52 protein-coding genes (2 of these 52 only partly in view) are annotated in these 57,671 nt (G+C 60.6%); 33 read left to right on the forward strand and 19 right to left on the reverse strand.

The genetic code is table 11. The features are described 5' to 3' along the window. Positions 1-789: the 3' portion of a FecR family protein gene (locus QOM08_RS13540; protein WP_316913173.1), read on the forward strand. The gene continues 156 nt to the left of window position 1, outside the view; only the last 789 of its 945 coding nucleotides appear in the window; the start codon falls outside the window, past its left edge; the stop codon is at positions 787-789. Positions 790-856: 67 nt separating this feature from the next. Beyond that, positions 857-3,280: a TonB-dependent receptor gene (locus QOM08_RS13545; RefSeq protein ID WP_173406985.1), complete on the forward strand. Its 2,424-nt coding sequence runs from the start codon at positions 857-859 to the stop codon at positions 3,278-3,280. A 33-nt stretch (positions 3,281-3,313) separates the two neighbouring features. On the opposite strand, the gene QOM08_RS13550 is transcribed toward QOM08_RS13545, so the two are convergent. From QOM08_RS13550 to QOM08_RS13560, 3 genes are all read right to left on the reverse strand, one after another. Next, entirely contained in the window at positions 3,314-3,715 is a 402-nt protein-coding gene (locus QOM08_RS13550) for a hypothetical protein (RefSeq protein ID WP_047226503.1), read from the reverse strand. A gap of 273 nt (positions 3,716-3,988) precedes the next feature. Beyond that, positions 3,989-4,468 (reverse strand): DUF1348 family protein, encoded by a 480-nt coding sequence (locus QOM08_RS13555; RefSeq protein ID WP_047226502.1) that lies wholly within the window; start codon positions 4,466-4,468, stop codon positions 3,989-3,991. A 54-nt stretch (positions 4,469-4,522) separates the two neighbouring features. After that, positions 4,523-5,092 (reverse strand): TetR/AcrR family transcriptional regulator, encoded by a 570-nt coding sequence (locus tag QOM08_RS13560; RefSeq protein WP_316913174.1) that lies wholly within the window; start codon positions 5,090-5,092, stop codon positions 4,523-4,525. A 121-nt stretch (positions 5,093-5,213) separates the two neighbouring features. On the opposite strand from QOM08_RS13560, the gene pssA reads away from it, so the two are divergent. The 7 genes from pssA to QOM08_RS13595 all read left to right on the forward strand — a co-directional run bounded on the left by pssA (position 5,214) and on the right by QOM08_RS13595 (position 13,401). Beyond that, positions 5,214-6,557: a CDP-diacylglycerol--serine O-phosphatidyltransferase gene (pssA, locus tag QOM08_RS13565; RefSeq protein WP_139050333.1), complete on the forward strand. Its 1,344-nt coding sequence runs from the start codon at positions 5,214-5,216 to the stop codon at positions 6,555-6,557. Positions 6,558-6,568: 11 nt separating this feature from the next. Next, positions 6,569-7,585, forward strand: coding sequence for an AraC family transcriptional regulator (locus QOM08_RS13570; protein WP_160892810.1), 1,017 nt, complete (start codon positions 6,569-6,571; stop codon positions 7,583-7,585). A 250-nt stretch (positions 7,586-7,835) separates the two neighbouring features. Continuing rightward, the gene (locus QOM08_RS13575; protein WP_316913175.1) at positions 7,836-9,500 is read left to right on the forward strand and encodes an AMP-binding protein; all 1,665 of its coding nucleotides are present in this window, start codon (positions 7,836-7,838) and stop codon (positions 9,498-9,500) included. A gap of 16 nt (positions 9,501-9,516) precedes the next feature. Continuing rightward, positions 9,517-10,278 carry an SDR family NAD(P)-dependent oxidoreductase gene (locus QOM08_RS13580; protein ID WP_188251707.1) on the forward strand — a complete coding sequence of 254 codons (762 nt, stop codon included), beginning with the start codon at positions 9,517-9,519 and terminating at the stop codon, positions 10,276-10,278. 11 nt (positions 10,279-10,289) lie between these two features. After that, positions 10,290-11,477, forward strand: a complete 1,188-nt coding sequence (locus QOM08_RS13585; protein ID WP_316913176.1) for an acetyl-CoA C-acyltransferase — start codon at positions 10,290-10,292, stop codon at positions 11,475-11,477. A 9-nt stretch (positions 11,478-11,486) separates the two neighbouring features. Next, entirely contained in the window at positions 11,487-12,614 is a 1,128-nt protein-coding gene (locus tag QOM08_RS13590) for an acyl-CoA dehydrogenase (RefSeq protein WP_316913177.1), read from the forward strand. Between the two features lie 13 nt (positions 12,615-12,627). Then, complete coding sequence (locus tag QOM08_RS13595; RefSeq protein WP_047226494.1) at positions 12,628-13,401, forward strand: enoyl-CoA hydratase; 774 nt, start codon at positions 12,628-12,630, stop codon at positions 13,399-13,401. Positions 13,402-13,527: 126 nt separating this feature from the next. Here QOM08_RS13595 and QOM08_RS13600 read toward each other — a convergent pair whose 3' ends face one another. The 8 genes from QOM08_RS13600 to QOM08_RS13635 form a co-directional block, all read right to left on the reverse strand. Next, positions 13,528-14,679, reverse strand: a complete 1,152-nt coding sequence (locus QOM08_RS13600) for an acyl-CoA dehydrogenase family protein (protein WP_047226493.1) — start codon at positions 14,677-14,679, stop codon at positions 13,528-13,530. A 3-nt stretch (positions 14,680-14,682) separates the two neighbouring features. Then, positions 14,683-15,789, reverse strand: coding sequence for an enoyl-CoA hydratase/isomerase family protein (locus QOM08_RS13605; protein ID WP_316913178.1), 1,107 nt, complete (start codon positions 15,787-15,789; stop codon positions 14,683-14,685). Between the two features lie 134 nt (positions 15,790-15,923). Next, positions 15,924-16,631, reverse strand: a complete 708-nt coding sequence (locus QOM08_RS13610) for an HPP family protein (protein ID WP_047226491.1) — start codon at positions 16,629-16,631, stop codon at positions 15,924-15,926. A 173-nt stretch (positions 16,632-16,804) separates the two neighbouring features. After that, positions 16,805-18,184, reverse strand: coding sequence for a UDP-glucose/GDP-mannose dehydrogenase family protein (locus tag QOM08_RS13615; protein WP_316913179.1), 1,380 nt, complete (start codon positions 18,182-18,184; stop codon positions 16,805-16,807). A gap of 198 nt (positions 18,185-18,382) precedes the next feature. Further along, positions 18,383-19,150, reverse strand: a complete 768-nt coding sequence (phnE, locus tag QOM08_RS13620; protein ID WP_316913180.1) for a phosphonate ABC transporter, permease protein PhnE — start codon at positions 19,148-19,150, stop codon at positions 18,383-18,385. Further along, positions 19,147-19,974, reverse strand: coding sequence for a PhnE/PtxC family ABC transporter permease (locus QOM08_RS13625; RefSeq protein WP_047226488.1), 828 nt, complete (start codon positions 19,972-19,974; stop codon positions 19,147-19,149). Before QOM08_RS13625 ends, phnE begins: the two co-directional genes overlap by 4 nt. Beyond that, positions 19,968-20,765 (reverse strand): phosphonate ABC transporter ATP-binding protein, encoded by a 798-nt coding sequence (locus QOM08_RS13630; protein ID WP_107322491.1) that lies wholly within the window; start codon positions 20,763-20,765, stop codon positions 19,968-19,970. The genes QOM08_RS13625 and QOM08_RS13630 overlap by 7 nt, the downstream gene beginning before the upstream one ends. Then, positions 20,762-21,613 (reverse strand): putative selenate ABC transporter substrate-binding protein, encoded by an 852-nt coding sequence (locus tag QOM08_RS13635; RefSeq protein WP_107322490.1) that lies wholly within the window; start codon positions 21,611-21,613, stop codon positions 20,762-20,764. The genes QOM08_RS13630 and QOM08_RS13635 overlap by 4 nt, the downstream gene beginning before the upstream one ends. Positions 21,614-22,046: 433 nt before the next feature. Between QOM08_RS13635 and QOM08_RS13640 the strand changes: the two genes are divergently transcribed. The 12 genes from QOM08_RS13640 (at position 22,047) to QOM08_RS13700 (ending at position 38,591) form a co-directional block, all read left to right on the forward strand. Further along, positions 22,047-24,290, forward strand: a complete 2,244-nt coding sequence (locus QOM08_RS13640; RefSeq protein ID WP_316913181.1) for a TonB-dependent receptor — start codon at positions 22,047-22,049, stop codon at positions 24,288-24,290. 612 nt (positions 24,291-24,902) lie between these two features. Next, on the forward strand, positions 24,903-26,330 hold the full coding sequence (locus QOM08_RS13650; RefSeq protein WP_107322488.1) for a mechanosensitive ion channel family protein: 1,428 nt from the start codon (positions 24,903-24,905) through the stop codon (positions 26,328-26,330). A gap of 205 nt (positions 26,331-26,535) precedes the next feature. Continuing rightward, complete coding sequence (locus QOM08_RS13655) at positions 26,536-27,864, forward strand: OprD family porin (protein WP_052915291.1); 1,329 nt, start codon at positions 26,536-26,538, stop codon at positions 27,862-27,864. Between the two features lie 353 nt (positions 27,865-28,217). Then, the gene (locus QOM08_RS13660) at positions 28,218-29,366 is read left to right on the forward strand and encodes an alpha/beta hydrolase (RefSeq protein ID WP_316913232.1); all 1,149 of its coding nucleotides are present in this window, start codon (positions 28,218-28,220) and stop codon (positions 29,364-29,366) included. Positions 29,367-29,594: 228 nt separating this feature from the next. Further along, positions 29,595-31,820: a type VI secretion system Vgr family protein gene (locus QOM08_RS13665; protein ID WP_316913182.1), complete on the forward strand. Its 2,226-nt coding sequence runs from the start codon at positions 29,595-29,597 to the stop codon at positions 31,818-31,820. Positions 31,821-31,836: 16 nt separating this feature from the next. Further along, on the forward strand, positions 31,837-32,295 hold the full coding sequence (locus tag QOM08_RS13670) for a DUF6484 domain-containing protein (RefSeq protein WP_316913183.1): 459 nt from the start codon (positions 31,837-31,839) through the stop codon (positions 32,293-32,295). Positions 32,296-32,310: 15 nt separating this feature from the next. After that, positions 32,311-33,423, forward strand: coding sequence for a DUF2169 domain-containing protein (locus QOM08_RS13675; RefSeq protein ID WP_316913184.1), 1,113 nt, complete (start codon positions 32,311-32,313; stop codon positions 33,421-33,423). Beyond that, positions 33,420-34,460 carry a hypothetical protein gene (locus tag QOM08_RS13680; RefSeq protein ID WP_316913233.1) on the forward strand — a complete coding sequence of 347 codons (1,041 nt, stop codon included), beginning with the start codon at positions 33,420-33,422 and terminating at the stop codon, positions 34,458-34,460. Before QOM08_RS13675 ends, QOM08_RS13680 begins: the two co-directional genes overlap by 4 nt. Beyond that, positions 34,460-35,473, forward strand: coding sequence for a PAAR-like domain-containing protein (locus tag QOM08_RS13685; RefSeq protein ID WP_316913185.1), 1,014 nt, complete (start codon positions 34,460-34,462; stop codon positions 35,471-35,473). Before QOM08_RS13680 ends, QOM08_RS13685 begins: the two co-directional genes overlap by 1 nt. A 21-nt stretch (positions 35,474-35,494) precedes the next feature. Continuing rightward, positions 35,495-36,406: a hypothetical protein gene (locus tag QOM08_RS13690; protein WP_316913186.1), complete on the forward strand. Its 912-nt coding sequence runs from the start codon at positions 35,495-35,497 to the stop codon at positions 36,404-36,406. Positions 36,407-36,476: 70 nt separating this feature from the next. Next, positions 36,477-37,736, forward strand: a complete 1,260-nt coding sequence (locus tag QOM08_RS13695) for a TIGR02270 family protein (RefSeq protein ID WP_316913187.1) — start codon at positions 36,477-36,479, stop codon at positions 37,734-37,736. A gap of 75 nt (positions 37,737-37,811) precedes the next feature. Next, positions 37,812-38,591, forward strand: coding sequence for an SDR family NAD(P)-dependent oxidoreductase (locus tag QOM08_RS13700; protein WP_316913188.1), 780 nt, complete (start codon positions 37,812-37,814; stop codon positions 38,589-38,591). Positions 38,592-38,632: 41 nt separating this feature from the next. On the opposite strand, the gene QOM08_RS13705 is transcribed toward QOM08_RS13700, so the two are convergent. Beyond that, positions 38,633-39,514 (reverse strand): LysR family transcriptional regulator, encoded by an 882-nt coding sequence (locus tag QOM08_RS13705; protein WP_047226475.1) that lies wholly within the window; start codon positions 39,512-39,514, stop codon positions 38,633-38,635. A 152-nt stretch (positions 39,515-39,666) separates the two neighbouring features. Here QOM08_RS13705 and QOM08_RS13710 point away from each other — a divergent pair, with 152 nt between their 5' ends. From QOM08_RS13710 to QOM08_RS13755, 10 genes are all read left to right on the forward strand, one after another. Continuing rightward, positions 39,667-40,878 (forward strand): MFS transporter, encoded by a 1,212-nt coding sequence (locus QOM08_RS13710; RefSeq protein ID WP_316913189.1) that lies wholly within the window; start codon positions 39,667-39,669, stop codon positions 40,876-40,878. A 100-nt stretch (positions 40,879-40,978) separates the two neighbouring features. Next, the gene (locus QOM08_RS13715; protein ID WP_188250877.1) at positions 40,979-41,998 is read left to right on the forward strand and encodes a LacI family DNA-binding transcriptional regulator; all 1,020 of its coding nucleotides are present in this window, start codon (positions 40,979-40,981) and stop codon (positions 41,996-41,998) included. Continuing rightward, positions 41,982-42,986: an ABC transporter substrate-binding protein gene (locus QOM08_RS13720; RefSeq protein ID WP_047226472.1), complete on the forward strand. Its 1,005-nt coding sequence runs from the start codon at positions 41,982-41,984 to the stop codon at positions 42,984-42,986. Before QOM08_RS13715 ends, QOM08_RS13720 begins: the two co-directional genes overlap by 17 nt. A 48-nt stretch (positions 42,987-43,034) precedes the next feature. Next, on the forward strand, positions 43,035-43,856 hold the full coding sequence (locus tag QOM08_RS13725) for an ABC transporter permease (protein WP_316913234.1): 822 nt from the start codon (positions 43,035-43,037) through the stop codon (positions 43,854-43,856). After that, positions 43,853-44,647, forward strand: coding sequence for an ABC transporter permease (locus tag QOM08_RS13730; protein ID WP_310662565.1), 795 nt, complete (start codon positions 43,853-43,855; stop codon positions 44,645-44,647). Before QOM08_RS13725 ends, QOM08_RS13730 begins: the two co-directional genes overlap by 4 nt. After that, a complete protein-coding gene (locus QOM08_RS13735) occupies positions 44,644-45,675 on the forward strand; it encodes an ABC transporter ATP-binding protein (RefSeq protein ID WP_047226469.1) in 1,032 nt (343 codons plus the stop codon). The genes QOM08_RS13730 and QOM08_RS13735 overlap by 4 nt, the downstream gene beginning before the upstream one ends. A gap of 25 nt (positions 45,676-45,700) precedes the next feature. Next, the gene (locus QOM08_RS13740; protein ID WP_310662566.1) at positions 45,701-46,531 is read left to right on the forward strand and encodes a phosphodiesterase; all 831 of its coding nucleotides are present in this window, start codon (positions 45,701-45,703) and stop codon (positions 46,529-46,531) included. A gap of 178 nt (positions 46,532-46,709) precedes the next feature. Beyond that, the gene (locus QOM08_RS13745) at positions 46,710-48,029 is read left to right on the forward strand and encodes an OprD family porin (RefSeq protein WP_076384677.1); all 1,320 of its coding nucleotides are present in this window, start codon (positions 46,710-46,712) and stop codon (positions 48,027-48,029) included. A gap of 185 nt (positions 48,030-48,214) precedes the next feature. After that, a complete protein-coding gene (locus tag QOM08_RS13750) occupies positions 48,215-48,688 on the forward strand; it encodes a (2Fe-2S)-binding protein (protein WP_047226466.1) in 474 nt (157 codons plus the stop codon). Between the two features lie 12 nt (positions 48,689-48,700). Beyond that, positions 48,701-50,941: a xanthine dehydrogenase family protein molybdopterin-binding subunit gene (locus tag QOM08_RS13755; RefSeq protein WP_139050313.1), complete on the forward strand. Its 2,241-nt coding sequence runs from the start codon at positions 48,701-48,703 to the stop codon at positions 50,939-50,941. Positions 50,942-50,962: 21 nt separating this feature from the next. Here the strand turns inward: QOM08_RS13755 and QOM08_RS13760 are convergent, their stop codons facing one another. The 3 genes from QOM08_RS13760 to QOM08_RS13770 all read right to left on the reverse strand — a co-directional run bounded on the left by QOM08_RS13760 (position 50,963) and on the right by QOM08_RS13770 (position 53,402). Further along, a complete protein-coding gene (locus tag QOM08_RS13760; RefSeq protein WP_223194328.1) occupies positions 50,963-51,394 on the reverse strand; it encodes a DUF2846 domain-containing protein in 432 nt (143 codons plus the stop codon). After that, a complete protein-coding gene (locus QOM08_RS13765) occupies positions 51,391-51,819 on the reverse strand; it encodes an Sbal_3080 family lipoprotein (RefSeq protein ID WP_047226464.1) in 429 nt (142 codons plus the stop codon). The genes QOM08_RS13760 and QOM08_RS13765 overlap by 4 nt, the downstream gene beginning before the upstream one ends. Positions 51,820-51,941: 122 nt before the next feature. Then, positions 51,942-53,402 (reverse strand): methyl-accepting chemotaxis protein, encoded by a 1,461-nt coding sequence (locus QOM08_RS13770; RefSeq protein WP_076384671.1) that lies wholly within the window; start codon positions 53,400-53,402, stop codon positions 51,942-51,944. 235 nt (positions 53,403-53,637) lie between these two features. On the opposite strand from QOM08_RS13770, the gene QOM08_RS13775 reads away from it, so the two are divergent. Continuing rightward, complete coding sequence (locus QOM08_RS13775) at positions 53,638-54,786, forward strand: MalY/PatB family protein (protein ID WP_076384669.1); 1,149 nt, start codon at positions 53,638-53,640, stop codon at positions 54,784-54,786. A gap of 66 nt (positions 54,787-54,852) precedes the next feature. On the opposite strand, the gene QOM08_RS13780 is transcribed toward QOM08_RS13775, so the two are convergent. Beyond that, positions 54,853-55,257, reverse strand: a complete 405-nt coding sequence (locus tag QOM08_RS13780) for a VOC family protein (protein WP_047226461.1) — start codon at positions 55,255-55,257, stop codon at positions 54,853-54,855. A 166-nt stretch (positions 55,258-55,423) separates the two neighbouring features. Between QOM08_RS13780 and QOM08_RS13785 the strand changes: the two genes are divergently transcribed. Beyond that, positions 55,424-56,281, forward strand: coding sequence for an SDR family oxidoreductase (locus QOM08_RS13785; protein ID WP_047226460.1), 858 nt, complete (start codon positions 55,424-55,426; stop codon positions 56,279-56,281). Between the two features lie 67 nt (positions 56,282-56,348). Here the strand turns inward: QOM08_RS13785 and QOM08_RS13790 are convergent, their stop codons facing one another. The 3 genes in view from QOM08_RS13790 to QOM08_RS13800 are tightly spaced (at most 9 nt apart) and all read right to left on the reverse strand, a layout consistent with a single transcriptional unit that may run on beyond the window. Continuing rightward, on the reverse strand, positions 56,349-56,795 hold the full coding sequence (locus QOM08_RS13790; RefSeq protein ID WP_047226459.1) for a DUF421 domain-containing protein: 447 nt from the start codon (positions 56,793-56,795) through the stop codon (positions 56,349-56,351). A 7-nt stretch (positions 56,796-56,802) separates the two neighbouring features. Beyond that, entirely contained in the window at positions 56,803-57,321 is a 519-nt protein-coding gene (locus tag QOM08_RS13795) for a hypothetical protein (protein ID WP_047226458.1), read from the reverse strand. Positions 57,322-57,330: 9 nt separating this feature from the next. Continuing rightward, positions 57,331-57,671, reverse strand: partial view of a CinA family protein gene (locus tag QOM08_RS13800; RefSeq protein ID WP_316913190.1) — the 3' portion only. 160 nt of this gene lie beyond the right edge of the window; the window shows 341 of its 501 coding nt (coding positions 161-501); its start codon lies off the right edge, out of view; its stop codon occupies positions 57,331-57,333.

Raw genomic sequence — 57,671 nt, forward strand, 5'->3', positions numbered from 1 at the left:
CAGCGATTGCGCCAGCGTTTCGCCGGGGTGCCGACTTCATTGGGTATGGCGACCCTGGATCGCCCGGCCTTGCCCCGTCGGGCGGTGCTCAAGCGTGCGCTCGGCGTCGCCGCGTTGGTGCCCACGGCCTGGTGGCTGGGGCGAGAGCTGCCGCTGGAGGTCTGGCGCGCCGACCTGCACACGGCCACGGGCGAACAGCGGCGCTGGTCGCTGGCCGACGGCAGCGCCTTGCAGTTGAATACCGACAGCGCCCTGGACCTGGACCTCAAGGCTCGACGCCTGGTGCTGGTGCAAGGGGAGATGGCCCTCAATGTCCAGGGCCCTGCGCCATTGGCCATTCAGGCACCGTTCGGCCTGATCTCCGTCAGCCGTAGCGAGGTCTGCGTACGCCTGAATGAGCGCAGTTGCCGGGTGTCGGTCCTCAGTGGTTCGGTGCAACTGCAACCGTTGCGCGGGCCAATGCTGACACTGAAGGAAGGCGAGCAGGTCAACCTCTTGGCCTCGGGCGCCGGACCGGTGGGGGCGTTCGACGTAGCGCAGTTGGGTTGGCGTGACGGTGTACTTGTGGCGCAGAACCAGCCGCTGGGGGATTTTCTCCGTGAGCTGGGCCGTTATCGCTCAGGTTTATTGCGTTGGGACCCCGCCCTGGAGTCGCTGCGGGTGACCGGCAGCTTCCGTCTGGAAAACACCGATCGAATCCTCGCGTTGCTCTCGGCCAGCCTGCCGGTGCACGTGCAAACGCGCACCCGATACTGGGTCACATTGACGCTTCGCAAAAATACTGTCTGACGCCTGTCCCCTTTTTTTGTCTCGCTTGTCATTCAAGGCAACTGAACAAAAACGAGAGCTCCCACCAATGTCCGCAGTAGTACCTTTGCGTTTTCGCCCAGCCCTTGCCGGCTGGCGTCCGCTGTTGAACCTGAGTCTCGTGCTCAGTCTGAGCGCCAGTCCATTGTTCATGTCCTCCAGCCAGGCCGAAGAAGCTGCCCGACGCAGCTATCAGGTGCCGGCCGGCAGCCTCGGCGCCGCGCTGACCCGGTTCGCCGGCCTGGCGGGGGTCAACCTGTCGGTCGACCCGGCCCTGGTGAGCGGGCATAACAGCCCCGGTCTGTCGGGGGAGTATGCCGTGGAGGAGGGCTTTGCCCGGCTGTTGCAGGGTTCGGGTCTGCAACTGCAGCCAGTGGGCGAGCAGGCTTACATCCTGACCCCGGCGCCGGAAGGCAGCAGCTTGCAACTGGCTCCCACCTCGATCATGGGGGCCACGAGCCTGGCGCAGGGCGAGCCCTATGCCGGTGGCCAGGTCGCGCGCCGCGGCTCGCAAGGTTTGCTCGGATCGCGGGACTTCATGGAAACCCCGTTCAGCATGACCACCTATACCAGCGAAGTGGTCAAGAACCAGCAGGCTCGGACCCTGGGCGACTTGATTGCCAGCGATCCTTCGGTTCGCGCCACCAATCCGGCAGGCGGGCGTTTCGAGCAGTTCACCATTCGCGGTTTCAGCCTGTTCAACAGTGATGTCGCCTACAACGGCCTCTACGGCATCCTGCCGACCTATTCGATCGACATGGAGATGGCCGACCGCGTCGACATCATCAAGGGCCCGACCCAGCTCATCAACGGCGTCTCGCCACGTGGCAGCGTGGGTGGCGGGATCAACGTGGTGCCCAAGCGGGCCACCGACAAGCCCATCACTTCGTTCACGGGCAGCTACGCCTCCAACAACCAGCTCGGCGGCGCCGTGGATGTCGCCCGGCGTTTTGGTGAAGACAACCAGTTCGGCGTTCGTTTCAACGGCGTGAAGCAGTCCGGCGACACTGAATGGGATCACCAGAGTGTCGACCGCGACATGGCCGTACTGGGCCTGGATTTTCGTGGCGAGCGTCTACGCCTCTCGACGGATATCGGGCGCACCGAGCGCGATACCGACGCGCCGCAGGAGCGTGTGCTGGTCGGTGCCAACGCACAGGTCCCGCACGCCAGCGATGTGCGCCGCAACTACGCTCAGCGCTGGAGCAAGGCGCGCACCAAGGACACTTTCGGCGCGGTGAACGCGCAATACGATGTCAACGATTCCGTGATGCTGTACGGCAGTGCGGGGGCGCGCAAAAGTGATCATGACTTCCTGCGGCACAACGTTTCGGTCAGCAACGACGCTGGCGACTTCAGCGTTCAACCCCGCGACTTTACCCGCGATGAAAATGTCCGCACGGCCACGGCCGGGGTGCGCAACTGGTTCCATACCGGCCCGGTGAGCCATGAGATCAACCTGGCCGCCAGCTACTTCTACATGGATTTCACCAATGGCGGCGCTCGTTATGCTTCGTCCCCGAGCAACCTGTATGACCCGGTGCAAACGCCGACTCCGAGCGACCCCACGCGCCAGGACAGCAAGGTCTATACCGAAAACCGCTCCACCGGCGTGGCGCTGTCCGACACTCTGGGTTTCTTCGATGATCGACTGCTGCTGACCCTCGGCACCCGCTGGCAGCGGATCAAGGTTGACGACTGGACGGATAACGTCAAAGGCGCCACCGCGTACGACGAGGAAAAGATGTCGCCGTCGGGCGGAATCCTGTTCAAGGCAACCGATAAGCTGTCGTTGTATGCCAACTACATGGAAGGTTTGAGCCAGGGCAAGATCGCGCCATCGACCTCGATCAACGAGGACGAAATATTCCCGCCGTTCATCAGTCGTCAGGTCGAGGTGGGAGCCAAATATGACGCGGGTGCGCTCGCCGTCACCGCCGCCGTCTTCCGGATCAAGCAGCCTGCCTACGCCACCGATGCCACGACCCGTGTCTTCGGCCCGAACGGCAAACGCGAGAACACCGGGGTTGAGTTGAGCGTGTTCGGTGAGCCGCTCAAGGGTTTGCGTTTGCTCGGCGGGGTCATGTATATCGACAGCGAGTTGACCGATACCACCGATGGTGCCTTTGATGGTAATCGGGCGCCGGCCACGCCCAAATACAATGTCAACCTGGGCGCCGAGTGGGATGTGCCGACCGTGCAGGGCCTGACCCTGACCAGCCGCGCCATCCATTCCAGCTCGCAGTACCTGGACCAGTCCAACACCAAGGAAATCGATTCCTGGGAGCGTGTGGATGTAGGCGCGCGCTACGCGTTCAAGGTGGACCAGAAGAACATCACCCTGCGTGCCAATGTCGAGAACGTCGCGGACAAGCGCTACTGGAGTTCAGCCGGCGCCTCGGATGACAGCGAGGCAGGCTTGACCCTGGCAACGCCGCGCACTTACCTGCTTTCGGCCACCGTGGACTTCTAGACCGATGTGCAGCTTCAGGGATGAAGCTGTTTCTCAGGCGTCACGGAACAGGTCGTGGGCATCCAGCAAGCGCCAAGCGATTTCGGGACGTTTTTCCAACCCGCGTCGAATGGCGGTGGGGATCGACTGGCGAATCTTGCGGCACAGGCCGGGCTGCTCCTGGAACTCGATGGCGATGCCGCGCATGGTGCGTACTTCGTTGTAGCCGGGTTCGACGCTCAGGCGGATTCCGAGGTTCTCGTACATACGCTGCTGCAACCGTTGGAGTTCGTCCAGGCTCTGGATATTTTCCAGCCGTTCGAGCAGGCGTTTTTCTTCCTGACGGTTCAAGCAAAGAATGCGCAGGTCACTGCCCGGGGTTTGCAGCAACGCATCACGCCCGCAGTCACAGACACCAGGCGGGCAGGGGGGGCGGATCGGAATCGACGCGGTCATGGGCTCCACAGGTCAGCAACGAGCAAATCGCCTCTGAGTGTATCGGCGGTCCAGGCAATGTGATGCCTGGCGGCATGCCGGTCAACCCTGGTGAGTGGCCGCTTGTCTAGCGCCGTTGCGAGCGGGAGCTGGGCCGAGCCCGCAGCAGCAATGTGGGAGCGGGCTTGCTCGCGAAGACGGTTGCTCGTCCAGCATTGCTACCCGCTGACGCACCGCCTTCGCGAGCAAGCCCGCTCCCACAAGGTTTCTGTTGCTTATACAAATGCCGTGCGCCTACAGCCCCAAGTCAGACAGCCCCGGATGATCATCCGGCCGGCGACCCAGCGGCCAATGGAATTTGCGTTCGCTTTCCTGGATCGGCATGTCGTTGATGCAGGCGTAGCGGTTGGACATCAACCCTTGCTCGTCAAACTCCCAGTTTTCATTGCCGTAGGAACGGAACCAGTTGCCCGAATCGTCGTGCCATTCGTAGGCGTAGCGAACGGCGATACGGTTACCGGTGAAGGCCCACAGTTCTTTGATCAGCCGGTAGTCCAGTTCCTTGGCCCATTTACGGGTCAGGAAGGCCTTGGCCTCTTCGCGGTTATGGGCGAATTCGGCACGGTTGCGCCATTGAGTGTCCAGCGTATAGGCCAGGGACACCCGTTGTGGGTCGCGGGAGTTCCAGCCGTCTTCGGCCAGGCGGACTTTTTCAATGGCCGATTCACGGGTGAAAGGCGGCAGCGGCGGACGAACTTCAGCAGTGGATGACATGGCAGATCTCCAGTGAGTGATCGAGCAAGTGGCACAGCGGTTTACGGGAACGGGTTATTCAGTTTCAGCCAATAAGGACTTCAGTATGTTTTGGGCCTGGTCAGCGGCGCTGTGATCGCCCATGACCAGTGCGACGGTAATGGCGCCATCGATCAGGATCAGTAACTGCCGGGCCAAGGCTTCCGGGCTCTCGACGCCTTGTTCTGTGCACAGCCGAGTTACATAGTCGAGCAACTTCTGTTTATGCAGTTTGGCGACCTGGCGGACCGGGTTCTGTGGGTCGCCGGTTTCGCCACTGGTGTTGATGAACGCACAGCCACGGAAACCTTCGCTGTCGAACCAGGTTTTGAGCACCGTAAACAGGTTGAGCAGCCGGGTGCGCGGAGTAGGGGCCTTGTCGACCTCACTGCTGAACCAGTGCATCCAGCGTTCGTCGCGCCGCTGGAGTGCGGCCACGATCAGATCGTCCTTGTTGGCAAAGTAGCGATAAATGCTCTTTCTGGAGACGCCGGCGGTTTTCACCAGCCGATCCATGCCGGTGGCCGCGATGCCACTTTTATAGATCAACTTTTCGGCGACATCGAGAATAATGTCTCGGGTCTCATTGCTATTGATTTCGTTCATGTCGCTACAGTAGAACGATCGTTCTCCTTGGTCAAGTTGTTTTTTCATGACGCCCTGAAGACCCGAACCCATCGATGGTGTAAGCTCAACCATTCTTCGGATTCGACCTTTTGCGAGCCCTATGCCGTCGCTTTTCAAACGCCCCTTGCTGCCTAAGCTGCGCAGCTTTGCACTGACCGCCGATGCCGTGACCATCCTCGATGGCGCCGCCGAGTTCCGCCGTTGCCTGCTGGAGCAAATCGCCCAGGCCACCCAGCGCATCTACATCGTCGCCCTGTACCTGCAAGAGGACGAGGCCGGGCAGGAAATCCTCGATGCCTTGCACGCCGCCAAGGCCAAGCGTCCGGAACTGGACGTGGTCGTGGTGGTGGACTGGCTGCGGGCCCAGCGCGGGCTGATCGGCGCCAAGAAGCAGCCGGGCAATTCGGCGTGGTATCAGGAACAGACCCGCACTCACGCCAGCGAAGTGCCGATCTACGGCGTGCCGGTGCAGACTCGCGAGTTGTTCGGCGTGCTGCACCTCAAAGGCTTCGTGATCGACGACTGTGTGCTTTACAGCGGCGCCAGCCTCAATAACGTCTATCTGCACAAGTTCGACAAATACCGCTACGACCGCTACCACCTGTTGCGCAACGAGGCACTGGCCGACTCGATGCAGCACCTGATACAGCATGGCTTGATTGCCTCCAGCGCCGTGCATCGTCTGGATTTGCCGAACCTGCCCAGCACTCGCAGCCTGCGCAAGGACATCGGCGATCTGCGCAGCCGGCTCAAGTACGCCGCGTATGACACGCAGGCCGGCAACCTCGACAAGAGCGGCCTGTCGGTGAGCCCGTTGCTGGGCGTGGGCAAGAACAATCCGTTGAGCCGGGTGATCGGCGAATTGATTGCCAGCAGTCGCCGGCAACTGACCATCTGCACGCCGTATTTCAATCTGCCCCTGGGGGTGACCCGGGAAATCAATCGCGCGCTGGCTCGCGGGGTCAGGATCGACATTATCGTCGGCGACAAAACCGCCAACGACTTCTACATGCCGCCCAGCGAGCCGTTCAAGATCATCGCCGCGCTGCCCTATCTCTACGAAATCAGCCTGCGCCGCTTCGCCAAGCGGCATCAGCGTTACATCGACAGCGGCCAACTGAACCTGCACCTGTGGCGTGACGGTGACAATACCTATCACCTCAAGGGCATGTGGATCGACGAGCGCTACACCTTGCTGACCGGCAATAACCTCAATCCACGGGCGTTTCGCCTGGACCTGGAAAACGCTTTGTTGCTGGATGACCCCAAGGGCGAACTGCTGGGGCCGCGTCAGGCCGAGCTTGAGCAGATTTACCAGCACACCCGGCGCATCGATCGATATCTGGACCTGGAAACCCTGCCGGACTATCCCGCCGCAGTCGCCAGGTTTCTGAAACGGGTCAGCCGGGTGCGGATCGAGCGGCTGCTTTACCGGATCCTGTGAAAGCTCGTGCTATGTCGGAAAAAGACACCATCTCCATCCAGTTGGTACGTGAGGCGCTGCTGCAAAGCTGCGCTCCCGGAGCGGCCACCGATGAGGTTCTGAGCAAGGTCGGCATAGACCCTGCGTTGCTCGACGACTCCCAGGCGCGGGTCCCGGCCCATGCTTATGCGCGGCTCTGGCGTTTGCTCGCCCGACGCCTGGATGACGAGTTTTTTGGCATGGACCCGCGCAAGCTCAAGTCGGGTAGCCTGGCGTTTCTCTGCCAGTGCGCCATGGCCCAACCCACGCTAGCGAGCGGCCTGACGGCGGGGCTGGGGTTCCTCTCGCTGATGTTCGAACAGTTGCCGGCCCAATGGGTCCGCCAGCAGAGCCTGGCGGAAATCGTCCTGCTGGAGGACGATCAGGATCCGCGACGGGCCTTCACCTATTTCACCTACTGGATGATTGTTCATGGCGTGGCCTGTTGGCTGGCCGGGCGGCGTATTCCGATTCTTTCCATTGAGTTGCGTTGCCCGGAACCGGATTTCTGCGACGACTATCGTGTGATGTTCTCCCGGAACCTACGCTTTGACCGGCCCCGCACCCGGATGATCTTCTCCGCCGAATGCCTGGACCTGCCCATCCGACGCAGCACCGAGGAACTCAACCGCTTTCTGGCCCAGGCACCGGCCAACATCCTGGTCAAATATCGCGACCCGCAAAGCCTCGCCAGCCGCATCAGACACGACCTGCGCCAATTGCCACCCGAGCAGTGGCCGGAGACCGAGGCTCTGGCCCAGCAGTTGTGCGTTTCGGCCTCGACCCTGCGCCGCCGCTTGGCGGAGGAGGGCCAGACGTATCAAGGGCTCAAGGACAGTGTGCGCAAGGAGTTGGCCATCAACTGGCTGGCAGAACCTTCCATCAGCTTCGTGGAAATCGCCGCGCGCCTGGGATTTGCCGATGCCAGCTCCTTCTACAAGGCGTTTCGCAAGTGGTCCGGGTCCAATCCGGGACATTATCGCAGCCTGATTCTCAACGATCCTGGCTGATCCGGGATGTGGGTTGAGTGGGCTTGCGCTATCGCGGGCAAGCCTTGCTCCCACATAAGGTTCGCATTGCCCCGGTGGGAGCGAGCCTGCTCGCGATAACGGCCTCCCAGACGCCACATCACCCAACCATGGCCAAACCAGTCAAGCAACTTGATGGCTTTGACCATTGCCGCCCAAGCCCTTCGGCGCGAGTATTTCCCTGCTGTTTACGGTTCCCCCAACCAATAAAAAGTACAGAGGGATTCTGGTCATGCGCGATTACTCGTCCGCCACGTCACAGTTCGATTACCTGCACACCGTCAACACCGCGCTGCACGGCTCGCTCGAGGCATTGAACGCCTGTGTCGAGTGTTGCGACCAGCATGCATTGCCGGGGCGCATTGCCTTGTTCTGGGAGGGTCGCGACGGCAGCGACGCGACCTGGACTTACCGTGACTTGCAGGACAACGCCGCGCGTTTTGCCAATTTCCTCCTGGCCCAAGGCGTGGGCAAGGGTGACAAGGTGGCCGGCCTGCTGCCACGTACCGCTGAATTGCTGATCGTGGTACTCGCCACGTGGCGCATCGGCGCGGTGTATCAGCCGTTGTTCACCGCGTTCGGCCCCAAGGCCATCGAACACCGTCTGGGCAGCTCCGGTGCGCGTGTTGTGGTCACCGACGCGGTCAATCGCCCCAAACTCAACGATGTAGCCGGTTGCCCCACAGTGGTCACGGTCGGCGGCGCAAAAGGCCAGGGCATCGTTCGCGGCGATTACAGTTTCTGGGCAGAAGTGGCGAACCATGCAAACCAGTGCGAACCGGTGATGCTCAGTGGCGAAGACCCGTTCCTGTTGATGTTTACCTCCGGCACCACCGGGCCGGCCAAGGCGCTGTCGGTGCCGCTCAAGGCCATCGTCGCATTCCAGAGCTACATGCGTGACGCCGTGGACCTGCGTCCCGAAGACGCCTTCTGGAACCTCGCTGACCCGGGCTGGGCCTACGGCATCTACTTCGGTGTGACCGGCCCTCTGGCCATGGGGCATCCCATCACGTTCTACGATGGGCCGTTCACCCTGGAAAGCACTTGCCGAGTCATCAACAAGTACGGCATCACCAACCTCGCCGGTTCACCCACTGCCTATCGTTTGTTGATCGCCGGGGGCGATCAGTTCGCCCGCTCGATCAAGGGCACGCTGCGCGCGGTCAGCAGCGCCGGAGAGCCGCTGAACCCGGAGGTCATCCGCTGGTTTGCCGACAACCTGAACGTGGTGATCCACGATCACTACGGCCAGACCGAACTGGGCATGGTGCTGTGCAATCACCACGGGCTGGAGCATCCGGTGCACATGGGCGCGGCTGGTTTCGCCTCGCCGGGCCACCGGATCGTGGTGCTGGATGAAAATAACCGTGAATTGGGCGTGGGCCAGCCGGGCATTCTCGCCGTCGACCGCAGCCAGTCACCGATGTGCTGGTTCGCCGGTTACGAGGGCGGGCCAACCAAGGCTTTCGTCGGCGATTATTACCTGAGCGGCGACACTGTTGAGTTCAACCCGGACGGCAGCATCAGCTTCGTCGGCCGCAGCGACGATGTGATCACCACCTCCGGCTATCGCGTCGGCCCGTTCGACGTGGAAAGCGCACTGATCGAACACCCCGCCGTGGTCGAGGCTGCGGTGGTCGGCAAGCCCGATCCCGAACGCACCGAACTGGTGAAAGCCTTCGTGGTGCTCAGCGCCCAATACCGCGCCGCGCCGGAGCTGGCCGAAGAGCTGCGCCAGCACGTGCGTAAGCGCTTGGCCGCTCACGCCTATCCCCGTGAAATCGAATTTGTCAGTGATTTGCCGAAAACCCCAAGCGGCAAGTTGCAGCGCTTTATCTTGCGCAACCAGGAGATCGCCAAGGCTCAAGAGGCCGCGGCGCCTAACGTTTCAGCTTGAATCCAAGGAAACCATGATGCAGATCGACAACAAGATTTTCCTCGTCAGCGGCGGCGCGTCCGGCCTCGGCGCGGCCACCGGTGAGATGCTGGTCAAGGCCGGTGCCAAGGTGATGCTGGTGGACCTCAACGCCGAAGCCGTGGCTGCCCAGGCGCAGATGCTGGGCTGCCAGAGCGTGGTGGCGGACATCAGCAACGAGGCGGCGGCTGACGCGGCGGTCAAGGCCACTGTCGCGGCGTTCGGTGGCCTCAATGGCCTGGTGAACTGCGCCGGCATCGTGCGCGGCGAGAAGATCCTCGGCAAGAACGGCCCGCACGCGCTGGCCAGCTTCAGCCAGGTGATCAACGTCAACTTGATCGGTAGCTTCAATCTGTTGCGTCTGGCCGCCGCTGCCATCAGTGAAACCGAGGCCGATGCCGAGGGTGAGCGTGGCGTGATCATCAATACCGCTTCGGTGGCGGCTTTCGACGGCCAGATCGGCCAGGCAGCCTACGCGGCCTCCAAAGGCGCCATCGCCAGCCTGACCCTGCCGGCCGCCCGGGAACTGGCGCGCTTCGGCATCCGTGTGATGACCATCGCCCCGGGCATTTTCGAAACGCCGATGATGGCCGGCATGACACCCGAAGTACGCGACTCCCTGGCTGCTGGCGTGCCTTTTCCACCGCGCCTGGGCAAACCGGCCGAGTACGCGGCGCTGGTCAGGCATATCATTGAAAACACCATGCTCAACGGTGAGGTGATCCGTCTCGACGGCGCCTTGCGTATGGCTGCCAAGTAGGAGCAATTGTCATGTCCAACGATCCGATTGTTATCGTCAGCGCCGTCCGCACCCCCATGGGCGGCTTTCAAGGTGAACTGAAAAGCCTCAGCGCTCCGCAACTGGGAGCCGCCGCCATTAAAGCTGCCGTGGAGCGGGCCGGCATTGCCCCTGATGCGGTTGAAGAAGTGCTGTTTGGCTGTGTGCTCGCGGCAGGCCAGGGCCAGGCTCCGGCGCGCCAGGCCGCACTGGGGGCCGGGCTCGATAAATCGACCCGCTGCACCACGCTCAACAAGATGTGTGGTTCGGGCATGGAGGCGGCAATTCTTGCCCATGACATGCTGATCGCCGGCAGCGCCGAGGTGGTGGTGGCTGGCGGCATGGAAAGCATGTCCAACGCCCCGTATCTGCTCGACCGCGCCCGCGGCGGTTTGCGCATGGGCCACGGCAAGGTGCTCGACCACATGTTCCTCGATGGCCTGGAAGATGCCTACGACAAGGGCCGCCTGATGGGCACCTTTGCCGAAGATTGCGCTGAAGCCAATGGTTTCAGCCGCGAAGCCCAGGATGCTTTCGCCATCGCTTCCACCACCCGAGCCCAACAGGCGATCAAGGACGGCAGCTTCGACGCCGAGATCGTGCCGTTGCAGGTCATGGTCGGCAAGGAACAGGTCACCGTGCGCCACGATGAGCAGCCGCCCAAGGCTCGTCTGGACAAGATCGCCTCGCTCAAACCGGCGTTCCGTGAGGGCGGAACGGTCACCGCAGCCAATGCCAGTTCCATCTCTGACGGTGCCGCAGCGCTGGTGTTGATGCGCCAGAGCCAGGCCCGGGAGCGAGGCCTGAAGCCGTTGGCGGTGATTCACGGCCACGCCGCGTTTGCCGACACGCCGAGCCTGTTCCCCACCGCCCCCATCGGCGCGGTGAAGAAACTGATGGACAAAACCGGTTGGTCGCTCGACGACGTGGAGCTGTTTGAAATCAACGAGGCTTTCGCAGTGGTGGCGTTGGCGACCATGGGTGCGCTGGAGATCCCCCACGACAAGGTCAACGTCCATGGCGGCGCCTGCGCGCTGGGCCACCCCATCGGTGCGTCGGGCGCGCGGATCCTGGTGACGCTGCTTTCGGCCCTGCGCCAGAAAGGCCTCAAGCGTGGCGTCGCGGCCATCTGCATCGGTGGCGGCGAAGCCACGGCCATGGCCGTTGAATGTCTGTATTAAGGAATCACCATGCTCCCGACTGAAGAACAGACTCAAATCAGCGACGTGGCCCGGCAGTTCGCTCAGGAGCGCTTGAAACCGTTCGCCGCTGAGTGGGACCGCGAGCACCGCTTCCCTAAGGAAGCCATTGCTGCAATGGCCGAACTGGGTTTCTTCGGCATGCTCGTGCCGGAGCAGTGGGGCGGTTGCGACACCGGTTACCTGACTTATGCCATGGCCCTGGAAGAGATCGCCGCCGGCGATGGGGCGTGCTCGACCATCATGAGCGTGCACAACTCGGTGGGCTGCGTGCCGATCCTCAAGTTCGGCAACGATGAGCAGAAGGCCAAATTCCTCACCCCCCTGGCCAGCGGTGCGATGCTCGGTGCCTTTGCGTTGACCGAGCCCCAGGCCGGTTCGGACGCCAGTAGCCTCAAGACCCGGGCACGGTTGGAGGGCGATCACTACGTGCTCAATGGTTGCAAGCAGTTCATCACCTCCGGGCAGAACGCCGGGGTGGTGATTGTGTTTGCGGTGACCGATCCGGGCGCTGGCAAGCGTGGCATCAGTGCGTTCATCGTGCCCACCGATTCGCCGGGCTACAGCGTGGCGCGGGTCGAAGACAAACTGGGCCAGCACGCCTCCGACACCTGCCAGATCCTGTTCGAGGATGTCCGTGTTCCGGTGGGCAACCGTTTGGGAGAGGAGGGCGAGGGCTACAAGATCGCCCTGGCGAACCTGGAAGGCGGGCGGGTCGGTATCGCGGCGCAGTCCGTGGGCATGGCCCGCGCGGCGTTCGAAGCGGCCCGCGACTATGCTCGCGAGCGGCAAAGTTTCGGCAAGCCGATTATCGAACACCAGGCCGTGGCGTTCCGTCTGGCGGACATGGCCACCCATATCGCCGTGGCGCGGCAAATGGTCCATTACGCCGCTGCTTTGCGCGACAACGGCCAGCCGGCGTTGGTGCAAGCGTCCATGGCCAAGCTGTTCGCCTCGGAAATGGCCGAAAAAGTCTGCTCCATGGCGTTGCAAACCCTGGGCGGTTACGGTTACCTCAACGATTTCCCGCTGGAGCGCATCTACCGCGACGTGCGCGTCTGCCAGATCTATGAAGGCACCAGCGACATTCAGCGCATGGTCATTTCGCGCAATCTTTGAACAGGAGTCCTGCATGAGCTACGAAACGATTTTATTGGAGATCAAGGACCGCGTTGGCCTGATCACCCTCAACCGTCCCCAGGCGTTGAACGCCTTGAACGCGCAGATCGTCAGCGAGCTGAACCAGGCGCTGGATGCATTGGAGGCTGATCCAAAGATTGGCTGCATCGTGCTGACCGGCTCGAAAAAAGCCTTTGCCGCCGGTGCCGACATCAAGGAAATGGCCGAGCTGACCTACCCGCAGATCTACCTCGATGACTTGTTCAGCGACAGCGACCGCGTGGCTAACCGGCGTAAGCCGATCATCGCGGCAGTGAACGGGTTTGCCTTGGGCGGTGGTTGCGAACTGGCGTTGATGTGCGACTTTATCCTGGCCGGTGACAATGCCAAGTTCGGTCAGCCGGAGATCAACCTGGGCGTGCTGCCGGGCATGGGTGGCACCCAGCGGCTGACTCGCGCAGTGGGCAAGGCCAAGGCCATGGAAATGTGCCTGACCGGTCGTTTTATCGATGCAGTGGAAGCTGAGCGTTGCGGCATCGTTGCGCGCATCGTGCCGGCTGATGAATTGCTCGACGACGCGCTGAAAACCGCCGCTCTGATCGCCTCCAAGTCAGTGCCCATCAGTATGATGGTCAAGGAAAGCGTCAACCGCGCCTTTGAAGTCAGCCTGTCCGAAGGTGTGCGTTTCGAGCGCCGGGTCTTCCATGCGGCATTTGCCACGCAGGATCAGAAGGAAGGCATGGCGGCATTCGTGGCCAAGCGGGCGGCGGAGTTTCAGGACAAGTAATGCGGCGTCCTGACTGACGCCATCGCGAGCAGGCTCGCTCCCACATGGGATCTTTGGTGTACGCAATCTCTGTGTACACCTCCGAACCCTGTGGGAGCGAGCCTGCTCGCGATGCTTTTTCAGCCATCACACCAGGTAGTTCTTTAACTCCCGGGCAATCACCATCCGCTGTATCTCGCTCGACCCTTCATAGATCTGGGTAATCCGCGCATCGCGGTAGTAGCGCTCCACCGGATAATCCTCGAGATACCCATACCCGCCATGAATCTGCATGGCCGAGGAGCAGACTTTTTCGGCCATTTCCGAGGCGAACAGCTTGGCCTGGGACGCTTCCGACAGGCATGGCTTGCCGGCGCTGCGCAGGCGGGCGGCGTGGAGGATCAGCAGGCGGGCGGCGTTCAGGCGGGTGTGCATGTCGGCCAGCAGGTTGGCGATGCTCTGGTGTTCGATGATCGGCTTGTCGAACTGCACCCGGTCCCGCGCGTAAGCCAGGGCCGCTTCAAACGCCGCACGGGCGATGCCCAGGGCCTGTGCCGCGATGCCGATGCGACCACCCTCTAGGTTGGAGAGGGCAATCGCCAGGCCTTTGCCGCGAGCCCCCAACAGGTTGGCTTCGGGGATGGTGCAGTTGTTCAAGGTCACGGCGCAGGTATCCGAAGCGCGGATGCCCATCTTGTGTTCCGTGCGATCGACGATGAAGCCCGGCGTGTCGGTCGGCACCAGAAACGCCGAAATGCCTTTCTTGCCCAGCTCAGGATCCGTCACCGCAAAAACAATCGCCAGTTTCGCGCGCTTGCCGTTGCTGACGAATTGCTTGGCGCCATTGATCACCCAATGCCCGTCCCGCAGTTCGGCGCGGGTGCGCAGGTTGTGGGCTTCGGACCCGGCCTGGGGTTCGGTGAGGCAGAAGCAGCCAATGGCCTGGCCGCTGGCCAGATCGGCCAGCCAGGTCTGTTTCTGTTCGTCGGTGCCGAAATTGAGGACCGGCCCGCAACCCACCGAGTTGTGAATGCTCATCAGCGCCCCGGTGGCGCCATCGCCCGCGGAGATTTCTTCCACCGCGAGGGCATAGGCCACGTAATCGACGTAGGTACCGCCCCATTCCTCGGGCACCACCATGCCCAGCAGGCCCAACTCACCCATCTTCGCCACCAGGGCGTCGTCGATCCAGCCGGCTTTTTCCCAGGCCTGGGCATGAGGGGCGATCTCGCCGCGGGCAAAATCCCGGGCCATGTCGCGGATCATCACTTGCTCTTCGGTCAGCTCAAGGTCGTGCATGGTTCAGTTCCCGTGGTCGTCGAAGCCGTCGAAGAAACTCGCCACGTGGCGCTTGTCCAGCGCCTCCAGGGTCGGCGGGTTCCACTGCGGGTTCTTGTCTTTGTCGATGAGCAAGGCGCGCACGCCTTCGATCAGGTCGCCGCGCTCGAACCATTGACGGTCCAGGTGCAGTTCCAGGGCAAAACAGTCTTCCAGGCTCAAATGCCGGCCGCGACGCAGCATTTCCAGGGTTACGGCCATGGCCAGGGGCGAGCGGGTCTCCAGCAGGTCGGCGGTTTTCAGCGCCCACTCATGGCTGTTGGCGACGGTGACCTGACGCAACTGCTCGACCATGCTTGGCACGTCCGCAAGGGCAAAGAAGTGATCGATGGCCGGGCGCAGGTCGGCCAGAGGCGGGGCAGGCAACTGCTGCATGCCGAGTTTCGCCAGCAGGCCTTGTAGGTCCTTGAGGGGCGTGTCGTGCCATTCCAGGCGGTCGAGACGTTCATCGAGCCGATCGAGCTTGTCGCTGTCCAGATACCAGTCGGCCAGCCCGCAATACAGCGCGTCGGCAGCACGGATCTGTACGCCACTGACTCCCAGGTAGATGCCCAGTTCGCCAGAAATGCGCGGCAGGAAATAGCTGCCCCCGACGTCGGGGAAATAACCGATGGCGACTTCCGGCATGCCCAGGCGGCTGCGTTCGGTCACCACCCGCAGGTCGGCACCTTGCGCCAAGCCCATGCCGCCGCCCAGGACGAAACCGTCCATCAAGGCGAGGATGGGTTTGCGGTAGTGATGAATCGTCAGGTCGAGGGCGTATTCCTCGACGAAAAAGTCTTGGTGCAGGTTGTCGCCCTGCTTGTGGCTGTCGTACAGCGAGCGGATATCGCCGCCGGCGCAAAACGCTTTCTCGCCGGCACCACGCAGTACCACGGCGCGGATCTGTGGGTCCATAGCCCAGGTATCGAGCTGTTGCTGCAAGCTGCGCACCATTTCCAGCGCCAGGGCATTGAGGCCGGCGGGGCGGTTCAGGGTCAAGTGGCCGATATGGTTGCGTACTTCGACCAGCACTTCATGAGCCACGGCTCCAATGGGTCCCGAGGCTTGTGATGAAACCTGAGCTGTCATCGCTAACTCCCTGCTTTTATTGTTCTTTATGAATTGTGTCGCGCGTACCCGGTCAGGATCGTACCAGTGCAAATTTGCCTTGCACAACCGGGATACGTGCAGGTCCTGTCTGCATATTTATAGCAGCCTCAGGCTCAGCCGCGACCCGAGAGGACTTCCGTGATGCTGCGACGCCTGGCATTGCGTTCGCTGGCGTGGATCAATTGCTCGAGATCTTCGGGAGTTACGTCAAAGAATGCTTCCATTTGCTCAAGAGCGAGCTTCAAGTCCTCAGCCGTAATGGCCTGACGGTCGACGGGCGAATGGTCGGCGGGAATGACCGGCGTCGGCTCGCTGGCGCGCTTGGGATAGCGCACGCGCGTCAGGTTGTTATAGGCCAATGCACTCAATAGCAAGGTGGAACCGGCCAGCATCGCGGCACCGACGGCCTGCCAGTCCAGGGCGATGATCGACGGATCGGCCAATACCATCGTCGCCGCCAGGGCACCCGCCGGAGGGTGCAGGCAACGCAGCCAGCACATCAACACCAGCGCCATGCCGGCCGCCAGACAGGCGCTCCCCAGGGTACGGCCCAGGACATGGGCCACCAGCAATGCCACCACCGAGGCGCACAAGTAACCGCCGAAGATCGACCAGGGCTGGGCGAGGGCGCCTGAGGAGACGGCAAACAACAGCACGGCCGAGGCGCCGAGTGGGCCAATCAAGTGTTGCGCCACCTCAAGGCCAAAAAACTGGCCACACAGCCAGACACTGAACATCGTACCCAGGGCCATACCGATGGCGGCCCGGCTCCATTCGGTGGGGCGGGTATTGATAGCAGCGGGGAACCAGCGAGAAAGCATTAAGCGAAAATCCAAAAAACGAACAAAAAAAGGGGCTTACGGGAGAATCCCTGAAAGCCCTTTAAGTGTTCCAACAGTTGGGGGAGGAACGATGTACAGTGTGCCGTTCGCGGCCCCTGCTTACAAATTCATATTAATGCTGTTTGAGTGCACTTATTTTGAAGTAAAGAAAATCATGCGCTTCTGGACGCTTGAAACCAGGTTTGCTGAGCGATAGGCAGGTTGCACGATTGCCCGCGCCCTATGGGGAAATAGGTAAAGCCCTTGTCTGCCATGCGGTCCGGATCATACAGGTTGCGGCCATCGAAAATCACCGCAGCCTTGAGCCGTTGCTGGATCAGATCGAAATCCGGCGCCTTGAACGGTTGCCATTCAGTGCAGATCACCAGTGCATCGGCCCCCGGCAAAACCGATTCCGGCGTGCCCATCAACATCAGCTTCGATTCGTCGGGATACAGCTGCTGGGTCTGCTGCATGGCCTCGGGGTCAAAGGCGCGGACACTGGCACCGGCACCCCACAACGCCTCCAGCAGGGTACGACTCGGTGCGTCGCGCATGTCGTCGGTGTTGGGCTTGAAGGCCAAGCCCCACACCGCGAAGGTTTTACCGCGCAAATCGCCTTTGTAGAACGCCTGGATGCGTTCGAACAGCTTGTGCTTCTGCCGTTGGTTGATGGTTTCCACCGCTTGCAACAGATCGCTGGAGCAGTGGGCTTGCTCGGCCGTGTGGATCAGCGCGCGCATGTCCTTGGGAAAACACGAGCCACCGTAGCCGCAGCCCGGGTAAATGAAGTGATAACCGATGCGCGAGTCCGCGCCGATGCCCAGGCGCACGGCTTCGATGTCAGCGCCCAGGTGTTCCGCCAGCTCCGCGATCTGGTTGATGAAGCTGATCTTCGTCGCCAGCATCCCGTTGGCTGCGTACTTGGTCAGCTCGGCGCTGCGCAGGTCCATGAACAGGATCCGGTCGTGGTTGCGATTGAAGGGCGCGTACAAGTCGCGCATGGTGTCGCGCACTTCATCGCGTTCGCAGCCGATCACGATGCGATCCGGACGGCGACAATCGGCCACCGCCGAGCCTTCCTTGAGAAACTCGGGGTTGGACACGATATCGAACTGCAACAAACGGCCGGCCTTGAGCAGGCATTTGTCGATGTGCGCCCGCAGGGCGTCGCCGGTGCCCACCGGTACAGTGGATTTCTCCACGACAAGGACTGGTTGTTCGCGGTAACGAGCCACCGCCTCACCAACGGCCAGGACCTGACTCAAATCGGCCGAGCCATCTTCCCTGGAAGGCGTACCCACGGCGATGAACAGCACCTGGCCGTGCTGCACGGCAAGCTGGTCATCGTGGGTGAAATGCAGGCGTCCGGCCTCCAGGCCCTCACGCACCAGCGCGGCCAGACCGGGTTCGAAAATACTCACCTGGCCCTGGCGCAAGCTTTCGACTTTCTGTTCGTCTATGTCCATGCACACCACGTCATGGCCCACCTCGGCCAACACCGCCGCTTGCACCAATCCCACGTAACCACTACCGAATACACTGATTTTCATGGCGGACTCCCTGGATGACTTCCGAACGGGCAGGCACGTACAACCCGCACATCGCCGCAATGCGCGCATCAGCAGAATAAGTCGGGGATATTTCAGTTCGCTGACAGGCTGCAGCGGTTGCGGTCAACCCGTGGGCAAGGGAGGGGAGCCACCCTGGTCTGAATATGTGGTGTCAAACTCGCCGCTACGCGGCAGCTTTCAGGCCTTGACCCAGCGTTGACGACTCCAACTGCTCAGCGAGTCGACCGCGAGGACCAGCAGCAGCATCGCCAGAATCACCGTGCTGGCCTGCGCCTCCTGGAACAGGCTGAGGCTGACATAGAGCATTTGCCCCAATCCGCCGGCGCCGACGAAGCCCAGCACGCTGGCCATGCGGATGTTGTTTTCCCAGCGGTACAGGATGTAGGCCAACAGCTGCGGCATCAGGTTGGGCAGGGTGCCGTAACAGAACGCCCACACGGCATTGCCGCCTTGCAGGCGAATGGCTTCGGCCGGTTCGGGTGGGGTGTTTTCCAGCGCTTCGGCGAACAGCCGGCCGAGCACGCCGGTGGTGTGCAGCGCCAATGCCAGGGTGCCGGCATTGGGGCCCAGCCCAGCAGCCAAGACCATCAGCGCCGCCCACACCAGTTCAGGAACCGCGCGCAAGGCGTTGAGTACCAGGCGCGAGGTGCTTTGCATCGGCCAACCGAAGCGCCCGGCGGCGGGCAGGGCCAGGACCAGGCCGAACACCGCGGCGAGCAGGGTGCCAAGGGCGGACATGGCGATGGTTTCCAGGGCACCGTGGCCGATTGCTTTCAGATGGCTCAGGCTCAGGTCCGGGCTGAGGAAACGCTCGGCATAAGCGCCCATCCGGTTCAGGTTGTCGCCGTCGCCAAGTTGGCCGAGGTCGATGCCCAGATAGGCGAACGAGGCGACGACGGCTGCACCAATGCACAAGAGCAATATCGCGTTGAACAGGCGGTTCATGCCAGCCTCCAGCGCAGCAGGCGACTGAGTTGATCGGCCAGCAGGACCAGGACGAGGAACGTCAACAGCATGCTGGCCACTTCACCGCCGGCGAACATGCGCAACGACAGGTCCATTTGTTGGCCCAGGCCACCGGCACCGACGAAGCCCATCACCACCGAGGCGCGAATGGCGCACTCCCAGCGGTACACCGTGTAGGACAGCAGCTCCGCTGCGACATTGGGCAGGATCCCGTAGCAGAAGGCTGTCAGTCGGCCGCTGCCAGCCTGCAACAGTGCATGTGCCGGACGCTGGTCGACCGACTCGTAGATTTCCGCGTAGACCTTGCCCAACATGCCGCTGTAGGTAATGGCGATGGCCAATACCCCGGCAGTCGGACCAAGGCCGACGGCGCGAACGAAGAGCAGGGCCCAGACGATTTCCGGCACGCTGCGCAGGAAGATCAGCAGACCGCGTACCGGCCAGCGCAGCAGTTGCCCCCAATAGCCCGGTTGGCCACCCCGGGAGGCCGCAGACAGCGAAAGCGCACGGCTGGCCAGCAGGCTGGCGGGAACGGCGAACAGCAATGCCAAAGCCATGCCTGCCGTGGCAATGGCCAAGGTCTGCAAGGTGGCTTGCAATAGCAGCTCAATGAACGCTTCGCCATGGGCCGGTGGCCAGAAGGCCGAGACAAACCGGCCCATCTCGCTTTGACTGTCACTCGTCACCAGCACGCCAAGGTCCAGCTCGCTGAAGTGGATGCCCGGCCACAGCAGGACAAGCGCCAACAGGCAGAGCAGCAGGCGAGGGCCGCTGGCGGGGTCTCGGGTATCGCGTGTCAGCATCGCGGGATTTGCACACTCAAGGGGGAGGGCGGTGGAGGCGAGGGTATCAACTGCTCATTGGCGTAGAGTTTGTCGAGCCGCTCACGGTCGACGGCATCGGTCGGCAGATCGAACAGGATCTGTCCGTCACGCAGGCCGATGATCCGCGAAAAGTGCGCCAGGGCCAGGTCCACCGCATGCAGGCTGGCGACCAGGGTGACGTTGTGCTCCCGGGCATGGCGACAGAGCACTGAAAGGGTGTGCTCGGCCAGCACCGGGTCCATGGCCGAAACAGGTTCATCGGCCAACAACACCTCGGGTGCCTGATACAGCACCCGGGCAATGCCAACGCGTTGTAACTGCCCGCCGGAGAGTTGCTGGCATTGCGCGAACAGTTTGTCGCTCAGATCCAGCCTGGCCAATGCCGCCCGTGCGCCGGGAACATCCAGCGGGTGCAGCAGGTTCAGCAGGCTCTTGCCCATGCCCCACTGACCCAGTTTGCCGGCCAGCACCGCAGTGATTACGCGCTGGCGCGGTGGCAGGGGCGGCGCTTGGTGGATCAAGCCGATGCGCGCGCGCAAGCGTTGACGCTCGCGGGCAGACAACTGCCAGGCCGTTTCACCGAGCACCTGCATTTCGCCCTGACCCGGTCGCAGGGCCGTGCCCAGCAGATTGAGCAGGCTCGATTTACCTGCACCGGACGGACCGATGATGGCGACCTGTTCGCCGGCACCGATGTGCAGCTCCACGCCACGTAGCGCCTGGACACCGTTGGCGTGGGTAAGGCTGACCTGGGTCAGATGTAATGTCATTTGAGCAATTCGGCGGCGCGTGCGGCTTCCTCGATGCCCTTGTAGTTCTCAGGCTTGGTTTCGATGAAGCGGCTGGCAGCCTGCAGATCGAGGATTTCCTTGTCCTTCGGATTTGCCGGGTCGAGTGCCAGGAAGGCTGCCTTGATCTTGGCTGCCAGCGCCGGATCGAGCGTTCCGCGCACCGTCCAGTTGTAGTCGAAGTAGGCCGGGGTGGTGGCAAACACCTTGACCTTGGCGGTGTCGACCTTGCCGGCGGCGACCAGTTTTTCCCAGACGCTGGCGTTCAGTACCCCAGCATCCACTTTGCCGGCCTGGACCCAGGCGACGGTGGCGTCATGGGCGCCCGAGTAACCTACGCGGCTGAAGTAGCTTTCCGGCTTGATGCCGTCCTGGAGCATGAAATATCGCGGCATCAGGCTGCCAGAGGTGGAAGACACTGAACCGAATGCAAAGGTCTTGCCCTTGAGGTCGGCGAGGGATTTGACCGCAGGGTCGGCGGTGATGAATTTACTGGTGAATTGGGCGTCCTGCTCGCGCTGCACCAGCGGGATCGCATTACCGGTTTTCAAGCGTGCTTGCACGAACGTGAAACCACCCAGCCAGGCCAGGTCGATGCGGTCGGTCGCCAGCGCCTCGACCACCGCCGGGTAGTCGCTTACGGGAATGAACTCGACTTTCATGCCGGTCTGTTGTTCCAGATAAGCGCCCAAGGGCTTGAACTTGCGCAGCAGTTCGGTAGGGGCTTCATCGGGAATCGCGCTGACTTTCAGGGTGTCGGCGGCCTGGGCCAGCAAGGCGCTGAAAGACAGGGTCAAGCCGACGGCCAATGCCAGGGAACGCTTGAGCATGGAAAATCTCCGGTACGTTAACGCAGGAATATTGAAGCGCCAGGCACTCGCGAACAACCGCATGGCGCTTTGTGAGGGTAGACGAATGAATGTGATAACGGTCGTTTTTGGCCCTGGTGAATCTCGGCCATCCAGTCACAATGCGCGGATCCTACAAGCTCGAACACGCGATGCAAACAGTTCTTGGCTGTTACCGCCCCCTGGGACTGGATTGTCCCGAGCGTTTACGATTTTTTCCATAGTCTGAATGATGTAGCCTCGCAGCGGCTATATGTCAGTTCGCTATCAGAGGTTTGCTGTGTCCAGGATGATCGAGCCCCGAGTGCGCTATGGATGCCTGCTTCATGTTGTATGTTGGTTCTATCTGAGTGGGGCCCAGGCCGATGATCAGGATCCTGGTGCTGAACAGGCGGAGCCTGGCCGGCCTTCGGTCTTGGTACTCGACGAGGTGAAGGTCACTGCCCGCCACCGCGAGGAGCGCGTGCAGGCCGTGCCGATTGCCATGAACGTGCTCAATGGCGAGCAATTGAACGATGCCGGCATCTACCGTACCGAGGACCTGCAGCAGCGCGTACCGAGTCTGTTGGTAGCCGTGCCCAGTGCGCGTTACGCCAGCTACGGTATTCGCGGACTCGGTTCGAGCTCCTACAACGATGGTCTGGACGGCAGTGTCGGGGTGTTTCTCGATGGGGTTTACCTCGGGCGCCAGGGCATGTCGCTGGTCGACTTGGTCGATATCGAGCGGGTCGAGGTGTTGCGGGGGCCGCAGGGCACCCTATATGGCAAAAACACCACGGCAGGTGCGATCAACATCAGCAGCCGCGCGCCCACCTTCGAGCCGCAAGGCAATGGCGAGGTCTCGGTCGGCAGTGATGGCCTGCGTCAGTATCGCGGCACGGTTTCAGGCGCGCTGATCGATGGGGTGTTGGCAGGGCGCCTGACCGGCTACGACGTAGAGCGCGACGGGCTCATAGAGAACACTTACGACGGCAGCCACCTGGGTGACCAGAACCGCCAGGGCCTGCGGGGACAGTTGCTGTGGACGCCGAGCGAAACATTCAGCGCGCGACTGATCGGTGAATATGGTTGGCAGGACGAGCAGGGCAATGTCTTTGCGGCCAGCAACTACAGCCAGACGAGCATCGATCGAGCCGCCTTCGTTGGCTACCGCCAACTGCCGATAGATCCTTATGCGCGTCGCGTGCAGCAAGACGAACCCAACACGGTGAAGACGCTGCAGACCGGCACTACGTTGGAGTTGAACTGGCTGCTCGACAGCGGCGCCACGCTGACCAGCATCAGCGGTTACCGCGACTGGACCTATGATGCGGACCAGGACGGCGATGGTATGCCGCTGTCGGTGGCCGAAAACGCCGCCGTGAAGCTCGATCACCATCAATTCAGCCAGGAGTTGCGCCTGGCCGATTCGCCCAACGAACACTTCGACTACGTGGTGGGCCTTTATTATTTGCGGCAGAAGTTGAACCGCGAGGTGGGCGTGCGTTTCGGCGAGGACGCGGCCGCTTATTTTCTGGGGGATCGCCCGGAAATCGACTGGCTGGGCATTACGCCCGGAATGATTGCCCCGTCATTGCTCGATGGCGCGCAGCAGGACTTCGACGGTCAGCAGCGCACCGACAGCCGCGCCGTGTTCGGTCAACTCACCTGGCATGCCACGGACCGCCTGGCGATCACGCCAGGGCTGCGTTACACCCGCGAGCGCAAGCAGGGCTGGTTGTCGCGCAGCGTTTCGGGGTTGGCGCCACTGGGACCAGACCTGATCTCGCAGTTGGCGGGCCCGTTGCTGCGCAGCGTCGCACTCGGCGGCGAGTACTACCGACGTGATGCGATCGAGGAGAGCAACCTTTCCGGACAATTGACGTTCAGCTACCAGTTTGCCGATGACCTGCTCGGCTATGCCAGTTGGTCACGCGGTTACAAGGCTGGCGGAATCAATCTCGACGTAATCGGCCCTAATGTCTCATCGACATTCGATGCGGAGCGGGTCACTTCGGTCGAGGTGGGTCTCAAGCGCAGCTTCTGGAACGAACGAGGTGTGCTCGATCTGGCTGTGTACCAGGCCGATGTCGACGACTACCAGGCATTGACCAACCGTGCGCCGGTGAATCAGTTCTCGCCGCCGATCCGCGACAACCTGATCAATGTCGGCAAAGTGCGCCTGCGCGGGATCGAACTGGACGCGCAGCTACGTGCCAGCGAACGGGTTGACCTGAGGCTGGGGATCGCCTGGAGTGACGCACGCTACCGGGATTTCCCCAACGCGCCGTGCTCGCCAACCAGCGCGCAGTGGTCGTGCGACTTGGGAGGTCAACGCGTGTTCAACGCTCCAGAGTGGAACGCCAACGCCGGAATCGACTATCGCTACCCACTGGAGCGTGGCCTGGAGCTGTTCAGCGCCCTGGACTACAAATTCCGCAGCGGTTACTACGGCACGCTCGAAGGTGGCCAGGGCAGCTACCAGCCATCCTATGGGCTGACCAACCTGCGTCTTGGACTGCGCCGCAGCAACAGGCGTTGGGAAGCCGAACTGTGGGCGCGCAATCTGTTCGACAAGAACTACATCACTGCCGTTTACCCTCGGCTTGGCGCGGGTGATTACGGAGTGCTTACCGGCGACCCGCGCAGCATGGGTATGACGTTGCGCACGCGCTGGTAGTTTGGTGGTTGCTGTGATGATGCTCACCAAAGGATTGGTGCGCGGTGAATTGGTTTTCAGTGATGCTTGTGGGTGATGGTGAGGGGAAGCGTCTGGTGGAAAATCTGCTGGATAGTCCGGCTAGTAGCGACATACGTTGTTACGTGTAATGTATATTATGTTAAACGCGATGTATAAAGGTGTTTACTCATAGTGTCACCTGCACCCTAAAACAGGACTTTGCCACGAATTACCAGAATCCTCCGAAATCAACGACCTATGCTCCCTGCCTCCAAAGCCTTCGAGCTTGCCGCCGGCTTCGGCCACCGGTCCCTCAGACTTGAAAACCAGAATCTCTTTCCACCACATAGTCTGTGTCTCCCACTGCACTAGCAACTTCACGAAGATTGTCCAGCGCCTGCCTGTGCGCATTCGCATCGATCCCGATCAGCCTGCTGCAGCCGCACACCGAGGCGCTCTTCCAATGGTTTCATTGTCACGACTAGGTTGACAGTTAGACGCTTTATAGCTGCTTTTTCCTTTTTAGGCCCCCTATTAATCTGTATTCACGGTGCTGCCAAACCTTGATTCAAGGGAGCGCGCGCTACCCACCTTTTTTTACCCGGAGATCACATGCCCATTATCTACGGTCATCCCTTGTCGTGGAGTGCCCTGCTGCTGGTGATCGATGCGCTGATCTGGCATCTCGCGCCGTTCAAGCACCGCGTCACCCGGATCGGGTTGCGTCTGGGCCTGTTCCTGATCTTCAGTGCGATCATCATCAATGCCGACGTCAGCCCGCTGCAGGCTCCCGTGTTTGCCGGTGATCGCGCTGTGCAACTGGGGGCAACGGCCCTTGGGATTCTCTGGTGGCTATATGCCGCGCGGGTGCTCACGGAAATCATCGGTCTGGTGCTGATACGACGCATTGGTCACAGTGGGCGGTTGCTGCAGGATGTCATAGGTGCGCTGGTATTTTTGATCGCGATTGTTGCCGCGGCTGGTTATGTGCTGGAGCTGCCAGTCAAAGGCTTGCTGGCGACCTCCGGAGTCGTGGCGATCGTCGTCGGGCTGGCGTTGCAAAGCACGTTGAGCGACGTGTTTTCCGGCATTGTGCTCAACACCACCAAACCCTATCAGGTGGATGACTGGATCATGATCGACGGCACCGAAGGCAAGGTGCTGGACATCGACTGGCGTGCCACCCACCTGCTCACCAGCGCCGGCAGTACTGCGGTGGTACCGAACTCGGTGGCGGCCAAGGCGAAGATCGTCAACCTGAGCCGACCGAGCAACATGCATGGCGTATCCATTAGCATTCAGGTGCCCAACCACATCCGTCCGCGTCGGGTGTTAGACGCACTGGATCGCACCTTGCAAGGTAGCAGCAGCCTGCTCCTCTCCCCTGCACCTAAAGCTCTGCTCAAGGAGGCCGGTGAAAACATGTCCGAATACGTGGCCAGCGGTTTTATCGCCGAGCTGGGCAGAAAAAGTGAAGTGCGCAATCAGTTGTTCGACCTGGCCCATCGGCACTTGGAAGCGGCTGGTATTTCCCGGCAACTCGATGGTGCGGTTGAACCCACTACCCGAGCGCGAGCGTTGCTGGACGAGGTAAAAATCTTCCGCTCCCTGGGCGAGGACGAACGCGATCGGTTGGCTCTGGCCATGACTCCGCAGCAATACGCGGCGGGACAAGTGGTGCTGGAACTGGGTGAAGTGCCTGACAATCTGTTCGTGATTGCCACCGGAGTGGTCAGCGCCACAGTGCCCGACGACACCCAGCAAACTGAAGTAGGTCGCATGGGGCCGAGCGAAGTCATGGGCGAACAGAGCATCCTCGCCGACACACCGTCCCAGGCCACTTTCACCACACTGACCTCCTGCATCATTTACCGCATCGACAAGTCTCTGACACGCAGTTGCATGGAGCAACGCAGCGAAGTCGGCCAGGCATTGAACAAGCTGCAAGCGGTGCGGCAACAGAACAGCCAACTGACGTTGATGGCCAAACCAGCGCCGATCAAAAAAGGAGGTTTGCTTGGGTGGTTGCAGAAGCGTTGAACTGCGCACCGGCCTCGGCACTGCTGACTGCTCCCGAGAGGGTGTCTATCGCCTTAGGTGAGTGGAATTAACAACATTTAACTCGCAAGCCACGGCCCTGCAACCAAGAATGAAACCCTCTGCGCATACCTGTTTATCCAAAGGAGGTGGTGCTGACCCTTCGTGTAATGCGCTGGCGCATTCCCATTGTTTCAAGGACATTGTTATGGCCCACGTTCAGCACAAGTACACCATGAAGAACACGGTGCTTTGCTGCTGCCTGTTGTGTGTTGGAAAGGTTATGGCAGCAGACTCGACAGAGCCCAGAACCTCGGACTTTCTAGGGGATGCAACGCTCAACGTTATCAGCCGAAATTTCTTCTTGAACAATGATAACCGCTCTGAAAACGCCACGAAAAATTACCAGCGAGAATGGGCACAGGGCTTCATCACGACGTTTGAGTCAGGCTTCACGCCCGGAACATTTGGTTTTGGTGTGGATGTGCATGCTTTTGTCGGGCAAAAACTCGATGGCGGTAAGGGACACTCAGGAACCGGGCTTTTACCTGTCGACAGTGATGGAGAGTCCGCACAAAACTTCAGCGACGGCGGCGGCGTGATCAAGACTCGCCTCTCGCAGACCTCTATCAAGTTCGGCGAGATGGAAGTAGAAACCCCAGTCTTCGACACCTCCGACAAACGTCTGCAACCCGAATACGCAACGGGATGGCTCTTAGAAAGTGACGAGCTTACTGGCATACACTTGGTCGGTGGCAAATTCACGGCATTCAAAAACCAGGACTCCTCCTCTTCTAAAGGGGATTTTTCCGGGTATGGCGTTAACACCGATATGGGCTCAATCAGCTTCGTTGGGGCTGACTTCACATCCAACAAGAACCTAGGCGCCAGGCTGTACTCATCCCAGCTAACAGACACTTGGAGACAGTATTACGCGAACGCGTATGTCCGTCGCTGGGATACGTTTGTAGATTTCAACATCTACCATACGATTGACTACGGGCGCTCAGTTGCGGGAGGCATCAACACAACAGCTTATAGCCTTTCTGCCAAACACAATATTGGCAACCAAGCCTTTACCCTGGCGGTCCAAAAAAATCGTGGTGACACGCCTTTCGATTTCGTAGGGGGTGACTCCATATACCTAGCCAACTCCATCAAGTTCGCCGATTTCAATGGCCCCCATGAGCGTTCCTACCAAGCCCGCTACGACCTGGATTTCGCATCCATGGGATTGCCTGGGCTCAAGTTCATGTCACGGTATGTGACTGGACGTGATATCGACGGTACTCATGCGCCGCAAGGAGGGGCTTACTTCCCTTTTGATCCTGGCGAACAGGAGTATGTCCCTCAGCAAGGCAAAGGCGGGAAGCACTGGGAGCGCGACATCGATCTAAGCTACACCGTCCAGTCCGGGCCGGCGAAAGATCTTTTAGTGCATTTCACCCACGTTTCTCATCGGGCGAACGAAGCACAAGGCGGGCCGGACATCGACCGCATTTACTTTGTCCTTGAGTACAACTTCAAACTGCTGTGATTCCTCAGCCGTTGCAGAAACGACGGATCTCAACAGACATGCGATCCGCTTGGAACAGCCTTGCCCAGACTCAATTTTCAGCCCTGCGTATTTGTCGCTATCAGTGGATCGCCACGGGGTTGAGGTTGTCCTGGGTCGAGCCCTTGTAAAGTGGTTGACCGAGGACAAACTACTGCAGAGCGCATTTACTCGCATCCCTGTCAGCCACCCGTCACCCTGACGTCAGCTCCCCCCACCTAAAGTAACTCTTCCGGGTTTTGTGCACTGCGACCCACGTGGTACATCTATCGCTCTCGATAGGACATCAACATGAACATATGGAAACCCCAATGAAAGCACTCTACGCGCTCTTGATGATCGGCCTTGCCGGCTGCGCGCGCGCTCCGGTTGAGGTCGCCCAGCCGGCGCCGGTCAGCTTCGGCGACTACCGCCTGCAGACCCTGGCGCAGATTGAGCGTAATCGGCAGTTTCAGAATCCCGACCACACCTTGGAGCTGGCGTGGAACGCTCCCCGTGAATGGGTACCCGCGCAGCCGAATGGTAGAGGCGTTCTTCTGGTTCACGGCCTTGGCGATTCGCCCGGCTCATTCGTAGATGTCGCGACACAACTGGCCAGCCAGGGATATCGGGTACGCACCGTGCTGCTGCCCGGCCACGGCACTCGGCCGGCCGATATGCTCGACGTTGACATCAATGATTGGCGTCGAACCGTGGAACAACAGGTGGCGCTGCTACGCAAGGATGTCGGCCACGTTTACCTGGGTGGTTTCTCCACCGGTGCCAACCTGGTTGTGGCGTACGCCATGGACGATCAGTCGATCGCTGGGCTGCTGCTGTTTTCCCCGGCGTTCAAGTCCAATGTTGGGTTTGATTGGGTGCTGCCATGGCTGGCGAAGGTCAAACCGTGGCTACGGCAGCCGACCAGCGCGGCCCCGCAGCAGACGTCGCTGCGCTACCAGAACGTGCCAACCAATGGCTTCGCCCAGTTTTACCTGAGCAGTACGGCCGTGCGCAGCAAGCTGGCATCGCAGGCGTTCGACCGCCCGGTGCTGGTGGTCAGTGCGGCCCATGACTCGGTGGTGGATGTGGAGTTTGTACGGGACGCCTTCAATCGGCGTTTCCCCAACCCGGGGTCGCGGATGATCTGGTATGGCAACCTCGCCAACGAATTACAAAGTCCGCGCCTGTTGGTGCGCAGCGACCAGTTGCCGGCCGAGCAGATCAGTCAGTTTTCCCATATGGGCGTGCTGTTCTCCCCCGATAATCCGCAATATGGTCGCCAGGGTAACCAGCGTCTGTGCTGGAACGGCCAGAGCGACACGGCTTACCAACAATGCCAGGCAGGTGGCCCTGTCTGGTATTCGGACTGGGGTTATCGTGAGCCCGGCAAAGTCCATGCACGGTTGACCTACAATCCGTACTTCGCCTGGCAATCCGAGGTGATGGTGCAGGTGCTGGAGGCCGGGGCTCAAGAACATTCCACTGTGGCAAACACACGATAATCGCCCGCCCCTTGCCGTCGGGCCCCTCCTCCTGTCTGGAGCCTAGTTGCTGGTGCTCATCACTGTTGGTGCGGTTCTAGAATAAAACTATAACCAAATAACCTAAGTCAGCGACCACCGGTCACCTATCTTGAACATCTGAGGGGCCGTCATTGGCCGGTATTCCTGATACGCCGCTGCCTTCCTTACGGCGAACGGATGCCCGAACACGAGCCAAGGAAGCCGTAGATGGCAATCACCCAAAACAACCGTCTGGTACAGGTCGACAGTCCTCTCGGTGGCGATGTCCTGTTGTTGCAGAGCATGGATGGCAGCGAAGAGTTGGGGCGGTTGTTTCACTACGAATTGGACCTTACCTCCGAAGACCGGGCGATCAAGTTCGATCAATTGCTGGGCAAGCCGATGGGTTTGACCCTGGAGTTGTACAGCGGAGGCAAACGCTATTTCCACGGCATTATCAGCAGCTGCCGGCAACTGACCGGTCACGGCCAGTTCGCGGGTTACCGCGTCAGTTTGCGGCCATGGTTCTGGCTACTCACGCGGACCTCGGACTGTCGGATTTTCCAGAACAAGACCGTGCCGGACATCATTAAGCAGGTGTTTCGCGACCTCGGTTTCTCTGATTTTGAAGACAGCCTCAGCGCCAGCTACCGTGAGTGGGAATATTGCGTTCAGTACCGCGAAAGCAGCTTCGATTTCGTCAGCCGGCTGATGGAGCAGGAAGGCATCTATTACTACTTCCGCCATGAAAAGGAGCGTCATGTTCTGGTGCTGGCCGACGCCTATGGTGCTCACTCCACGCCAGCGGACTACGACTCGGTACCCTTCTATCCGCCCGATCGGCAAATGCGCGAACGCGATCATTTCTACGACTGGCAACTGGCGCGGGAAGTCCAGCCGGGTTCGCTGGCGCTGAACGACTATGACTTCCTGCGCCCGCGCGCCAGCCTTGAGGTGCGCTCCAGCGTGGTACGTAACCACAGCAACGGTGACCACCCGCTGTATGACTACCCCGGTGAATACCTGCAGAGCAACGATGGCGATCACTACGCACGCACCCGCATCGAAGCCATTCACAGCCAGTTCGAACGCGTGCAGTTGCGTGGCCGCGCTCGCGGGCTGGGTTCCGGTCATTTGTTCACACTGACGGGTTACGACCGTGCGGACCAGAATCGCGAATACCTGGTGGTGGTCGCGCGCTATCAGATTCGTCAGGAAGTCTATGAAAGCGGACAGTCAGATCTGGCCGAGCAGTTCGTCAGCGAGCTGGACTGCATGGATGCCGGCCAGGCCTTCCGCCCTCTCCCTCTGACGCCCATGCCCATTGTCCGTGGGCCGCAGACCGCCGTGGTGGTTGGCCCCAGTGGCGAGGAGATCTGGACCGACCAGTATGGCCGGGTCAAGGTGCATTTCCACTGGGATCGCCATGACCAATCCAACGAAAACAGCTCCTGCTGGATTCGCGTGTCCCAAGCCTGGGCTGGCAAAAACTGGGGGGCCGTGCAGATCCCACGGATCGGTCAGGAAGTGATCGTCAGCTTCCTCGAAGGCGACCCTGACCGGCCGATCATCACCGGTCGCGTCTACAACGCCGAACAGACCGTGCCCTACAAGCTGCCAGCCAATGCCACTCAGAGTGGCGTGAAAAGTCGTTCAAGCAAGGACGGCTCACAGGCCAACTTCAATGAGATCCGCATGGAGGACAAGAAAGGCGCGGAGCAACTGTTTATCCACGCCGAGAAGAATCAGGACATCGAGGTCGAGAACGACGAGACCCATTGGGTCGGCCACGACCGCAGCAAGACCGTCGACAACGACGAAACCGTGCACGTCAAACACGACCGCACTGAGACCGTGGACAACAACGAAACCATCAAAATCGGCGTCGACCGCAAGGAAACCGTCGGCAACAACGAAACCATCTCCATCGGCGTGAACCGTACCGAAGATGTGGGCAGCGACGAGAAAATCACCATCGGCGCCAACCGCACCGAAAAGGTGGGCAACAACGAGACCATCACCATAGGCGCGGACCGCACGGAAAAGGTCGGTGCCAACGAAAACATCACCATCGTCAGCAACCGCACCGAGGACGTGGGCGGTAACGAGACCATCGGCATCAGCGGCAACCGCAACGAAACGGTCAAAGGCAACGAAGGGATCGAGATCAATGGCAACCAGAGTACCCAGATCGGCCAGAACGAATCCCGTGACGTCGCCCAGAGCCGCACCACTGACATCAAGCAAAACGACAGCCTGGACGTTGGCAAGCACTTCTCCCTCAACGCCGGCGACTCGATCAGCCTGACGACGGGCGCGGCCAGCATCACCATGAAGAAGGACGGCACCATTGTGATCAGCGGCAAGAACATCACCATCGACGGCTCCGGCGCCATCAACATCAAGGCGAACAAGAACGTTGTCGTCAAAGGCCAGAAGATTCTGCAGAACTAGCCACGGAGTGGGCGCCATGACCGTTGAATATCATTTGACCGTTTCCTCCACCGCCACGCCCGCGCGCGTGGATGGTGTTGTGATTGGGGTGCTGCTGGATGTGCCCAGTGCAGATGCTCCTGTGGTCGCCTTCCCTGGCTGCCCCGCCGAAATCGGCCTCGCCGCGCGCACCACCACCCCACTCGCCCGTGAAGACATCGGCGCCCAGGTCGCGCTGATGTTCGAGGCCGGCGACCTGACCCGGCCGCTGGTGATTGGTCGCATCCAGCGTCTGCCGCAAACCACGACGCCAGCCGTCGCCCAGCTGGACGGCGAGCGCCTGGAGTTCACCGCGGAGCGGGAAATCGTCCTGCGCTGCGGCAAGGCGAGCATCACCCTCACGCGTGAGGGCAAGGTGCTGATTCGAGGGACCTACCTCTCGAGCCGGTCATCCGGCGTGAACCGTATCAAGGGCGGTTCGGTGCAGATCAACTAGACAGGTAGTCGACTCATGGAGCTGCTCAACGCCAGCAAACTGCTTGCTGCCTACACCCAAGGCCTGGAGCCCGATGGCCGCGAATCCCTGGTGATAGTGGCCAAAGGCACTTTCAATTTGCCGCTGGACGGCCGTCCGGCAACCCTCGCCGACACTCAGCAGCCGCTGCTGATGGCCGATACTTTCTTCGGTGAGCCTGGCCTCAGCGCTCCGCTTCAGGAAATGGACTTCGCCCCGATCAAGCCGTTCTGCGATGTACTGGTACGCGGCAAGGCCTATGCCCCGGGTGGACGGCCCGTGACGCAGTTGGCCGCGGGCATTCGTATCGGTCAGATGAGCAAGGCCTTTTCCGTCCTCGGTCCCCGACAATGGCAACCGGGGCTATTGGGCGTTTCTCCCGGCTTACCGCAGCCTTTTACCGAGCAGGACATCTCCTATGCCCAGGCTTTTGGCGGCAGCCATCCGATGGCGAAAGACCCTGAAATGCGTCACTGTTACCCGGACAATCCGACCGGATGTGGCTGGTTCCCACGTAGCATGGGTAGTGCTGACATTGTCGGCATGCCGATGCCGAACACCGAGCAATTGGGCAAGCCGATCGAGAGTCCCTCTGGCGACTTCCGCCCGATGGCCCTTGGCCCCATCGGCCGCAGTTGGCCGCAGCGCGCTCGCTTCGCCGGTACTTACGACGATGCCTGGTTGGCCGACCGCTTTCCGTTTCTGCCGCAGGATTTCGACAGCCGCTACTTTCAGGCTGCCCCTGATGATCAGCAGATCCCTTACGTGCGTGGCGGCGAGGATGTGCTACTGCTCAACCTCACGCCCCGGGAGCGCGCGGGCTTTCGCATCCCCGAAATGGACGTGCCGGTGACCTTCTTCCTGAAAAAAGGCGGTCATGAGACGGTGCACGCGGTGATCGATACCCTGCTGGTCGACACAGACGCGCTCCAGGTGCAAATGACCTGGCGTGTCTCCCGTCCTCTACGGCGCAACCTGTTCGAGATCGCCCAGGTGTTGGTCGGCACAATGTCCACGGGCTGGTGGCGCGCCCGTGAATTGGGCAAGGATTACTACCCTTCGCTCTCCTCCCTGGTAAGAGCCAAGCAGGCGCCGGAGGAGACGGACTGATGAGCGCGCTTTGCATTATCGGCTCTGGCATGGTCAGCGCTGTCGGCCTCAGTGCACCGACGAGTTGCGCGGCGATCCGCTGCGCCATCGACAACTTTCAGGAAACTCGTTTCATTGACCAAGGTGGCGAATGGCTGATTGCCGCCAGCGTACCTCTGGAACAACCCTGGCGCGGCCGCACCAAGCTGATCAAGATGGCCGCCCGCGCCGTCGCCGAGGCGCTACAAAGTACCCCCAACGTCGATCCGGAAAAGACTCCGTTGCTGCTGGGGGTAGCGGAAACCGAGCGCCCCGGCCGCCTCGATGGTCTCGATAAGGGGCTGCTGCACGCCATCGAAGCCGAACTGGGCTTGCGCTTTCATCCCGGTTCCAACGTCATCGCCCGTGGACGGGTCAGCGCTGCCGTGGCCCTGCTTAATGCGCGTACGCTGATCTACCAGGGCGGCCATCGCCACGTACTGATTGTCGGCGTCGACTCCTTCTTGAACGGACCGACACTGGCCGCTTTCGAAGCACGCGAACGCCTGCTTACCAGCCAGAACTCCAACGGATTTATCCCCGGCGAAGGCGCCGCCGCTGTGGTCCTGGCAGCCCCTGTAGCCAGCGAAGAGCCGCAATTGGCCTGCATCGGCCTGGGGTTCGGCGTGGAGAAGGACACTGTGGAGGCCGAAGACATTCCCCTGCGCGCCGAAGGCCTGACTCAAGCTGTACGGGCGGCCCTTAGCGAAGCCGGCTGTGGGTTGGAGCAAATGGATTATCGACTCACCGACATCTCCGGCGAGCAGTACTACTTCAAGGAAGCCTCCTTGGCCCTCAGCCGGACCTTGCGCGTGCGCAAGGAATTCTTCCATCTCTGGCACCCGGCCGACTGCATCGGCGAAGTCGGTGCCGCCATCGGCCCGGCCATGCTCGCCGTGGCGTTGGCCGCCAGTCGCAAGGGCTACGGCGAAGGTCCGAATATCTTCTACCACCTCGGCAACGACGCCGGCGAACGCGCCGTCGCACTGCTCAGTTACCAGACTGTGAGGGCTGCGTAATGGCGAATGAGGTCTACGCCAACAATATGGAGGTTTCCTGCAAGGCGGCCGACGGCAAGTCGATCGCCTGTTTTCCGGATGTCTGCTTCACCCCGCCCCAAGCCCCGCCCACCCCGCTGGGGGTGCCGATTCCCTACCCCAATACCGGCTTGGCCAAGGACACCACCAGAGGCACGCGAACGGTGAAGATCAGTGGCAAGGAGGCCATGCTCAAGGATAAGAGTTATTTCAAGACCAGTTATGGGGATGAAGCTGGAAATGCGCCAAAAAAGGGGATCATCACCGGCAAGATCAAAGGGAAGGTCTATTTCACAGCCTGGTCGATGAATGTGAAGTTTGAAGCTGAAAACGTCGTGCGAAATATGGACCTGACCACCCATAACCACGGATCGACAAGCAACACCGGCCCTTGGCCTTATCAAGATGCAATTGCGATGGATACCGCTGGTCACCCTTGCCAACCAATGGCAAACGATATTAAGACCCAATGCTCGGGTGCCACAGACAAAAGCGACAAGTGTTGTAGCAGCCGTAAATGCCTGCTTATGCCGAAGACCCCGAACCGTTGTTGCGACGGCGCGGATGGCAAACCGATGACAGGCCACCACCTGCTTCCATCCAAGGAATTCGTCGCACATGTCAACCGAGGCTCCGCCGACGCAGCGACGAACTATGAATCGGACAAGGCCCCCTGTCTCTGTGTGGAAGGCCATAGCCATGCATTACGTACCGAGCATGGACAGGTAGGGTGCAATTACACCGTCGAAAGAAATGCTTGGCTCGCTAATCCTGCCAACCGAGGCAAGGCCTATACCCTGGCCGTCGGTTGCGAGATAGGCGCGAAGTCGGCGGTTGGCAAAGTCAATGTTCCACCCGGAGCCACAGGATGTAACAAGGAGTGCCTGCAAAAGCAGCTGGAGAATGGTCACCAGAAGATGGAATTGACGATAAAACCCAACGATCCGCTGCCCAGAGCGAAACAGCCGCCACCCGCCATAGTACTGGACGATTAACAAGCACGGGATCTAATGAAGATGAACGGAATATCAGATGCGGAGTTTATTGAAGGGGCCTTTATTCAGGAGGGCGTTAGTCCGGTCGCGGGTATCATCATCGCTACCTGTACCATTGGCGACGATTATGACAACCCAAAGAATAGGGTCGGCGTTAGAAAGCAGGATGTCTGGCTTGAGTTCGGATTGTCTGCAGAAGCTATTCTCTCGGTTGATGCCGCTATTGACGGCTCTGCTTACGTCCTGGGAGAGAATGGCTCAGTCGTGCGTTTCGACTGGAAATCGCCAACCACAAGAGAGGAGCTCAAAGCCTCGCGAAAGGCTTACGCAAACGCTGCCGTCGGTAATATCGGGCCACTGCGCAGAATTCGTATCCTAGGTGATGATGTGATCTGCGCAGGATCGGTCGGCCAGGTCTATCGCTTGTTCGGCGACAAGTTCGAAACGCTGCCGAAGTTAAGCGTGGGCTATCAGGATGTGACAATTGAGGATATCGCCGGAAGCAGTCGCAGCGACATTGTCGCTGTAACTTCCGATGGTTACGCTGCGCATTTCGACGGTACAAACTGGACCGTCCTTGATCTACCAACCAACGCAAGTCTTACCAGTATCTGTCGGCTGGACAAGGGTCACTGTGCCATTGCAGGCAAGAATGGGACTGTACTGATCGGCGTCGCAGATCAATGGTCCATTGTTCAGCCGATTGACACGAGAAGAAGCTACTGGGGGATTGCGGCCTATAACAATGAAATATATGCAGCACATTTGGCCGGTGTGGACAAAGTCGTCGGACAGACTTTGATTGCCTTGGATATAGAAGAAGTAGACCTTCAATTCACAGTGCTTCGAAGCAGCACCGAAGGGGTGTGGTCCTTTGCTGACAGAACGATTGGGTTAATCCGCGATGATCAATGGCAAACGATAATGAAGTGATGCGTGCCAAGGGCACGCCAAGTCATTCGAAGTTTCCTGTAGAAGAACCGCTAGAGGCGTAACATTCAACATGCTAGTCACTTCCGTTGTTCTGGACCAACACGCCGAAGAAGCCAGCTTCCTTGCCGTCCTGCGCGACTATGCCCTGCGCGCCCCGCACTACGATATCGACCACCTCGACAAACTCGATAACCGCCTCGACGCCCACCTCGACGGCTTGCGAATCGCCGCCCCTGGCGGTCTGGAAACACTACTGACCCAGCTCGGGCCACATGCTATCGGCGAGATGTTCGTCTGCGTGGTACTGGCTTTCGAGGCGGCCAACGCCAAAGTGCTGTCGCGGCTCAGCGAGCATTTGCGCAGTACCTTGGAAACGGAACGCGGTTACCTGATGGCTTTGGGTTGGCTTGACTGGGAACGGGTATCGCCCTGGATCGAACGGATGCTCGCCTCCCCCGAGCCCCTGTTCCGCCGCCTCGGCCTCGCGGCCTGCGGCATGCATCGCCACGATCCAGGCCCCGCCCTGCTGGCCGTACTTTCCGATGCCGACCCAAGCGTGCTGGCACGTGCCGCCCGCACGGCGGGCGAGCTGCGCCGGCGTGACCTGCTACCGACGATTCGTACCCACCGCCAGCATGAAGATGCCGCCACGCGCTTCTGGACCAACTGGGCCACCGTACAGATGGGCGACGCGCAAGCCCTGGAGCCATTGCGACAATTCGCCGGGCAACCGGGCCAGTTCCAGTATCGCGCGCTCTGCGTATTGCTGGCCTGGCAGGAACGCGAGCCCAGCATCGCCTGGATACGCCAGTTAGTACAGGATCCCAGGGATCGGCGCATCGGCATCCAGGCCCTTGGGCTGCTGGGCGATCCGGTCTGTGTACCGTGGTTGATTCAGCAAATGAGCGACCTGCCCTATGCCCGGGTCGCCGGTGAAGCCTTCAGCCTGATCACCGGCGCTGACCTGGCGTTGCTTGATCTGGAGTTGCGGGACCTGCCCGATTTCGACGCCGGCCCGAACGATGACCCGCAAGACACCAACGTGGCGATGGACCCCGACGAAAATCTACCCTGGCCCGACCCGCAGCTCATCACCGCTTGGTGGCAGGCCCATGGCGGTAATTTCCAGGCAGGCGTCGGTTATGTGCTGGGACAAATGCAGAGCGAAGCCAGTTTTCGGCAGGCCCTTGCCCACGGCCAGCAACGCCAGCGCATCGCTGCCGCCTGCGGTGTCGCCCGTTTTCGACCGAACGAAGTGCTTTTCCCCACCAGCGCACCGGCCTGGCGGCAACAGCAGTTGTTGGGGAGGACGGGGGTGTTCGGGCGTTGATCAGGGTGGTTATATAGCTCAAACGCAAATCAGGCTCCGACCCCTGATCATTACTTACACCCCTCTGGAGACACCATGCCAAACGCAAACGGACAGAACCCTGTGGCCCTTGTCAGCGGGGTTGGAAGTGAGATTGGGATTGGCATGGCCATCGCGCGCAGACTGGGGACTGCAGGTGCCAAACTGATCGTCACCGCCAGCAGTGCGCGAATCAATGATCGGGTCGCAGAACTGCGTGCCGAAGGATTCGAAGTCCAAGGGCGGGCCATCGATCTTACCGATGAGCATCAGGTGCGTGAGTTTATCCCATGGGCAGAGTCCCTCTGGGGGCAGATCGATATTCTGGTCAACAACGCGGGCATGGCCATGCAAGGTAGCCCGGAGTTTTTTTCCGACTTGGAAACCATGGATCTGCACACCTGGAACCTTACCCTGGCGCGAAACCTGACCACGGCTTTTCTGCTTACACAGGCCGTTCTGCCCGGCATGCGGGCGCGCCGTTACGGGCGCATCGTAAACATCAGTTCCACTACCGGCACCCGCTGCAGTAACCCCGGTGAAGCGGCTTACAGCGCCGCAAAGGCCGCGATGGTTGGAATGAGCATGAGCCTGGCGCTTGAAGTCGCCCAGCAAGGGATCACTGTAAACAGCGTCGCTCCCGGCTGGATCAGCACAGGGTCGACCACTGCCGAGGAAGCCAAGGCGGCAGGTTACACGCCGATGGGCCGGGCCGGACGTCCCGAAGAGGTGGCTGCAGTGGTTGCTTTCCTGGCGTCTTCAGAGGCGAGCTACCTCACTGGCGAAGTCATCGTGGTGGATGGTGGAAACTGTTTGGTCGAGAACAAGGCCCCTTGATCTGAACAGGCTCCCACAGGGTTGGGACATATCCCCGTGAGTCACTTGAACAATTCGCTGCTCATGAAATCAATGAACACCCGCAGTTTTGGCGCCAGATGCTTGCTTGAAGGCCAGAGCATGCGGAAGGTGCTCTGATGCCGATTGAACTCGTCAAGGACGGTAACCAGCTCACCGGCGACGATGGCATCGCGCACGGTGAAATCCGGTACGCAGGCAATCCCCAATGCATCGCGCACGACGTACAGCAACGCCTCGGTGGTGTTGCAGACCAGGGTGGCCGGCAGGTTGAGATCGGACTGCCCTTCCCCGTTCACCGGCCAGACCTGCAGCCTGCCAGTGCTGGGGAATTTGTATAGCAGGCAGGCATGGCGCAGCAGATCCGCCGGCACCTGCGGTGTACCGTGTTCGGCGAAGTACCGGGGCGAACCGACCACGACGAGCTTGAACGCGCCTAACGGGCGGGACATCAGCCGGGAGTCGTTTGGCTCTCCGGTCCGAATGACGGCATCAAAACCTTCCTCAATGATGTCCACCAGCCTATCGGAGAAATCCAGGTCCAATTCGATACTGGGGTAGCGGCGCATGAAGGCCATCAGCGTCGGCATGACCAAATCTGCAACCAGAGGCAAGCTCACGCGCAATTTGCCCCGCGGCGCTTTGCGGGTTTCCGACAGTTCCAGTTCGGCCGCTTCGACTTCGCAGAGAATGCGTCGGCAACGCTCGAGGAAAAGCGTCCCTTCTGCCGTCAGCGTGATACTGCGCGTGCTGCGATGAAACAGCCGCACCCCCAGCCTTTCCTCGAGCCGGGCCACGCTTTTACCCACCGCCGAAGACGAAATGCCAAGCGCCCTGCCCGCCTCTGAAAAGCTGCGGGTTTCGGCCGCGCGAACAAAAAAATCAATCCCGCTCAGTGATTCCACGCCAGGCTCCCATTGCGGACATTTTTTCCGATGTGTTGCGCACTCTAGCATTCTTGTCTCGCCAAAGAGCGGCACTTACCGTAGTCGACACTTATCAATCTGCGATTGACGCCGCCATCCGGCGCGTCAGAAGCGCGCCAAGCAGGTGACACATGACGATTGCCAATACCCATATCGACGCCGATGCCGAGGTCGTTCAAGACGCTGCGCCGCTCCCCATCGGTTCACTGTTCGCCCTCGCGTTGGCGGCGTTCGTGACCATTCTCACCGAAGCCTTGCCCGCCGGCCTTCTCTCCCAGATCAGCGAAGGGCTGGCGATCTCCGAAGCCCTCGCCGGCCAGTTGGTCACGGTCTATGCGATAGGGTCCTTGCTGGCGGCCATTCCCTTGACGGCCGCGACCCAAGGCATGCGGCGCCGGTCGCTCTTGCTGCTGGCCATTGCCGGTTTTGCCGTGGCCAATACGGTCACAACGTTTTCGTCCCATTACGGCTTGACGATCGTTGCCCGCTTGCTGGGTGGCGTATCGGCCGGGCTGCTCTGGGCCTTGTTGGCCGGGTATGCCGCCCGCATGGTGCCCGAGAGCCAGAAAGGTCGGGCGATTGCAATTGCCATGGTCGGCGCACCCTTGGCGTTATCCTTGGGCGTACCGGCCGGCACCTTGCTCGGTAATTTGATCGGCTGGCGGATGAGCTTCGCCATCATGAGTTTGTTCGCCGTCGCCTTGATGGTCTGGGTGCGACTCAAAGTGCCTGACTTTCCCGGGCAAACCACCGACAAACGCCTTGCCTTGCGCCAGGTCTTCACCCTGCCAGGCGTTCGCTCGGTGCTGTGTGTGGTGCTGGCATTTGTTCTGGCGCACAACATTCTCTTTACCTATATCGCCCCGTTCCTGATGGCGGCAGGCCTGGGCGAGCGGATCGACCTGGTGCTGCTGGTCTTCGGGGGCGCCTCGTTGCTGGGCATCTGGGTCGTCGGCGCGCTGATCGATCGCCATCTACGGGCATTGACCCTTGCCAGCACGGCACTTTTCGCCATCTCGGCCCTGACACTGGGCGCCATGAGCGACAGCCTTGCTGCGATCTACACCGCCGTGGCGGCCTGGGGAGTCGCTTATGGCGGGGCCGGGACGTTGTTCCAAACGGCAATCGCAAAGACGGCCGGAGACGCGGCGGATCTCGCCCAGTCGATGCTGGTCACGGCCTGGAACGTCGCCATTGCCGGCGGCGGGATCGTGGGGGGCATCCTGCTCGATCATCTGGGTGTCGTTGCGTTTGCGCCTGTGCTGGTCGCGCTCTTGCTGCTGACGTTGGCGGTGGTGTGGTCCGCCCGGCAGTATGGGTTTGCAGCGGACCCTCAACGATAGGCAGCAGCAACTGACATCAAATCGTCATCACTGCGTCGTCGAAACGCCATACATCCTGAGTACTGTCCTCGCCAATGAGATCGATCTCAAGCGAGTGACAATGACTGATTTGAAAGAAGTTGCACGGCTGGCAGGGGTTTCGCGGGCGACCGCGGCGCGTGCCTTTGCCTCCCCTGAAGTGGTCCGTCCGGCTACCCGTGAACAGGTCTTCGCCGCGGCGCGCCAACTGGGGTTTCGGCCCAACCGTCTTGGTCGCCAACTGCGCCTGCAGGTGACCAAGCTGATCGGTGTCGTGGTGCCCAACCTGCTCAATCCGGTGTTCGCCGAACAGTTTCAGGCGATGGAGCGTGCTGCACGCGTGCATGGTTACAACCTGTTGTTGGCAACCACCGATTACAGCTGCGAGCGCGAAAGCGCGGTCGTCGAGGAGTTGCTGCGACAGCGTGTCGATGGGCTGGTCCTCACGGTAACCGACGCCGAGAGCAACCGGGTGCTGCAAAGCCTGGACAGCGAGGACACGCCTTTTGTGCTGGCTTATCACCAGCCGGGTAATCCGGATTACAGCGCGGTGTCGGTGGACAACCGCGCCGGCATGGCGCTCGCCACCCGTTATCTGCTGGACGCCGGGCACACTCGGATTGGCATGGTCGCCGGCCCTGCCCTGCAATCGGACCGTGCTCGCCTGCGTTATGCCGGTTATTGCGAGGCAATGCATGGAGCCGGTCTCGCCAGCCTGCCGGTGATTGAAATGCCCGCCCATACCCAGGCTGACTTTGCCGCCATCGAGCCGTTGTTGCATGGCCCCCAGGCGCTTAGTGCGCTGGTCTGTTCCAACGATTTGCTGGCTATCAGCTTGATCGCCGAACTGCGCCGCAACGGCTGGCAAGTGCCCCGGCAACTCTCGGTCATCGGCTTTGACGGCATCGCCCTCGGCACCCAGATGCACCCGACGCTGTGCAGTGTTGTTCAGCCCATCGAGGCACTGGCCTGCACCGTGATTGATCAATTGTTGGCGCAGATCGCTGGCGCCACCCCGGTTTCCCATTGCCTGCCTTGTCATATCCGGCCGGGCGAAAGTACTCAACCCTACGAGGAGACGCTTGATGTTCCACTTGCGTAAAACCCTGGCGACACTGCTGTTATGCGGCGCGGCCACCTTGGCTCATGCCGGCGAAACGGCGATTTGCTACAACTGTCCACCAGAATGGGCCGACTGGGGCACGCAGCTCAAGGCGATTGCCGATACCACTGGCGTGCAGGTTCCGCTGGACAACAAGAACTCTGGACAGGCATTGGCGCAACTGGTCGCCGAGAAGGCCGCGCCGGTGGCGGACGTGGTGTATTACGGCGTGACGTTCGGTTTGCAGGCGCAAAAAGCCGAGGTGGTCGGCACGTATAAACCCAAGGGTTGGGAGCAGATCCCGGCGGGTTTGAAGGACCCCGAGGGACACTGGTTTGCCATTCACTCCGGCACCCTGGGCATCATGGTCAACGTCGATGCGCTGGGCGGTCTGCCCGTGCCACAAAGCTGGGCTGACCTGCTCAAGCCTGAGTACAAAGGCATGGTCGGCTACCTTGACCCGTCCAGTGCTTTCGTCGGGTACGTCTCGGCGGTAGCGATCAACCAGGCCATGGGCGGCAATCTGGATAACTTCGCCCCGGCCATCGACTACTTCAAAAAGCTGGCGAAAAACTCGCCGATCGTGCCCAAGCAGACGGCTTATGCGCGGGTGCTGTCCGGGGAGTTGCCGATTCTGGTGGACTACGACTTCAACGCCTATCGGGCTCGTTACAAAGACAAGGCCAACGTTGCCTTTGTGATTCCCAAGGAAGGCAGCATCAGCGTGCCTTACGTGATGAGCATCGTCGACAACGCCCCCCATCGGGCCAACGCCGAGAAGGTCCTGGATTTCGTTTTGTCCGAGCAAGGCCAAGCGCTCTGGGCCAAGGCGTACCTGCGACCGGTGCGGGCAATGAAAATGCCTGCCGATGTCGCCGCGCAGTTCTTGCCCGACAGCGATTACGCCCGGGCCGGCGTGGTCAACTACGAGCAGATGGCCGCGGCGCAGGAAGCCTTTTCCGCACGTTATCTGAGCGAGGTCAAGTAAGTGACCGTCTCGGCAGTAAAAGCCCGAGACGTACGGTCGGGCTGGGCCATGGTGCCGCGCTTGCGGCCGACCGCTGCCTGGGCGCTTGCGCCCGCGGCGGCGGTGCTGCTCGCCTTCTGGTTGTTGCCGCTGGCGCACCTGGTCTTGCTCGGTGGGCAAAGTCGCGATGGCAGCGACAGCGGCTATTGGCAGGTGCTGAGCAGCGCGCAATACCTGGGCAGTCTGGCGCAGACCTGCCTGCTGGCACTGGCAACGACCCTCGCGGCGCTGTTGGTGGGCGGCTTCAGTGGGTTTTTTCTCAGTCGCCAACGTTTCTTCGGCCGTTCGGTACTTGTCGCCTTGTTGACCTTCCCGCTGGCATTTCCCGGCGTGGTCGTTGGTTTTCTGGTGATCCTGCTGGCCGGCCGCCAAGGCTTGTTCGCCACCCTGGGTCTCGGCCTGGTGGGTGAGCGCTGGATTTTTGCCTACTCGTTGATGGGGTTGTGCATCGGCTACCTGTACTTCTCGATTCCGCGGGTGATTCTTACGGTGATGGCTGCCTGTGAAAGCCTGGATCGCAGCCTGGAAGAGGCCGCTCGTTCACTGGGGGCCAGTCATTGGCGTGTGCTCTGTGATGTCATTGTTCCTGGTCTTGCGCCGGCATTGGTCTCCTGCGGGGCGATTTGCTTTGCCACCTCCATGGGCGCGTTCGGTACCGCCTTCACCCTGGGTACCCGGCTCAACGTGACGCCGATGGCGATCTACAACGTGTTTACCAATTACGCCAATTTCGCCGTGGCCGCTGCGCTGTCGGTGGTGTTAGGGCTGGTGACCTGGGCGGTTCTGTTGCTGGCCCGGCGGCTGGCCAAAGATTCGAGGACAGTCTTGTGAAACGCTCAACGCTGTTTGTCGGGCAACTGGTGTTTACCTTGCTGGTGTGCGCTTTCATGTTGGTGCCCGTGGTGATGTCGCTGCTGGCCGGGCTGACGCGCAATTACTTCCAAGGGCTGTCCAGCGGCCTGACGTTCGACTGGCTGCTGCAAGTCTGGCAGGCGTATTCGCCGACGGTCTGGCTGTCCCTGCAACTGGCCGCCGCCTGTGCGCTGTGTGTCTGTGTGGTGGGTGTGCCGGCGGCTTACGCCCTGGTACGGATGAACAACCGCTTGAGCCGCGCGTTCGAGGAACTGATGGTGTTGCCGGTGGCGATGCCCGGTCTGGCCAGTGCCCTGGCATTGCTGCTCACCTATGGTCAGTTCGGCGGGTTTCGCAGCAGTTGGTTATTCATTCTCGTCGGCCACGTGCTGTTCACCCTGCCCTTTCTGGTGCGCCCGGTGATGGCGGTGATGCAACGCCAGCACTTGCCGATCCTGGAAGAAGCCGCCGCGAGCCTGGGTGCCGGGCCGATCCGGCGCTTCTTCAGCGTGGTGGTGCCCAACTGTCGGGCGGGGATTCTCGCCGGGGTCTTGATGGTCGTCACCCTGTCGTTGGGTGAGTTCAACCTGACCTGGATGCTCCACACGCCGATGACCAAAACCTTGCCGGTGGGTCTGGCCGACAGCTATGCCTCGGCCAGGCTGGAAGTCGCCAGCGCCTACACCCTTATATTCCTGTTGATGATTGTGCCGCTGCTTGTTGCGTTGCAGGCCATCAGCGCGCGCCTTTCCCGTGGAGCAAATCGATGAGCGGAACCACTATTCGCCTGAAGGGTTGTCGCAAGGCGTTCTCTGACGGCACCGTTGCCGTACATGACCTGGACCTGACCATTGAGGCTGGAGAAACCCTGGCGATCCTCGGCCCGTCCGGTTGCGGTAAAACCACCACCCTGCGCCTGATCGCGGGTCTGGAGCGTCCGGACGTGGGCCAGGTATTTTTTGGCGACAGCGACGTCACCCGCCTCCCCATCGAACGTCGCGACGTGGGCATGGTGTTCCAGAACTATGCGCTGTTTCCCAATCTGGATGTGGCCGGCAACATTGTTTACGGCCTGAAAGTTCGCGGTGTGTCACCCGCCGAGCGCAACAAGCGCTGTTTGGAGTTGCTGGAACTTGTCGGCTTGCAGGATCACGGCAAGCGCAGTATCCACGAGTTGTCCGGCGGTCAGCGCCAGCGAGTCGCCCTCGCCCGCGCCCTGGCACCCAGGCCCCGGGTGTTGCTGCTGGACGAACCGTTGGCGGCGCTGGACGCGCAGTTGCGTGAACGCCTGCGCAGCGAATTGGCCCAGTTGCTGCGCGGTTTGGGCATTACCGCCGTGTTCGTCACCCACGATCAGGGTGAAGCCATGGCGCTGGGGGATCGCATCCTGGTCATGGAGCATGGCCGCGTCGCGCAACTTGCTAGCCCGCGGGACATCTATCAGCAACCTGCCAACGCGTTCGTCGCCCGTTTTGTCGGCAATCTCAATGCTTTTTCGGTGATCGAGCACACGCCCCATGGCTTGAAGGTCAGTGGCGGTGAGTTGCCATGGAATGGCGCCGACCTACCCGCCACTGTCTATTGCCGCCCCGAGCATTTGCGGGTGATGGACAGTGAGGGCCATCTGCACGGGCGTCTGGTGGGCCAGTTTTTCCAGGGGGCTCAAAGCCGTCTGCTGGTGGATGTCGGTGCGGCTCAGCCTTTGCTGGTGGACAGCACCGATAGCGCTATCCATGCCCCCGGTGCCCTGATTGCCCTGGCCGTCGAGCCACAAGTGCTGTTCACCCTGTCATCGTGATCATTGTGTTTGCAGAGGGCTTATTTTGAATCATCCGTTTCTCATCGCGCAGATCAGTGATCTGCACCTTAAAGCCGGGCAAAAACTGACTTACGGCGTTGTCGATACCCTCGCTGCATTGCGTCGTGCGGTGGATCATTTGAACACCCAGGTGCCGCGTCCCGACATCGTGGTGGTCAGTGGCGACCTGGTGGACTTCGGTCGCCCTGATGAATATGCCGTGCTGCACCCTGAGCTGGCGCGCCTGCACATGCCTTGCTACCTGGTGCCTGGTAACCATGACAATCGCGAGCATTTGCGGGCGGCATTTGCCGACCACCGCTACCTACCGATACGGGCTGACGCCCCCCTGGACTGGGTGGTGGAGGAGCATCCGCTACGCCTTATTGGCCTGGACACCACCATTCCCGGTGCCCATGGCGGTCAGCTCCTGGACAGCCAGTTGCGCTGGCTCGATGAACAACTGGCCTGTCGTCCCGATGCGCCGACGCTATTGGTGCTGCATCACCCGCCGTTTGTAAGCGGGATTGGCCATATGGACCGTGAACCCTTCATCAACGCGGCGGCACTGGAGCAGGTCATTGCCCGACACCCGCAGGTGGAGCGCTTGCTGTGCGGGCATTTGCATCGGTCGATGCAACGGCGTTTCGGCGGCAGCCTGAGTTGCGTGTGCCCCGGTACCTCACATCAGATCGTCCTGGATCTACAGCCAACCGCTCCCGCGCATTTCAATCTGGAACCGCCGGGGTATCTGCTGCATCACTGGCATGGGCAGGCACTGGTGACCCATAACGGCGTGTTTGGCGAGTATGCCGGACCGTATCCGTTTTATGACGCTCATGGATTGATCGACTGATAACCCAGGGACTTTCATTGATGACCTGCTTTGGAGATTTAATCCCTACCCCACTCTATTCATTGAAGATTTTCTAACGAGTTATTGAACGCATCGGCCAATCATGTGATCGGCCGAGGGCTTCCTGCTGCCTTTTCACTGTGCCCGGAACAGAGGTTCCGCGCTGGAGTTCGTCCTGATGAAAGCTCTTTTCAACGTACTGAGTTTATTAACCGGCGGCGTGTGTATTGTCCTGAGCCCGTTGGCGTCTGCTGATTTTGTCAGCGACAGTAAGGCCAACTTGAACTTGCGCAATTTCTACTTCAACAACGATAACCGTGACGGTACCGCCGCGCCCTCGAAGACTGAGGAATGGGGCCAGGCCTTCATGCTCAATTATCAGTCCGGGTTTACCGACGGCACTGTGGGGTTTGGTCTGGATGCCATCGGCCTGCTGGGTTTGAAACTCGACAGCGGCGCGGGTCGCCATGTTGGCAGCTCGATGTTTCCCAACGACGGTGACAAGGCTGCCGACCAATGGGCTCGTCTCGGCGCAACGGCGAAGATGCGCGTCTCCAAGACCGAACTGCGTTACGGCACCTTGCAACCGAAACTGCCGATCCTGGTGTCCAACGATGGCCGTCTGTTGCCGCAAACTTTCGAAGGTGGCCAAGTCACCAGCAATGAAATCGACAACCTGACGTTCACCGCCGGCCAACTGGAACACGCCACCGGGCGTGCATCGAGTGACCGCGCCGGGCTGGCCGTTGCGGGCGGCAGCCAGGAAAGCAACAAATTCACCTTTGCCGGTGGCGACTACAAACTGACCAAGGACCTGACCGCACAGTATTACTACGCCAATCTCGAAGACTATTACCAACAGCACTTCGCCGGTTTGTTGCATGTATTGCCGCTGGGCGAATACGGCTCGCTGAAAACCGACTTGCGCTACTTCAAGACCACGTCCGATGGCAAGAACAGCAGCGCCGCCGGTCGCGCCAGTGGTTACAAACTGGGCGGCTACACCAAGGACGGCAGCGGGGAAATCGACAACGATACCTGGAGTGCGGCGTTCATTTACTCGCTGGGCGGCCATGCCATTACCGCGGGTTATCAAAGCGTTTCCGAAGACAGCAACTTTGCCCAACTCAACCAGGGTGGCTTGGTGGGTAAAGGCGAAGCCGGCGCCAGCCTTTATCTCTACACCGACCGCACTATTCAGACGTTCATCCAGGCGGGTGAGCGCACGGCGTTCGCCCAGTATGCCTACGACTTCGCCGCGCTTGGCGTGCCGGGATTGAAGGCGTCGGTGATGTACCTCAAGGGCGACAATATCCAGACCGCCAGCGGTCAGGACGCCAGTGAGTGGGAGCGCGATATCTCCCTGGACTATGTGATCCAGAGCGGTACGCTGAAGAACCTGGGTTTTGGCTGGCGCAACGCGATGTCCCGAAGCGAAGTGGCTCGCGACCAGGACCAGAATCGCCTGATCGTGAGTTACAGCATTCCCTTGATGTAAGCATCCAGCGCAATTCAGGGCCAGGGCGTCGAACTCGCGTGAAACGCTCCTGGCTCTTTATCAGCGCTTGCCCAACGTCGGCAGATTCGCACGATTGGGCAATCATCCGCGCGGATTATGCAACCAGCCCCCAGAATTGCTTCCTATAGTTATCCAGAGTCAAACCTTCTGGAGCTGGAATCGCTATGAGCGCCCTCAACATCAATGGCCGTGAGTATACGGTCGACGTAGACCCAGGCACCCCGATTCTCTGGACCCTGCGCGATGCGCTGGGCATGACCGGCACCAAATTTGGTTGTGGTGCAGCCCTGTGTGGCGCCTGCACCGTTCACCTGGATGGTCAGGCCATTCGTTCCTGCGTGACGCCAATCGCCGCCGCCCAAGGCAAGAAGATCACCACCATCGAGGCGGCCACAGATGGCAGTGACCCGGTCGGCACCGCCGTGCATGAGGCTTGGGTCAAACACGACGTGGCGCAGTGCGGTTACTGCCAGAGCGGCCAGATCATGAGCGCGACAGCGTTTCTCAAAGCCCAGCCCAAGGGCAAGCAGCCTACGGCGGCCGAAATCGACTCGGCGATGGCCGGCAACATCTGCCGCTGTGGCACTTACGCGCGCATCCGCGCTGCCGTGGCAGATGCCGCCAAAACCCTTGCCTGACCGGAGTTCGCCATGTTGAACGAGATTTTTCCAGACGAGATTCCCCGCGCTTTACAGCACATGCTTGAGCGCGATCAGGCTGACGGCCCTACCACCCTTCCCCGCCGCAGTTTCCTCAAGATTGTCGGCATCGGCGGTCTGGCCTTGGGCGCTTTTCCTCATCTTGCCTTGGCGCAAGAGGCCAACGGCGACGCCGCAGTACCACTCAAGCCGAATCAGCAACCTTCGGCATTCGTACAGATCGCGCCCAACGGCGAAGTCACCGTGACGATCAACCGGTTGGAATTCGGCCAGGGCGTGCAAACCAGCCTGCCGATGATTCTTGCCGAAGAGCTCGATGCCGACTGGAGTCTGGTGCGAGCCCGCAACGGCAGCGGTGATGCTGCTTATCAGGATCCGATCTTTGGTATACACCTCACTGGCGGCTCCAATTCGATCAAGAACAGCTATACCCAGTACCGCGAACTTGGCGCCCGTGCTCGTGCCATGCTGCTCTCGGCGGCGGCAGCACGCTGGAACGTGGACGTGGCCAGCCTGAGCACCCAAGCCGGCATGGTGCTCGGCCCGGCGGGCCGTAAGGCAAGCTACGGCGAATTGGCCGAGGCCGCTATGGCGCTGCCTGTGCCGGAAAAGGTGAGACTCAAGGACCCCAAGGACTTTCGCATCATTGGCCATGCCACCACGCGCATCGATGCCAAGGCCAAGAGCAGCGGCCAGCAGGACTTCGGCATCGATATGCATCTGCCAGGGCAACTCACTGCCGTGGTCGCGCACCCGCCGGTGTTCGGTGCCAGAATCGCTTCGTTGGATGACAGCGCGGCACGCGCCACCCGGGGCGTGAAAGCGGTATTGCGCGTGCCGTTGGACGGCGGCGCCGAAGGTGTCGCGGTAGTCGCCGATAGCTACTGGCAGGCGAAGCTCGCGCGCGATGCCTTGAAGCTGGAGTGGGACCTGGCGTCGGTCGAAAAGGTGGACAGCGAAAAACAATTGCTCCAGTACCGGGAGCTGGCCGGCCAACCCGGCCCACTGCGCTTCGATGCCGACATGACGCCGCTGGCAACCGCGCCGCATCAACTGGAAGCTGAGTTCGTATTCCCCTACCTCGCCCACGCCCCCATGGAGCCGTTGAACTGTACTGTCCAGCTCGGCGAAGAACGCGCCGAACTGTGGGTCGGCACGCAGTTTCCCGGCGGCGACAGTGCGGCGGCCGCCAAGGTACTGAATCTCAAGCCCGAGCAAATCCAGCTGAACGTGCAGACGGCCGGCGGTGGTTTCGGCCGGCGCGGCGTGCCCACCGGCGACTTTGTCGTGCTGGCTTGCGAAGTGGCCAAAGCCGCCCGCGCTGAGGGGCTGAACGCGCCTGTGCGTACGCTCTGGAGCCGGGAAGACGACATCAAGGGCGGCTACTACCGGCCGATGCACCTGCACCGTGCGCGCATCGGTTTTGACGACGCTGGCAAGGTACTGGCTTGGGATCACGCCCTGGTCGGGCAATCCATTCTTACCGACACCGTGTTTGGGGGCCGGGTGAAGAACGGCATCGACCCCACCGCCACGGAAGGTATGCGTGATCCTTATCCGCTGCCGATGCGCCTGACGGTCCATCACCCGAAAGTCAACGTCCCCATCCTCTGGTGGCGCAGCGTAGGCTCCACCCATACGGCTTTTGTAATGGAAACCTTGATCGATGAGATCGCCCGTACAACCAAGCAGGATCCGGTGGCCTATCGGATGAAGCTGTTCGCCGATCAAAGCCCGCGCCATCGCGCAGCGCTGCAATTGGCGGTGGACAAGAGCGAATACGGCAAACGCCCGCTACCGGCTGGCCATGCCTGGGGCGTGGCGGTGCACGAGTCGTTCAGTTCGGTGGTGGCTTATGTCGTTGAGGCGTCGGTGCAGAGTGGCCGTCCGGTGCTGCACCAAGTGACTGCGGGTGTGCACTGCAATCTGGTGGTCAACCCGCGCAGTGTTGAAGCTCAGGTGCAAGGCGCAGCGCTGATGGGATTGTCGATGTGCCTGCCGGGCGGCGCCATCACCTTGAAAGACGGCGTCGTGCAGCAGAGCAACTTTGCTGACTTCAGCGTTCCACGCATTACCGACATGCCGGAGTTTGCCGTGCACATCGTGCCAAGCGCCGAACCACCCACCGGGATGGGCGAGCCCGGCCTGCCGGCGTTGGCTCCGGCTTTTGCCAATGCCATTGCCAGCCTGACGGGCAAGCCAATGCGTGAGTTGCCGTTCAAGATGACGTGATGGAGTGTATCTCCAGATTCACTATCGTACGGGGATGTACGAGTAACCCCTTACCATTGCTTTTCCTTCCTGCGTATTCCGAGCCCGAATAAGCTCAACCATGTGTTCCTGAGTGTATTCAACGAAATACTCGTTACCCTCTTCAATCTGCAGGTTCAGGAATACGTTTCGGGGATGGTTGTTCTGTCCAGCAGCTATCTTGTGCTGGCCGGGGCTCACGAAGACCCAGGAATAGGTCCGTTCATTGAGGCCCACTACCGCGCTGTCATTAATGCTGAATATGCTGTCATAAAAGCTGCCTTGAATGACATGCGTCCGCGCCAGATAAACGAGCGCCTTACCTTGAGGTGGCGACGGAGGGTCGAAATAGGGTTGGTTGGAAGTTGTATGGCCGCAGCCGGTCAATAGGAGCAGGAGCACCAGCCCTGTTATTTTTTTTATTGTCGCGCTCATTTGTTCTGCCCCAATAACTGATTGATTACCGGCTCCATTTTTTCCTCGACCGTTGCCATTTTAGACGGATCGAATCCTCCCTCCCCCGTCAGATGATAGTGCGCAAAGCCGATTTTTTGATTGCCCTTATAAAGAGAAATACTGGCATCGGACAGGTAGGCAGAAAAATCCCACGAGCGAATCGCGGTATAGGTCAAACGGTACTCGCAGGTGCTCGGCACAGATCTGGTGTAGAGCTGGCTCTCGATATGGTGCTTGCGTAAGAGGAGTTGCAAGCCATCGACAAAGTCGCCAACGACGACTTTTGGATTCTCTTCAATACAAATCTTCGAAATTTGATATTGGCGCTCCACCGGTTCGACTTTAATGTTGGTACACCCGGCCAGTATCAATACAAAACCAATCGTAAGCGCTCTAAACCGCACACTTTTCTCCAAACTAAAAAAGATATCAAAATGATGGCGTCATGCTAGGTGAGGTGCGTTTTGCCGTCAATCGCCAGCCTTCTTTACCGGGCGTGGACTGAAAAGGCCCGGCGTGAAAGACCTCAAACCGCCTCACCTTTACGATGAAACGCCTGCCCCAACACCGCCAAGCGTTCGGCCAACGGTGGCAGGCATTGACTGCTCCGAGTCAGAATGCCGATGTTATCGGCGTTGCGCTCAGCGACGGCCTGGACGCTTTGCAAGCGTTCATTGATGCCCTTCGAGGCCTCGGATTGTTCCTGGGTGGTGCTGGCGATCAGGCCGTTGAAGTGGTTGATCGCCGCGATGTCCTCTACCACTGCATTCAGCAGTTGCGAGGCGAGTTGGCTGGCCGATACGCAGCGTTGTACCCCTTCCTGGCTGTCTTGCATGGCGAGGGCTGCCTGACGGCTGCCCTGTTGCAGCTTGGCGATGATCTGCTGGATTTCCGTGGTGGACGTCGAGGTCTTTTGCGACAGGGTCCGGACTTCGTCCGCTACTACCGCAAAACCGCGTCCCTGCTCCCCGGCCCGGGCGGCCTCGATGGCGGCGTTGAGGGCCAACAGGTTGGTTTGTTCGGCGATGCTGTTAATGACGTCCAGCACCTGGCCGATCTGTTGCGCCTGCTCGGCCAGGCCTTGCACGGTTTCGTTGGTCAGGTTGAGGCGACCGGCCAACTCGACAATCTCCTCGCGGCTCTGGTCAACGGTGCTGCGTCCGCGGCTGACCTGTTCACTGGCTTGGCCGGCCCGTTGTACCGTCTGGCCGACATGCCCGGCAATGCTGTCCATGGCCTGGACCAGATGGCCAATCGCGCCGCTCATCTGTGCCACTTCATTGAGCTGATGCCTGGCGCCGTGCTCCAGTGTCTGGCCGACTTGAGAAAGGTCCTGACCCAAGTCCGAAAGGTTGCGGGTATCGCGCACCACGCCGTCTACCAGGTTGGTGATCTGCTGCAGGAAATGATCGAAACGCTCGGACGAAGAGGCTTTGTCCCCCCGGTTGCGCTGGGTCTGGGTGTCACTGCTCAACTGCATAGCGGCGGCCAGCACTTTGTCGAGCACATCCTGGTTTTCCGTGGCATCGGCCAGGCTCTGGTTCGCCAGGTAAATCAGGATCACGCTTTCCACCACCACGTAGAAGGCGTGGATGAAAATCATGGTCCAGCCGCCATGGTTGGCCATGACGAACACCGGATAACCCTGGTGCTGAAGCCAGTGAAAACCGACGTGGTGAATAGCGATAGTGGCGGCGGCCACGATGATCGGCAGCCAGTCACGGTAGAACGTCAGCACCGCCAACAGTACGAAAATCCCGAAGTGGAACTCGATCACGCCACGGGTCTGGTTGATGTGCAAGGCGGCCATGACCATCAGCGCCACGGCGATGACACAGCGCATGGCCCGGGTGCCGCCCAGGCCGCGATAAAGCACGGTGGTCAGCAGACAGGTCGTCGCCCCTATCAGCAGCGCCTGGCTGAAGGTGGAGTGCAGGAAGGCCAGGCACAGGGAGTAGACAAAAGTGAGCCAGAGTAACCCCAGCATGATGCGATCAGCTTTACGGTAGTGATCGTAAAGCGCACGGGCGATGTCATGGGGGCTGTCCTTTTCGGGGGGCTTGGAGGGTCCGTTACCAATGCTGGCTTCAAGCCTTATCGGCGTGTCGGAATCGAACTGTAGCCGATTCCTCCTGGTTAGTGGCACTACGCCATCTTCCTTTTTTCACTGATCTTTGCTTTATGATGTTCGCCATCTCATTCCCAGACCTGATGGAACCCCCATGACTTTCGATTTCGACACGGTATTGGAGCGCCACGGTACCGGTAGCACCAAGTGGAGTCGCTACCCCGCTGACGTGTTGCCCATGTGGGTGGCTGATATGGACTTCCCTGCTCCGCCGGTGGTCATCGACGCACTGCACAAACGCCTCGAACACCCCATGCTCGGCTACAGCGTGGCCCAGGACTCGCTGCGCGCCGCCATCGTTGCGGACCTCTGGAACAAGTACGCCTGGCGCGTCGAGCCTCAGCAGATCGTCTTCCTGCCGGGTGTCGAACCAGGCTTCAACATGGCACTGCACGCCTTGGTGGAGCCTGCGCAGAACGTTGTGGTACAGGTGCCCAATTACCCGCCGCTGCGCAATGCCCCTGCTCACTGGCAACTGAACAAGGTTGAACTGCCGTTCAACCCGCTCAACGGCGAGTTCCACACACCCCTGGCCGCGTTGCGTGACGCGTTGCAAGGTGGCGGTGCGCTGTTGCTGAGCAACCCTCACAACCCGTTGGGCAAGGTGTTTGCCCGGGAAGAACTCAAGGCCGTGGCGGATATCTGCCTGGAACAGAATGCCTGGATCATCTCTGACGAAATCCATGCCGAGCTGTGCTTCGACGGTCGTGTGCACATCCCCACCGCCACCCTCAGCCCGGAGATTGCCGAGCGCACCATCACCCTGATGTCGGCCAGCAAGGCCTACAACATTGCCGGGCTGAAAACTTCATTCGCCATCATCCAGAACGCCAAAGTCCGCGAGCGGGTCAACAGTGCCCGGGCCGGCATGGTCGACAGCGTCAACGCCCTGGGCCTTGAAGCGACCCGCGCGGCCTACAGCGAAGCTGGCCCGTGGCTGGAAGAATTGAAGGCTTACCTGCAAGCCAACCGCGACTATCTGGTCGACGCCGTAAAGACCCGCCTGCCGGGCATCACCATGACCGTGCCCCAGGGCACTTACCTGGCCTGGCTGGATTGCTCGGGATTGGGGCTGGACGACCCGCAGGGCTTTTTCCTGAAGCAAGCCAAGGTAGGCCTGAGTGCCGGACTGGATTTCGGTGACGATGCCGGGCAATTCGTGCGCTTGAACTTCGGCTGCCCACGGGCGCTGCTGGAGGAAGGGATTACGCGGATGGAGCGGAGCTTGAAGGCCAGGGGCTGATCTCCCTGACGACGAAGATCCTCTGTGGCGAGGGAGCAAGCTCCCTCGCCACAATGGATCCGCGTTTTACTCATCCATATCCGGCGCATAAACAAAGCACAACTTGTTCCCCTCCGGATCGCGGCAATAGGCCCCGAAATACCCTTCCGAATACTGGGGCCGCGGGCCCGGCGGGCCTTCGTCGGTGCCGCCCAGGGCGATGGCCTGCGCCCAGGCGGCCTGTACGGTGTGCGGCGAATCGGCGGCGAAACTCACTTGCATGCCATTGCCCCAGGTCGCGGGCAAACCATTGAACGGTAATTGCACGAACACCTGAGGCCAACGCTTGCCGGGTTGATGCCAGCCTTCTCCCGGCGGGCCCGAGTCGTTTTCGCTGGGCAGGCGTACCAACCCCAGGCAGCCCAGCACGGCATCATAAAACGCGACCATTGTTGGCAGGTCCCGCGCGCCAATCTGTATGTGACTGAACATCTGTCCGGCTCCTTATCTGCATTCGTCCAACATTAGCCGATGTTGATTCGCGATTGGCAAAAGGGCTCGGACCACGCTCATCGCTCGGCCCCGGAATCCGAGCGAACTCTGCCTGAAGGCCCACAGTCCACCCTCCATCGACTACACATCCAGCATGGAGAATGTCATGACTGACTACCCTACCCCGCCGTTCCCAAAACAAAGCCAACCGGTGCCCGGCACTCAACGCAAGATGGACCCGTATCCAGACTGCGGAGAACAGAGCTACACCGGTTCTGGACGCCTGGAAAGCAAGATCGCCTTGATCACGGGCGCCGACAGCGGCATCGGTCGTGCCGTGGCGATTGCCTTCGCCCGTGAGGGCGCTGACGTGGCCATTTCCTACCTGGACGAGCATGAAGACGCCAGGGAGACCGCCCGCTGGGTAGAACAGGCCGGCCGCCAATGCCTGTTGCTGCCCGGCGATCTGGCGGACAAGGCCCAATGCCGCAAGATCGTCGACGAAACCGTCGCCCGTTTCGGGCATATCGACATTCTGGTCAACAACGCCGCGTTCCAGATGACTCACGAAAACCTGGAAGACATCCCCGACGAAGAGTGGGTGCGCACGTTTGATATCAACATCACCTCGATGTTCAGGATCTGCCAGGCCGCCGTCCCGCATATGAAGGCGGGTGGCTCGATCATCAACACCAGTTCGGTCAACTCCGACATGCCCAAGCCGACTCTGCTGGCCTACGCCACCACCAAAGGCGCCATCGCCAACTTCACCGGCGGTCTGGCGCAGATGCTCGGCCCCAAGGGCATCCGGGTGAACAGCGTGGCGCCAGGGCCGATCTGGACACCGCTGATTGTCGCCACCATGCCTGAGGAAGAAGTACAGAACTTCGGCTCCCAGACGCCCCTTGGCCGTCCTGGCCAGCCGGTGGAAGTGGCGCCGATCTATGTACTGCTGGCTTCGGATGAGGCGAGCTACATTTCCGGTTCCCGGTATGGGATTACGGGCGGCAAGCCGATCCTGTGAGTCAAGCGATGATAGGCAGCTGTTGTGGCGAGGGGATGTAGCCCTCGTCATGGATCATGTGAAGGGATCACGGCTCCTTGGCAATCACCGAAATCTTGCCGTTACGCTCGATAATCGCGAACTTGATCTGTTCCAGCGTCTCGATTCCCTGGCTCGACCGTGCCGCTTCCATGATGTCTTCTTCTATCAAGCGGGCATGGCGCAGGCGCGCCTTCAGTATTCGCCCATCCTCCACAATAATGGTCGGGCCGCCGTCAATCAGTTGCGAGACCCATTGGGAGCGTTGCTTGAGCAGCGACAAGCCCACATCGATGGCAATCAGCGTCACGATCACCATCAACGAATTGGTCAACGAGAAATCATCCCCCAGCAACGCCTGCTGGGTGGCCTCGCCGATGATCATCAGCAGGACAAAATCAAACGTGGTGATTTCCGCCAGGGAGCGACGCCCGGCGATCTTGAACAGTACCAGCAACGCCACATAGATCGCGGCAGCCCGCAGCACAGAGTCCATACGTCACCTAGGGAAAAATGAATTGATTGAACCTGACCGTGGCGCCATCGGGCGTGTCGATACGGCTGTGATAGAGCCCCAGCCCATCGCCCAGCAGTGACAGATAAAGGCTGGCCTCTCCCTTGGCATCCGCCTGGACCCACAGCTTCAGGCCCCGCTCCGCACTCGCCGAGCGCACGGGCTGGGGCTGGAGGGTTTGCACCTCGAAACCCTCCAGCCACTGGCCGACCAGTTCCACCTCCAGCACGGCATTGGGCTGCCCCATCAGATGGATGACCATGGGGTTGGTAGAACCGTTGCGGTGGAACATCTCGTACTCGACGCCGAGTCGGCCATCTGCGCTGTGTACATTTCGGGTGCTCAACGGGCCACGAGAGAACAATCCAAGCAGCGTCAGGATCACCAGCAATACCAACACGTACCAACCCACCCGCTCGAAACGCCAGACCTTGAGCTGGTAGGCCATGTCTTCGCGGACCGGGAACTGGCGGCTGCGCAATTCCTCGGGATCAGTGGGATGGGTCATGGTGATCCCCTATCTGCGCTCACCCGCCAGCGCGCGTTGATGAAAGTGCCGCAACTGCACGAGCGCATGTTCGGCGGCCCACAGTTGGACCTGGTGGCGAGTCCCGAAAAATCTTTCCAGGCGACTGAACAACGCTCGCTCGCCGGCCATATCGAACGCCCAGGCAAAACAGACAGTGCCGGCCGGAATGCCGTCCATGTCATCCGGCCCGAGAATGCCGGTGGTGGCCACGGCGACGTTGGCATTGGCGTCGCGCAGGGCACCGAGGGCCATTTCCTCGGCCACTTCACGGCTGGTGAGATTGAAGGTGTCGATGGTGCATGGGTTGACCCCCAGCAATCGTTGTTTAG

This window comes from Pseudomonas sp. P105 (assembly GCF_032614175.1).
GTDB classification, from domain to species: Bacteria; Pseudomonadota; Gammaproteobacteria; order Pseudomonadales; family Pseudomonadaceae; genus Aquipseudomonas; species Aquipseudomonas rhizophila.

Bases quoted from the DNA above. Each gene is read 5' to 3' on its own strand.
- QOM08_RS13580 (WP_188251707.1), top strand. From the start codon at position 9,517: ATGCAGATCGACAACAAGATTTTCCTCGTCAGCGGCGGCGCGTCCGGC.
- QOM08_RS13770 (WP_076384671.1), bottom strand. From the start codon at position 53,402: ATGCTGGGGTTACTCTGGCTCACTTTTGTCTACTCCCTGTGCCTGGCC.
- QOM08_RS13735 (WP_047226469.1), top strand. From the start codon at position 44,644: ATGAGCGGAACCACTATTCGCCTGAAGGGTTGTCGCAAGGCGTTCTCT.
- QOM08_RS13715 (WP_188250877.1), top strand. From the start codon at position 40,979: ATGACTGATTTGAAAGAAGTTGCACGGCTGGCAGGGGTTTCGCGGGCG.
- QOM08_RS13785 (WP_047226460.1), top strand. From the start codon at position 55,424: ATGACTGACTACCCTACCCCGCCGTTCCCAAAACAAAGCCAACCGGTG.
- QOM08_RS13690 (WP_316913186.1), top strand. From the start codon at position 35,495: ATGAACGGAATATCAGATGCGGAGTTTATTGAAGGGGCCTTTATTCAG.
- QOM08_RS13720 (WP_047226472.1), top strand. From the start codon at position 41,982: ATGTTCCACTTGCGTAAAACCCTGGCGACACTGCTGTTATGCGGCGCG.
- QOM08_RS13550 (WP_047226503.1), bottom strand. From the start codon at position 3,715: ATGACCGCGTCGATTCCGATCCGCCCCCCCTGCCCGCCTGGTGTCTGT.
- pssA (WP_139050333.1), top strand. From the start codon at position 5,214: ATGCCGTCGCTTTTCAAACGCCCCTTGCTGCCTAAGCTGCGCAGCTTT.
- QOM08_RS13585 (WP_316913176.1), top strand. From the start codon at position 10,290: ATGTCCAACGATCCGATTGTTATCGTCAGCGCCGTCCGCACCCCCATG.
- QOM08_RS13630 (WP_107322491.1), bottom strand. From the start codon at position 20,765: ATGACATTACATCTGACCCAGGTCAGCCTTACCCACGCCAACGGTGTC.
- phnE (WP_316913180.1), bottom strand. From the start codon at position 19,150: ATGAACCGCCTGTTCAACGCGATATTGCTCTTGTGCATTGGTGCAGCC.
- QOM08_RS13755 (WP_139050313.1), top strand. From the start codon at position 48,701: ATGTTGAACGAGATTTTTCCAGACGAGATTCCCCGCGCTTTACAGCAC.
- QOM08_RS13560 (WP_316913174.1), bottom strand. From the start codon at position 5,092: ATGAACGAAATCAATAGCAATGAGACCCGAGACATTATTCTCGATGTC.
- QOM08_RS13795 (WP_047226458.1), bottom strand. From the start codon at position 57,321: ATGACCCATCCCACTGATCCCGAGGAATTGCGCAGCCGCCAGTTCCCG.
- QOM08_RS13745 (WP_076384677.1), top strand. From the start codon at position 46,710: ATGAAAGCTCTTTTCAACGTACTGAGTTTATTAACCGGCGGCGTGTGT.
- QOM08_RS13650 (WP_107322488.1), top strand. From the start codon at position 24,903: ATGCCCATTATCTACGGTCATCCCTTGTCGTGGAGTGCCCTGCTGCTG.
- QOM08_RS13725 (WP_316913234.1), top strand. From the start codon at position 43,035: ATGGTGCCGCGCTTGCGGCCGACCGCTGCCTGGGCGCTTGCGCCCGCG.
- QOM08_RS13635 (WP_107322490.1), bottom strand. From the start codon at position 21,613: ATGCTCAAGCGTTCCCTGGCATTGGCCGTCGGCTTGACCCTGTCTTTC.
- QOM08_RS13595 (WP_047226494.1), top strand. From the start codon at position 12,628: ATGAGCTACGAAACGATTTTATTGGAGATCAAGGACCGCGTTGGCCTG.
- QOM08_RS13710 (WP_316913189.1), top strand. From the start codon at position 39,667: ATGACGATTGCCAATACCCATATCGACGCCGATGCCGAGGTCGTTCAA.
- QOM08_RS13615 (WP_316913179.1), bottom strand. From the start codon at position 18,184: ATGAAAATCAGTGTATTCGGTAGTGGTTACGTGGGATTGGTGCAAGCG.
- QOM08_RS13750 (WP_047226466.1), top strand. From the start codon at position 48,215: ATGAGCGCCCTCAACATCAATGGCCGTGAGTATACGGTCGACGTAGAC.
- QOM08_RS13700 (WP_316913188.1), top strand. From the start codon at position 37,812: ATGCCAAACGCAAACGGACAGAACCCTGTGGCCCTTGTCAGCGGGGTT.
- QOM08_RS13775 (WP_076384669.1), top strand. From the start codon at position 53,638: ATGACTTTCGATTTCGACACGGTATTGGAGCGCCACGGTACCGGTAGC.
- QOM08_RS13555 (WP_047226502.1), bottom strand. From the start codon at position 4,468: ATGTCATCCACTGCTGAAGTTCGTCCGCCGCTGCCGCCTTTCACCCGT.
- QOM08_RS13605 (WP_316913178.1), bottom strand. From the start codon at position 15,789: ATGACAGCTCAGGTTTCATCACAAGCCTCGGGACCCATTGGAGCCGTG.
- QOM08_RS13695 (WP_316913187.1), top strand. From the start codon at position 36,477: ATGCTAGTCACTTCCGTTGTTCTGGACCAACACGCCGAAGAAGCCAGC.
- QOM08_RS13625 (WP_047226488.1), bottom strand. From the start codon at position 19,974: ATGCTGACACGCGATACCCGAGACCCCGCCAGCGGCCCTCGCCTGCTG.
- QOM08_RS13600 (WP_047226493.1), bottom strand. From the start codon at position 14,679: ATGCACGACCTTGAGCTGACCGAAGAGCAAGTGATGATCCGCGACATG.
- QOM08_RS13655 (WP_052915291.1), top strand. From the start codon at position 26,536: ATGGCCCACGTTCAGCACAAGTACACCATGAAGAACACGGTGCTTTGC.
- QOM08_RS13665 (WP_316913182.1), top strand. From the start codon at position 29,595: ATGGCAATCACCCAAAACAACCGTCTGGTACAGGTCGACAGTCCTCTC.
- QOM08_RS13675 (WP_316913184.1), top strand. From the start codon at position 32,311: ATGGAGCTGCTCAACGCCAGCAAACTGCTTGCTGCCTACACCCAAGGC.
- QOM08_RS13685 (WP_316913185.1), top strand. From the start codon at position 34,460: ATGGCGAATGAGGTCTACGCCAACAATATGGAGGTTTCCTGCAAGGCG.
- QOM08_RS13590 (WP_316913177.1), top strand. From the start codon at position 11,487: ATGCTCCCGACTGAAGAACAGACTCAAATCAGCGACGTGGCCCGGCAG.
- QOM08_RS13610 (WP_047226491.1), bottom strand. From the start codon at position 16,631: ATGCTTTCTCGCTGGTTCCCCGCTGCTATCAATACCCGCCCCACCGAA.
- QOM08_RS13575 (WP_316913175.1), top strand. From the start codon at position 7,836: ATGCGCGATTACTCGTCCGCCACGTCACAGTTCGATTACCTGCACACC.
- QOM08_RS13760 (WP_223194328.1), bottom strand. From the start codon at position 51,394: ATGAGCGCGACAATAAAAAAAATAACAGGGCTGGTGCTCCTGCTCCTA.
- QOM08_RS13670 (WP_316913183.1), top strand. From the start codon at position 31,837: ATGACCGTTGAATATCATTTGACCGTTTCCTCCACCGCCACGCCCGCG.
- QOM08_RS13545 (WP_173406985.1), top strand. From the start codon at position 857: ATGTCCGCAGTAGTACCTTTGCGTTTTCGCCCAGCCCTTGCCGGCTGG.
- QOM08_RS13790 (WP_047226459.1), bottom strand. From the start codon at position 56,795: ATGGACTCTGTGCTGCGGGCTGCCGCGATCTATGTGGCGTTGCTGGTA.
- QOM08_RS13570 (WP_160892810.1), top strand. From the start codon at position 6,569: ATGTCGGAAAAAGACACCATCTCCATCCAGTTGGTACGTGAGGCGCTG.
- QOM08_RS13780 (WP_047226461.1), bottom strand. From the start codon at position 55,257: ATGTTCAGTCACATACAGATTGGCGCGCGGGACCTGCCAACAATGGTC.
- QOM08_RS13660 (WP_316913232.1), top strand. From the start codon at position 28,218: ATGATCGGCCTTGCCGGCTGCGCGCGCGCTCCGGTTGAGGTCGCCCAG.